Source organism: Chitinophaga sp. 05T412 (assembly GCF_056396465.1).
Genome location: NZ_JBFTLN010000008.1, coordinates 115,344 through 173,014 on the forward strand (window position 1 = coordinate 115,344; position 57,671 = coordinate 173,014).

The 57,671-nt window shown below is 46.0% G+C and carries 52 protein-coding genes (2 of these 52 cut by a window edge); 31 read left to right on the forward strand and 21 right to left on the reverse strand.

The annotated features are described in order from the left end of the window. Window positions 1-81, reverse strand: the 5' portion of a protein-coding gene (gene pfkA, locus AC1DFM_RS18590) for a 6-phosphofructokinase (protein WP_079468763.1). 900 nt of this gene lie to the left of the window's left edge; only the first 81 of its 981 coding nucleotides appear in the window; its start codon is at window positions 79-81; the stop codon falls past the left edge of the window. A 138-nt stretch (window positions 82-219) separates the two neighbouring features. Here pfkA and AC1DFM_RS18595 point away from each other — a divergent pair, with 138 nt between their 5' ends. Both AC1DFM_RS18595 and AC1DFM_RS18600 read left to right on the forward strand, forming a co-directional pair. Beyond that, entirely contained in the window at window positions 220-2,343 is a 2,124-nt protein-coding gene (locus AC1DFM_RS18595) for a prolyl oligopeptidase family serine peptidase (RefSeq protein WP_477078245.1), read from the forward strand. 155 nt (window positions 2,344-2,498) lie between these two features. Continuing rightward, the gene (locus AC1DFM_RS18600) at window positions 2,499-3,398 is read left to right on the forward strand and encodes an SDR family oxidoreductase (RefSeq protein ID WP_477078246.1); all 900 of its coding nucleotides are present in this window, start codon (window positions 2,499-2,501) and stop codon (window positions 3,396-3,398) included. 2 nt (window positions 3,399-3,400) lie between these two features. On the opposite strand, the gene AC1DFM_RS18605 is transcribed toward AC1DFM_RS18600, so the two are convergent. From AC1DFM_RS18605 to AC1DFM_RS18615, 3 genes are all read right to left on the reverse strand, one after another. Beyond that, a complete protein-coding gene (locus tag AC1DFM_RS18605; RefSeq protein ID WP_477078247.1) occupies window positions 3,401-4,336 on the reverse strand; it encodes an HU domain-containing protein in 936 nt (311 codons plus the stop codon). Window positions 4,337-4,573: 237 nt separating this feature from the next. Next, the gene (locus AC1DFM_RS18610) at window positions 4,574-6,223 is read right to left on the reverse strand and encodes a hypothetical protein (RefSeq protein WP_477078248.1); all 1,650 of its coding nucleotides are present in this window, start codon (window positions 6,221-6,223) and stop codon (window positions 4,574-4,576) included. 46 nt (window positions 6,224-6,269) lie between these two features. Then, window positions 6,270-9,347 carry a tetratricopeptide repeat protein gene (locus AC1DFM_RS18615; RefSeq protein ID WP_477078249.1) on the reverse strand — a complete coding sequence of 1,026 codons (3,078 nt, stop codon included), beginning with the start codon at window positions 9,345-9,347 and terminating at the stop codon, window positions 6,270-6,272. A 246-nt stretch (window positions 9,348-9,593) separates the two neighbouring features. On the opposite strand from AC1DFM_RS18615, the gene AC1DFM_RS18620 reads away from it, so the two are divergent. From AC1DFM_RS18620 to AC1DFM_RS18635, 4 genes are all read left to right on the forward strand, one after another. Continuing rightward, window positions 9,594-10,001, forward strand: coding sequence for a DoxX family protein (locus AC1DFM_RS18620; protein WP_477078250.1), 408 nt, complete (start codon window positions 9,594-9,596; stop codon window positions 9,999-10,001). A 42-nt stretch (window positions 10,002-10,043) separates the two neighbouring features. After that, the gene (locus AC1DFM_RS18625) at window positions 10,044-10,466 is read left to right on the forward strand and encodes an acyl-CoA thioesterase (RefSeq protein ID WP_477078251.1); all 423 of its coding nucleotides are present in this window, start codon (window positions 10,044-10,046) and stop codon (window positions 10,464-10,466) included. A gap of 4 nt (window positions 10,467-10,470) precedes the next feature. Then, window positions 10,471-11,718 carry a CinA family nicotinamide mononucleotide deamidase-related protein gene (locus AC1DFM_RS18630; RefSeq protein ID WP_477078252.1) on the forward strand — a complete coding sequence of 416 codons (1,248 nt, stop codon included), beginning with the start codon at window positions 10,471-10,473 and terminating at the stop codon, window positions 11,716-11,718. 70 nt (window positions 11,719-11,788) lie between these two features. Further along, window positions 11,789-13,114, forward strand: coding sequence for a dihydrolipoamide acetyltransferase family protein (locus AC1DFM_RS18635; RefSeq protein ID WP_477078253.1), 1,326 nt, complete (start codon window positions 11,789-11,791; stop codon window positions 13,112-13,114). Between the two features lie 190 nt (window positions 13,115-13,304). Here the strand turns inward: AC1DFM_RS18635 and AC1DFM_RS18640 are convergent, their stop codons facing one another. Further along, window positions 13,305-13,625 carry an RNA recognition motif domain-containing protein gene (locus AC1DFM_RS18640; RefSeq protein ID WP_079468754.1) on the reverse strand — a complete coding sequence of 107 codons (321 nt, stop codon included), beginning with the start codon at window positions 13,623-13,625 and terminating at the stop codon, window positions 13,305-13,307. A gap of 252 nt (window positions 13,626-13,877) precedes the next feature. Between AC1DFM_RS18640 and AC1DFM_RS18645 the strand changes: the two genes are divergently transcribed. After that, window positions 13,878-14,597, forward strand: a complete 720-nt coding sequence (locus AC1DFM_RS18645) for a hypothetical protein (protein ID WP_477078254.1) — start codon at window positions 13,878-13,880, stop codon at window positions 14,595-14,597. Window positions 14,598-14,670: 73 nt separating this feature from the next. Here AC1DFM_RS18645 and AC1DFM_RS18650 read toward each other — a convergent pair whose 3' ends face one another. From AC1DFM_RS18650 to AC1DFM_RS18695, 10 genes are all read right to left on the reverse strand, one after another. Beyond that, window positions 14,671-15,288, reverse strand: coding sequence for a DUF4230 domain-containing protein (locus tag AC1DFM_RS18650; RefSeq protein WP_477078255.1), 618 nt, complete (start codon window positions 15,286-15,288; stop codon window positions 14,671-14,673). A gap of 43 nt (window positions 15,289-15,331) precedes the next feature. Continuing rightward, window positions 15,332-15,835 (reverse strand): cupin domain-containing protein, encoded by a 504-nt coding sequence (locus AC1DFM_RS18655; protein ID WP_477078256.1) that lies wholly within the window; start codon window positions 15,833-15,835, stop codon window positions 15,332-15,334. Between the two features lie 42 nt (window positions 15,836-15,877). Continuing rightward, a complete protein-coding gene (locus AC1DFM_RS18660; RefSeq protein ID WP_477078257.1) occupies window positions 15,878-16,330 on the reverse strand; it encodes a GNAT family N-acetyltransferase in 453 nt (150 codons plus the stop codon). 53 nt (window positions 16,331-16,383) lie between these two features. Next, window positions 16,384-17,223, reverse strand: a complete 840-nt coding sequence (locus tag AC1DFM_RS18665; protein WP_477078258.1) for a DUF6597 domain-containing transcriptional factor — start codon at window positions 17,221-17,223, stop codon at window positions 16,384-16,386. A 130-nt stretch (window positions 17,224-17,353) separates the two neighbouring features. After that, on the reverse strand, window positions 17,354-18,037 hold the full coding sequence (locus AC1DFM_RS18670) for an ATPase (protein ID WP_477078259.1): 684 nt from the start codon (window positions 18,035-18,037) through the stop codon (window positions 17,354-17,356). Between the two features lie 227 nt (window positions 18,038-18,264). Beyond that, complete coding sequence (locus tag AC1DFM_RS18675) at window positions 18,265-21,108, reverse strand: alpha/beta hydrolase family protein (protein ID WP_477078260.1); 2,844 nt, start codon at window positions 21,106-21,108, stop codon at window positions 18,265-18,267. A 57-nt stretch (window positions 21,109-21,165) separates the two neighbouring features. Continuing rightward, window positions 21,166-22,041: a DMT family transporter gene (locus tag AC1DFM_RS18680; protein ID WP_477078261.1), complete on the reverse strand. Its 876-nt coding sequence runs from the start codon at window positions 22,039-22,041 to the stop codon at window positions 21,166-21,168. Between the two features lie 78 nt (window positions 22,042-22,119). Beyond that, window positions 22,120-22,860 carry a polyprenol monophosphomannose synthase gene (locus AC1DFM_RS18685; RefSeq protein ID WP_477078262.1) on the reverse strand — a complete coding sequence of 247 codons (741 nt, stop codon included), beginning with the start codon at window positions 22,858-22,860 and terminating at the stop codon, window positions 22,120-22,122. Window positions 22,861-22,932: 72 nt separating this feature from the next. Continuing rightward, the gene (locus AC1DFM_RS18690) at window positions 22,933-23,706 is read right to left on the reverse strand and encodes an exonuclease domain-containing protein (protein WP_477078263.1); all 774 of its coding nucleotides are present in this window, start codon (window positions 23,704-23,706) and stop codon (window positions 22,933-22,935) included. 33 nt (window positions 23,707-23,739) lie between these two features. Beyond that, entirely contained in the window at window positions 23,740-25,101 is a 1,362-nt protein-coding gene (locus AC1DFM_RS18695) for a UDP-N-acetylmuramate--L-alanine ligase (protein ID WP_477078264.1), read from the reverse strand. A gap of 310 nt (window positions 25,102-25,411) precedes the next feature. Between AC1DFM_RS18695 and ytxJ the strand changes: the two genes are divergently transcribed. The 4 genes from ytxJ (at window position 25,412) to AC1DFM_RS18715 (ending at window position 27,853) form a co-directional block, all read left to right on the forward strand. Further along, complete coding sequence (gene ytxJ, locus AC1DFM_RS18700) at window positions 25,412-25,744, forward strand: bacillithiol system redox-active protein YtxJ (RefSeq protein ID WP_477078265.1); 333 nt, start codon at window positions 25,412-25,414, stop codon at window positions 25,742-25,744. A gap of 105 nt (window positions 25,745-25,849) precedes the next feature. Next, window positions 25,850-26,431 (forward strand): UbiX family flavin prenyltransferase, encoded by a 582-nt coding sequence (locus AC1DFM_RS18705; protein ID WP_477078266.1) that lies wholly within the window; start codon window positions 25,850-25,852, stop codon window positions 26,429-26,431. A gap of 36 nt (window positions 26,432-26,467) precedes the next feature. Further along, window positions 26,468-26,893, forward strand: coding sequence for a type II 3-dehydroquinate dehydratase (gene aroQ / locus AC1DFM_RS18710; RefSeq protein ID WP_477078267.1), 426 nt, complete (start codon window positions 26,468-26,470; stop codon window positions 26,891-26,893). Between the two features lie 195 nt (window positions 26,894-27,088). After that, a complete protein-coding gene (locus AC1DFM_RS18715) occupies window positions 27,089-27,853 on the forward strand; it encodes a hypothetical protein (protein WP_477078268.1) in 765 nt (254 codons plus the stop codon). 121 nt (window positions 27,854-27,974) lie between these two features. On the opposite strand, the gene AC1DFM_RS18720 is transcribed toward AC1DFM_RS18715, so the two are convergent. The 4 genes from AC1DFM_RS18720 to AC1DFM_RS18735 all read right to left on the reverse strand — a co-directional run bounded on the left by AC1DFM_RS18720 (window position 27,975) and on the right by AC1DFM_RS18735 (window position 32,297). After that, window positions 27,975-29,075 (reverse strand): M42 family metallopeptidase, encoded by a 1,101-nt coding sequence (locus AC1DFM_RS18720; RefSeq protein WP_477078269.1) that lies wholly within the window; start codon window positions 29,073-29,075, stop codon window positions 27,975-27,977. A gap of 125 nt (window positions 29,076-29,200) precedes the next feature. Then, entirely contained in the window at window positions 29,201-30,040 is an 840-nt protein-coding gene (locus AC1DFM_RS18725) for a UbiA family prenyltransferase (protein WP_477078270.1), read from the reverse strand. Between the two features lie 185 nt (window positions 30,041-30,225). Next, window positions 30,226-31,764, reverse strand: a complete 1,539-nt coding sequence (locus tag AC1DFM_RS18730) for an acyl-CoA carboxylase subunit beta (protein ID WP_477078271.1) — start codon at window positions 31,762-31,764, stop codon at window positions 30,226-30,228. 89 nt (window positions 31,765-31,853) lie between these two features. Further along, on the reverse strand, window positions 31,854-32,297 hold the full coding sequence (locus AC1DFM_RS18735) for a hypothetical protein (RefSeq protein ID WP_477078272.1): 444 nt from the start codon (window positions 32,295-32,297) through the stop codon (window positions 31,854-31,856). A 149-nt stretch (window positions 32,298-32,446) separates the two neighbouring features. Between AC1DFM_RS18735 and AC1DFM_RS18740 the strand changes: the two genes are divergently transcribed. Both AC1DFM_RS18740 and AC1DFM_RS18745 read left to right on the forward strand, forming a co-directional pair. Further along, window positions 32,447-33,430, forward strand: coding sequence for a LuxE/PaaK family acyltransferase (locus AC1DFM_RS18740; protein ID WP_477078273.1), 984 nt, complete (start codon window positions 32,447-32,449; stop codon window positions 33,428-33,430). Window positions 33,431-33,612: 182 nt separating this feature from the next. Beyond that, window positions 33,613-34,476, forward strand: a complete 864-nt coding sequence (locus AC1DFM_RS18745) for a hypothetical protein (RefSeq protein ID WP_477078274.1) — start codon at window positions 33,613-33,615, stop codon at window positions 34,474-34,476. A 3-nt stretch (window positions 34,477-34,479) separates the two neighbouring features. Here the strand turns inward: AC1DFM_RS18745 and AC1DFM_RS18750 are convergent, their stop codons facing one another. Then, window positions 34,480-35,199 carry a hypothetical protein gene (locus AC1DFM_RS18750; RefSeq protein ID WP_477078275.1) on the reverse strand — a complete coding sequence of 240 codons (720 nt, stop codon included), beginning with the start codon at window positions 35,197-35,199 and terminating at the stop codon, window positions 34,480-34,482. Between the two features lie 230 nt (window positions 35,200-35,429). Between AC1DFM_RS18750 and AC1DFM_RS18755 the strand changes: the two genes are divergently transcribed. From AC1DFM_RS18755 to AC1DFM_RS18835, 17 genes are all read left to right on the forward strand, one after another. Next, window positions 35,430-36,005: a sigma-70 family RNA polymerase sigma factor gene (locus AC1DFM_RS18755; RefSeq protein WP_477078276.1), complete on the forward strand. Its 576-nt coding sequence runs from the start codon at window positions 35,430-35,432 to the stop codon at window positions 36,003-36,005. A gap of 2 nt (window positions 36,006-36,007) precedes the next feature. After that, window positions 36,008-36,277: a hypothetical protein gene (locus tag AC1DFM_RS18760; protein WP_477078277.1), complete on the forward strand. Its 270-nt coding sequence runs from the start codon at window positions 36,008-36,010 to the stop codon at window positions 36,275-36,277. 85 nt (window positions 36,278-36,362) lie between these two features. Continuing rightward, the gene (locus AC1DFM_RS18765) at window positions 36,363-36,704 is read left to right on the forward strand and encodes a hypothetical protein (RefSeq protein WP_477078278.1); all 342 of its coding nucleotides are present in this window, start codon (window positions 36,363-36,365) and stop codon (window positions 36,702-36,704) included. 87 nt (window positions 36,705-36,791) lie between these two features. Beyond that, complete coding sequence (locus AC1DFM_RS18770) at window positions 36,792-37,619, forward strand: HvfB family MNIO-type RiPP peptide maturase (RefSeq protein WP_477078279.1); 828 nt, start codon at window positions 36,792-36,794, stop codon at window positions 37,617-37,619. Beyond that, a complete protein-coding gene (locus AC1DFM_RS18775; protein ID WP_477078280.1) occupies window positions 37,603-38,352 on the forward strand; it encodes an HvfC/BufC N-terminal domain-containing protein in 750 nt (249 codons plus the stop codon). Before AC1DFM_RS18770 ends, AC1DFM_RS18775 begins: the two co-directional genes overlap by 17 nt. A 3-nt stretch (window positions 38,353-38,355) precedes the next feature. Beyond that, window positions 38,356-38,805 carry an HvfX family Cu-binding RiPP maturation protein gene (locus AC1DFM_RS18780; protein WP_477078281.1) on the forward strand — a complete coding sequence of 150 codons (450 nt, stop codon included), beginning with the start codon at window positions 38,356-38,358 and terminating at the stop codon, window positions 38,803-38,805. Window positions 38,806-39,011: 206 nt separating this feature from the next. Then, the gene (locus tag AC1DFM_RS18785) at window positions 39,012-39,974 is read left to right on the forward strand and encodes a polyprenyl synthetase family protein (RefSeq protein WP_477078282.1); all 963 of its coding nucleotides are present in this window, start codon (window positions 39,012-39,014) and stop codon (window positions 39,972-39,974) included. A 551-nt stretch (window positions 39,975-40,525) separates the two neighbouring features. Further along, entirely contained in the window at window positions 40,526-43,525 is a 3,000-nt protein-coding gene (locus AC1DFM_RS18790) for a SusC/RagA family TonB-linked outer membrane protein (RefSeq protein WP_477078283.1), read from the forward strand. A gap of 17 nt (window positions 43,526-43,542) precedes the next feature. Further along, window positions 43,543-45,027 carry a RagB/SusD family nutrient uptake outer membrane protein gene (locus AC1DFM_RS18795; RefSeq protein WP_477078284.1) on the forward strand — a complete coding sequence of 495 codons (1,485 nt, stop codon included), beginning with the start codon at window positions 43,543-43,545 and terminating at the stop codon, window positions 45,025-45,027. An 11-nt stretch (window positions 45,028-45,038) separates the two neighbouring features. Further along, window positions 45,039-46,178, forward strand: a complete 1,140-nt coding sequence (locus tag AC1DFM_RS18800) for a carbohydrate-binding protein (RefSeq protein ID WP_477078285.1) — start codon at window positions 45,039-45,041, stop codon at window positions 46,176-46,178. A 6-nt stretch (window positions 46,179-46,184) separates the two neighbouring features. Further along, on the forward strand, window positions 46,185-47,222 hold the full coding sequence (locus AC1DFM_RS18805) for a DUF5007 domain-containing protein (protein WP_477078286.1): 1,038 nt from the start codon (window positions 46,185-46,187) through the stop codon (window positions 47,220-47,222). Between the two features lie 32 nt (window positions 47,223-47,254). Then, a complete protein-coding gene (locus AC1DFM_RS18810; protein ID WP_477078287.1) occupies window positions 47,255-50,494 on the forward strand; it encodes a SusC/RagA family TonB-linked outer membrane protein in 3,240 nt (1,079 codons plus the stop codon). A gap of 21 nt (window positions 50,495-50,515) precedes the next feature. Beyond that, window positions 50,516-51,979, forward strand: a complete 1,464-nt coding sequence (locus AC1DFM_RS18815; protein WP_477078288.1) for a RagB/SusD family nutrient uptake outer membrane protein — start codon at window positions 50,516-50,518, stop codon at window positions 51,977-51,979. 17 nt (window positions 51,980-51,996) lie between these two features. Further along, the gene (locus AC1DFM_RS18820; RefSeq protein WP_477078289.1) at window positions 51,997-52,692 is read left to right on the forward strand and encodes a fasciclin domain-containing protein; all 696 of its coding nucleotides are present in this window, start codon (window positions 51,997-51,999) and stop codon (window positions 52,690-52,692) included. An 18-nt stretch (window positions 52,693-52,710) separates the two neighbouring features. Continuing rightward, window positions 52,711-54,306: an IPT/TIG domain-containing protein gene (locus AC1DFM_RS18825; RefSeq protein ID WP_477078290.1), complete on the forward strand. Its 1,596-nt coding sequence runs from the start codon at window positions 52,711-52,713 to the stop codon at window positions 54,304-54,306. 131 nt (window positions 54,307-54,437) lie between these two features. Continuing rightward, window positions 54,438-54,995, forward strand: a complete 558-nt coding sequence (locus AC1DFM_RS18830) for a DUF1415 domain-containing protein (RefSeq protein WP_477078291.1) — start codon at window positions 54,438-54,440, stop codon at window positions 54,993-54,995. A gap of 141 nt (window positions 54,996-55,136) precedes the next feature. Continuing rightward, a complete protein-coding gene (locus AC1DFM_RS18835; RefSeq protein ID WP_477078292.1) occupies window positions 55,137-56,075 on the forward strand; it encodes a hypothetical protein in 939 nt (312 codons plus the stop codon). Here the strand turns inward: AC1DFM_RS18835 and AC1DFM_RS18840 are convergent. Next, window positions 56,068-57,081: a LacI family DNA-binding transcriptional regulator gene (locus AC1DFM_RS18840; protein WP_477078293.1), complete on the reverse strand. Its 1,014-nt coding sequence runs from the start codon at window positions 57,079-57,081 to the stop codon at window positions 56,068-56,070. The two genes, AC1DFM_RS18835 and AC1DFM_RS18840, sit on opposite strands and share 8 nt — an antisense overlap. Before the next feature lie 130 nt (window positions 57,082-57,211). Between AC1DFM_RS18840 and AC1DFM_RS18845 the strand changes: the two genes are divergently transcribed. After that, window positions 57,212-57,671, forward strand: the 5' portion of a protein-coding gene (locus AC1DFM_RS18845) for an inositol oxygenase family protein (RefSeq protein WP_477078294.1). 422 nt of this gene lie beyond the right edge of the window; only the first 460 of its 882 coding nucleotides appear in the window; its start codon is at window positions 57,212-57,214; its stop codon lies beyond the right edge, outside the window.

Below are 57,671 nucleotides of genomic sequence, written 5' to 3' on the forward strand. Positions count from 1 at the left end.
TACAACTGCACGAACTGCGGCGTTCATGCCAGGAGCATCTCCTCCCGATGTAAGGACTGCAATGTTGTTCAGTTTTTTCATATAAATTGCTAAAAAAATATCTTAAAGGCGCACAAAAATAACATTTTGCAATTGTTTTCTAACTGTTATCTGATGAAATAACCTAAATTTTTAATTTCCGTCAAACAAAGTACCCAAAATTTTTAAAAAATTTTACGCATGTTTAAAAAATATAATAGGAGGTGGATCTTTATGAGCGTGAGTATGCTGACTTTACAGGCAATGGGACAACAACAACACATCACTTACCCGGATACCAAAAAGGTAGATACGGTAGATGAGTATCATGGCACCAAAATAACAGATCCTTACCGGTGGCTCGAAAACGACCACAGCGAAGAAACAAAAGCCTGGGTAGTAGCACAGAACAAGGTTACCCAGGACTATCTTTCCCACATCCCTTTCCGTGCGGAAATCCGGAAACGCCTGGAAGAACTCTGGAATTACCCAAAAAATGGTGCACCAGTTAAACATGGTGATTATTATTACTATTTTAAAAATGATGGTTTGCAGAACCAGGCCGTACTCTATCGTTCTGCCACCCTGGGCGGCCCATCAGAAGTTTTCCTGGACCCGAACAAACTCTCAACCGCCGGTACCACCGCATTAGGTAGCCTCAGCTTTTCCAAAGATGGTAAATATGCTGCCTACCTGCTCGCCAAAGCCGGGTCCGACTGGCAGGAAGGCTTTGTCATGGACGTAGCCACCAAACAACTGCTGGCCGATAAACTCGAATGGGTAAAATTCAGCGGCCTCTCCTGGAAAGGAAATGGCTTCTACTACAGCCGTTACGATAAACCCGATGAACAAAGCAAACTTTCCGGCAAAAATGAATACCAGAAAGTATATTATCACCAACTGGGCGATACACAGGATAAAGACCAGTTAATATATAAAGATGATGCACATCCGCTGCGTAACGCCGGTATCCAGGTAACGGAAGATGAACGCTTCCTTATTCTTAACACCACCGAAGGCACTTCCGGCGGGGAACTCCACTATAAGGATACGCATAACCCATCACAGCAAGGCTTTGCCCTGCTGGTGAAAGGCTTTGACTATGAACCACAGGTAATTGACAACGATGGCGATAAACTGCTGGTACGTACCAATCACAACGCCCCCAACTATAAGGTGGTGCTGATTGATCCCGCACATCCCGAAGAAGCTAACTGGAAAATAGTGGTACCGGAAAAGAAAGAAGCCTTACAGGGCGTAGGCACCGGTGGTGGCTATCTGTTCCTTTCTTATCTGAAAGATGCATCTACCAAAGTATATCAACATGATTACCAGGGCAAGCTGGTACGTGAAATAAAACTGCCCGGCATCGGCGCAGCCGGTGGATTTGGCGGTAAAAAGGACGATAAGGAATTTTTCTATTCCTTTACTTCTTTCGTCACACCACCTACCATCTATAAATATGATATTAAAACCGGTGCATCTGCTTTATATGATAAGGCTGCGGTGAAGTTTAATCCGGCTGATTTTGAAACCAAACAGGTCTTCTTCAAAAGCGCTGATGGGGAAAGCATTCCGATGTTCCTGTCTTACAAAAAAGGTATAAAAACAGACGGCAATAATCCGGTATTAATATACGGCTATGGCGGTTTTAATATCCCACAAACACCTGCCTTCAGCGTTTCCAATCTGTACTTTATGGAACAGGGCGGTATTTACGCAGTAGTATGTCTGCGTGGTGGCAGCGAATACGGGGAGGCATGGCATAAAGCCGGCATGCTCGATAAAAAACAAAATGTATTCAATGATTTCATCGGAGCTGCGGAGTACCTGGTGAAAACGAAATATACCAATCCGTCAAAGATCGCCATTCGCGGCGGTTCCAATGGTGGCCTGCTGATAGGCGCCTGCATGACGCAACGTCCTGATCTGTTCAAGGTGGCATTGCCTGCTGTAGGTGTGCTCGATATGTTGCGTTATCAGAAATTCACCATCGGCTGGGCCTGGGCAGTGGAGTACGGTAGCAGCGACAACGCAGAACAATTTAAATACCTGCTGAAATATTCACCGTTGCATAACCTGAAACCTGGTACGTCTTACCCGGCTACACTTATCACCACCGGTGATCACGACGATCGTGTAGTACCTGCACACTCCTTCAAGTTTGCAGCTACGCTGCAAGCGGATAATGCAGGTCCTAATCCTACCCTGATCCGCATTGAAACACAGGCCGGGCATGGCGCAGGAAAACCCACGTCTAAATTAATCGACGAGGCGACAGATATCTGGGCGTTTACGATGTTTAATCTGGGCATGGGTATATAGGAGAAAGCGTAAAGCGTAAAGCAAAAAGCTATTGTAGCAAATGGACCAAAGCGAATAGTTTGTTCGCAGTAGTCACTCGCTACAATAGCTTTTTGCTTTCTGCGTTATGCTTTCTGCTTTTTTCCTTATCTTTAAAAATAGGCTAACAAATAAATATGAAGGTACTTATAACAGGTAGTAACGGATTATTGGGTCAGCATTTGATCCCGCTTTTTCTGCAAGATGGAAAGTATGACGTTATAGCTACAGGCAGAGGCCCTAATCGTTTTCCCCTGCGGGATAATTACACTTATGAGGCGGTAAACCTCCGGGATGCCGGCAGTGTAAAGCAACTCGTAGAAAAGCATCAGCCGGATGTGATTATTCACGGTGGCGCCATGTCGCAGGTAGATGATTGCGAAAAAAATAAAGATGCCTGCTGGGATACTAACGTAGGCGCTACACGTTATCTGGTACATGCGGCGGAAAGTGTGAATGCCTTCTTCATTTTTCTCTCTACTGATTTTGTATTTGATGGTTTACAGGGACCTTACGGCGAAGAGGCTGCCGTAAATCCTATCAATTATTATGGCACCAGTAAAGTAGCGGCAGAACGCCTGGTCGCCAACAGCAAATTGCAATGGGCTATTGTACGCACCGTACTGGTATATGGCGTAGTAGCCGATCCACATCGCAATAACATGATTACCTGGGTAAAAAATAATTTGCAGCAAGGTAAGAAAGTAAAAGTAGTAGATGACCAATGGCGTACGCCTACGTTATGTCATGATCTGGCGAAAGGTTGTTTGCTGATTGCAGATAAAAAAGCCGGTGGTTTCTTTAATATCTCCGGTAGTGAAGTACTGACACCATATGATATGGCCATTAAAACKGCAGAATTCTTCCAATTGGATACTTCGCTGGTAGAAAAGATTAGTTCTAAAACATTGGCGCAACCTGCTGCCCGTCCTGCTAAAACAGGGTTAGTAATCGATAAAGCCGCAAAAGAACTAGGCTACCAGCCCCATACTTTTGCAGAGGGGCTGGAGATTGTAGCGGGTGAAATTAAAGTGTAAGATTAATGTTCCAGGTAGATGTCCTGCCTTTTAAACGCCCGCCGGATGGTATCCAGATGTGGCGTTGTATCTGCTGGTAATACGTGCAATTCTACTGCAGTCCTGAATAAGCTGTCTTTCTTATAAATTGTCAGCATTCTTCCCCATTTAGCCTGTTTCTTCTGTCGTTTTACTGCTTCTGTGCTATCCTTAAGGATATCTATCACCGCAAAATAAGTCTGTATGGTATTCGCTGCAGCTATTGAATCGGCAATGGCTACCTGTTTCAGAGAGTCAATAGCGTGTTGCTTTGCAATAGAGTCTGTATTGATGGTAATAGATACCGGATTGCTAACAACGGCCGTTGCAAGGTAGAGCCATACACAAATACCAATTACAATTGCCGCAATAGGAATAGCAGCCCACCACCATTTAAACCCACTTTCTTCCGTAACGGCTTCCAGTGTTTCTTCCACTTCTTCTGTCATAATAGGCTCTATGGCTGGAGGGGAAGGTGGCGGCGTATAGGCGGCAGGTTTATAATCCGTTTTATGTTCGGGGCGGTCAATGGGTGTAATATCTAAGCTGTTTTTTTCCACAGGCAGCTCTTCGGCATGGAAATGAATATTGCCGGTAAAGTCGCCCTGCAACTGGCCAATACCCGGAAGTACCAATGGCTTACCGGACTTCAGGCCTTCTTTCATTTCTTCCAGGTACTTTTCAAATTTACGTTGTGCTACTGCCGGTACCAGGTTTTCTTTAAGCGCAATCCACTCTACACAAGAGCCGTCATCCTGCCATTGCTGGGTAAACATCACCTGCTCACGGGGTGGTGTCAGTGTTTGTGTTTGTGAATTATAATGTGCCGGAAAATGTTGTACAGAAAAAGTTCCCAGCTGTGGTACCACACAAACCCGCTGTTTAAACAGCACTTCCTGGATATATAGTTGTAACATCATTGGCTTTTAGCTGTTTGCTTTTAGTAAATGCAGCGGAGAACGCAGGATATGGTGTTTTTCTGGTGCTTTCTGCTGTTTGCCAAAAGGGAAGATAAGGATTTTTGGGAGCTTTTAGCCATTAGCTTTTAGCTTTTAGCAAAATGCAGCGGAGAACATATAATATGCTTATCTCCGCTGCATTTTGCTAAAAGCTAAAAGCTAATGGCTAAAAGCTGATATGATCGGGTTGTATCCCGTTTAGAATTTTATCAATACTCCGCCTACTACATTGAATCCATAAGTTGGATACAGGTAATAGCGTTGGTAATGAGAGTTGAAAATATTATTGGCATTCACCCAAAGGCCGAAGTTTTTCGTGATATCATAGGATGCGCCCGCATTCAGGTCCCATGCACCTTTGGTTTTGTTGAAATCTTTGTTGGGTAGCAGGTAGTAGCTACCACTCAGGGCAAAGAGATCAGCATTCAGGCGTAATTTTTTAGCAATGGTATATTGCACAAATAAATCRCCCTGGAAAGGAGGCAGGTGCCATGGTTGCACTTCTTTTTCCTGTTTGTTATAGTTGTACCAGTCGAAGCTTACACGTGCCTGGAATTTTTCTTCTTCTATATATCCCACTTCCGCATGCAGCTGGAAAGCGCGGAGCATGGTTTCGTTACGGGTAGTAAACATTTTGGTATCGGCGCTATCATTTACAAACAGCGGCATGTTGTACCAGGTAACGGAAGCGAATTTGGTGTTATAGTTGAAGTGACTGCCTAACGTACCTTTGATACCGGTATATTTTTCTTCTACACGGGTATTCAGTACATCGCCCGGAAGGCCTGCCAGGAACGGATTTTTGTTGGCCAGGTTACGATAAGAATTCTTTTCAAAATAAGAGATCCATCCACTGCTCAGGATCAGTTTTTTGCGTACCAGGTGCGACTCATTCACGATATCAGGCAGCAGGTAGAACTTACTGTCGGTCCAGGTAGGATTTACCCCTGCGTGCAACACAAAGCCGGGCTTGATGATGTCCACTGCCGGATGAACGGCCGCGATATTATTGTTGATGGCGCGGTTATTATCCTGTTTGTAGGTAGATAAATCAAATACGCCTTCAACGCCGATGTAGATATCTTCAAACACTTGCTTACGTACAGGTACTTTCAAGAGAAACGTATTCTCTGTGCGTTTGAAGGCATCATTGAAGAGAATAAATTTCACCTGTGGCTGGAAGGTAAATGCCCAGTCGTTTTGCGGCCGGTTCTGCATCCCTACGGTAGCGGTAATCTGATTAAAGGTTTGACGGGTATCATCTTTTTTATAATTGGCAGTATCATGGCCATAGCCGTAGTAGTGTACGGTATTCCGGTCGTATCCGATACTTGCATCGAAGCGGAGTTTAGGCAACAGGTAGGTACCAGCAGCCAATACATTGAGGTTGCTGTAAATCTGGTCGGAGATTTCTTTGCCTTGTGAGCCGGTGTAGTTCACAAATAACCCGTAGTTATACACGTCTTTTCTGCCACTACCGAAGCCAGCCTGTACATAAGGTGTTTTTAAATTACCATAGCCCAGTTTCAGGAAATTGTTTTGCAGGTAAGAAAGCGAATCCTTTCCTAAGGCCAGTGGTTTCAATGACGTGGCCTGGTACATGAAATTCAGGTTGAGCGCCGGAATCTGGTATTTCAGTGAAGGCCTGTTGGTATCAATTCCCGGCAAAGTAGCGGTGAGATTGAGTTTATAGGCATCCCGCAGTTTAGGCTGATTGGTGGAAATGATATCAATCGTTTCCTGTTTCAGCGGTTCCTGTGCGAATGTCTTTTGTGAAGACAGCAGTCCGGCTACGCCCAGTGCGGTGGTGATGAAAGTACGTTTGTTATATATTGCTTGAATGTTCATGCTGTGTTGCGCTTAAATGTCAAAATTCCAACATCCGGAAGGAATGTTATTTCTTTGGTTTTTTACCAGCTGCTTTTTCTTCTGCTTCTGCTTTTGCCAGTTTCTCTTTCGCTTCCTGTTTCAGTTCAGGAATGGTGCTATTGGTAACGATACTCTGGTAAGTAGCTTTTGCATTGAAATAGTCCTGTTGACGGGCATATACATCACCCAGCAGGATATATGATTTTGCCACCCAGTATTCGTAGGATGGGGTATTTTTAATCACATCGAAGCCGGCTTTTTCCGCAGCATCCAGTTCATTCTGTTGCAGGTAGCAGTCGGCTATATTATAGCGGGCTTCTGCGCCTGTTTCAGATTTGGTCATGTTGGCAACGGTTTTGAATTCTGTTAGCGCGGCAGCATAATCTCTCGCCTGTTGCTGTGCTTTACCACGATAGAAATGCGCGATGATCTGGTCGTCGGTGCTGATGTTGGCAGCGGCCAGCAGCATTTCTGAGTAGTTGGATACTTCATCCCAGCGTTTCAGCTGATAGTTGCTGCGGAGTAATCCCCGGGTAGCAGAAAGACTGTTTTCTTTGCTGGTAGCGAGGTCCTGCAGTTGCAGGTAATAGGTCCTCGACTTCTCATAATTTTTTGTCTGGTAGAAGTTGATATTGGCGGCCTGCAGGGCAGATCTTTCTGCATACAGGCTGTTGTTGCGCGACAATACAAATTCATATGCAGGCAGTGCGGCCGTATAGTCTTTATTGTTATAGGCGCATTCCGCTTTATAGAAGTAAGCGGGTAAGATGAACTGCCCGTTTGGATATTTCTGGATGTAGTTATTGAATCCAACGGTGGCGCCTGTGCAGTCGTTGTTGCTGAAGCGCGATTCCGCTGCGGCATAGGTGAGGGAATCTTCTGCGGTAGCAGTCACTGTTCTGCCGCTGGCTTTCAGGAAAGCGAGGTAGTCGTCAGTTTTACCCTGACTCACATAGATCGATTTCATACTTTGCAGGGCTTCATTTGCTTCGGGTGAGCCGGGGAACTTCTCCACTACCTGACGATAATAAGCCAGTGCTTTGCTGTCGTTGTCTTTGTTAAAGTAGCACAAACCCAGTTTCAGCAATGCTCTTGGTGCGTTGGCGCCATTGGGTTGTTTTTGCAATACATTCTCCAGGAAAGGAATAGCTTCTGTATATTTTTCTTCCGAGAGATAGGTATTGGCTATTTCCATATCTGTTTCGTTATTAAAACCGGAGCTGGGGAACTTGTTACCCAGTTGTTTTAACAGGTTTAATTTCTCGCTTTGTTTTCCCTGAAGGCCCAGGATGACGGCTTTCTGATAAGTAGCGTAGTCGGCGCCGGGATCGTTGTTACTGATGATGCGGTCGTACAGTGCCAGTGCTTTAGGGAATTGGCGCAGCATGTAGTAGCAGTCGCCGCTACGGAGTGCCGCATCAGTGGCAATACGTTGTGCGTTGGGGCCGCTGGTTTTCTGTGCAGTTTCGAAGTGAGGCAATGCTTCCGCGTATTTGTTTTGTTTCAGGAGGCTGTAACCGAGGTTATAGCTGGCGGTTTGTGCATTGGCTTCGCCGGACACGGGGGCCGTCGTATTCAGGTAGGCGTTCAGGTTAGTGATGGCCTGGTCTGTTTTATTTTGGCGGAGGGCAATTTCTGCTTTCCAGAAATGCGCCAGTTGTTTGATTTGTGGATCGTATGGGTTGCTGATAGCGATATCCAGCAGGCGGTCGGCTTCGGCCAGTTGCTGGTCATTGATCAGCTGGGTGGCGCGTCCATAGGCTACTTTCTGGTAAGCTTTCAGTACGGTAGGGTTTTTATCGGGAATCATTTCAATGGTAGCTAAACCATCTTTGTAGTTGTTGCTGTTCATGAAGAGATTCACCAGTATTTCCCGGGCCTCTTTGTTATAGGTAGACTTTGGGTAAGTTTTTACAAACTGTGTCAGTTCATTGAGTGCTGCATCCGGGTAGCCCAGCTCATAGGATAATTTGCCGTAGTTGAAGCGGGAAATTTCCTGTTGTTGTGCATTGGAACTGTTGTTGGCGCAAAAAGCAAAGGCGTTACGGGCATTTGACTTCTGGCCGGTGCGGAGGTAGCAGTCGCCCAACAGGTACATCGAGTTCTGGCCCAGTGAATCTTTTGAGCTGCTTAATTGTTTAAAGCCGCTGATCGCCTTATTCAGGTTGTTGGTCTGATAGTAGGCGTACGACAGCTGGTAGATATCTTCATTTCTTACCTCTTCTGCATTGTTTTGGAAGTCTTGCAGGTAGGGTAATGCTTTCTGGTAGTTTTTCTTTTCAAAATAAGCTTTACCGAGGAGTTGTTTCAGTTCTGCTTCGTAGTACTGGCCACCTTTATCGAGGAGGGGTTCTGTGTAGGCGATGAGCTGATCTGTTTTACCCTGGAAGTAATAAATTTCGGCGATGTAGTAAGGTACTACATTGCTGTATTTAGGTTCATTGACTACCTTCTGGAAGCTGTTGAGTGCTTCTCCGTACTGGTGGTTATAGTAGGCGATGAAACCGTAGTAGTAATTGGCTGGCAGACTGTATTTGCCGGGAACTTCTTTGATGGAGGAGAAGAGCGGCTGTGCTTTTTTAAAGTCTTTCAGGTTGAAGTAGCAATAGGCCAGTTCGAATTTGGCTTCTGCGATTTCCGCATTGGACAGGTTTTCGATATTGGCTTTCTCATAGAGGGGGATGGCCTCTTTGAGTTTGTTTTGGCGGAAATAGTATTTGGCCAGCTGGTAGCTCACGAGTTCTTCGCGGGCGTTGTTGTTGGCCATTTTCAGGAACCGGAGTGCTTCTTTCTCTGCATTGTCCTGTTGCAGTTTGAGGGCACAAATGGTATAATAGTAGAACGCATCTGTTTTAACCAGGTCGCGGTTCGTTTCGTGGAAATAATCGATGTTATCAATTGTTTGCTTGAAAAGCTGCATGGATACTGCATATTTCTCGTGTTGGAAATATTGCTGTGCGTCCTTGAATACTTTTTCCGGATCTGTATATACACGGGTTTGTTGTGCTTGTGCGGCAGGCATTCCTGCCAGCCCTGCGCCGGCGAAAGCCACGAGCGAGAAGTACAGATGTCCGGGTACTAAAACTTTTCTTATGAAGTGCATGCTATAGCTGTTATTTCTTGAATATGCGTTTAAAACGAATCTTCCGGCAAAATATTTCCTGCATTTCCCGCAAAGATGTTGAGCGGCAAAGGAATCCCCTTGTTTTTGCGGGCACCCGCAAATATAAAAGTTATATCTCTTCTTTTCAGATTGCGTTTCCAACAATGTGGATAACTCCGGGAGCAAGGCAAAGTCTATTCATTTATCTTGCGAAAAATAATTTTAAGTACAAAAACCTTACCTACTATGAGAAAACTGTTCTCAACCGGTTACACTAATGGCGCCGTAAGTTTTTCTATGCTGGTACTCCGGGTAGTATTCGGAGGAATGATATTAATGCACGGCTGGCCCAAGCTGATCAATTTTACTGCCAAAATGAATTCTTTTCCTGATCCTTTAGGTGTAGGCCATAAAATTTCTTTGGGTATGACCGTTTTTGCAGAAGTGTTTTGTGCGGTGTTGCTTATCATGGGACTGTTGACCAGACTGGCTTCCATTCCTTTGGTGATTTGTATGAGTGTTATTATTTTTATGATTTCCGCGTCTAAGCCGATCCCGGAAAAAGAATTACCGATTCTTTTTCTGGCCGCATTTGTGACGTTGTTATTTACAGGTCCCGGTAAGTTCTCCATTGACGGAGCACTGGGCAAATAAAGTTTTCAAGTATTTTTTTCAGGTATAAAAGAGGACGGAACCATGTTTATCAGTACAACAACGATTCGGGTGCGCTATGGTGAAACAGATCAGATGGGATATCTTTATTACGGTAATTACGGACTGTATTATGAAGTAGGAAGGGCAGAAGCTATCAGGGAGCTGGGTTTTACCTATAAGGAACTGGAAGATCAGGGTGTGATAATGCCGGTAGCCGAATTGAATGTGAAGTACCTGCGACCGGCGTATTATGACGACCTTATAACGGTAAAGACTACACTCCGGGAGTTGCCTAAGAGCTCTAAGATACAGTTTCACAGCGAGTTGTATAACGAGAAGAATGAATTGCTAAACGTAGGCGTTACTACATTGGTATTCATTGATGTGAAAACGAAAGGGAAAGCTGGTTTACCGGAAGAGTTGAAGAAGCGGCTGTTGCCATTCTTTCCTGAAAATAACCTTTAGTATCATGGATAAGATCACAACCAGTATTATTACTATCGGGGATGAGTTGCTGATAGGACAAACAATAGATACCAATTCCGCCTGGATGGCGCAGCAGTTGAATGCGATGGGTATCTGGGTGCATCGCCGTGTAGCCATTGGCGATATAAAGGAAGATATACTGGAAGCGCTGGAGAAAGAAGCGGCGGCTTCCGATATTGTGTTGATAACCGGGGGATTAGGGCCTACGGCAGATGATATTACCAAGCCCACGCTTTGCACTTACTTTAATACGAGATTGGTGCAAAATCAGGCAGCCCTCGCCAATGTATTGCACATTTTCGAAAGCCGGGGATTACCTGTTCTGCAGCGTAACCTGGATCAGGCCATGGTGCCGGAATTCTGTACGGTGATTGACAATAAAAGAGGAACCGCGCCAGGGATGTGGTTTGAGAAAAATGGGAAGATCTATGTATCGATGCCCGGTGTACCACATGAAATGCAGGGTATGATGGAAAGCTATGTGTTGCCGCAACTGAAGCAGCATTTCCATACACCTGCGGTGATACATCAAACATTGATTACTTCCGGTATGGGAGAGTCTTTTGTAGCGGAGCGACTGGTGAACTTTGAGGCGAAGTTGCCGCCACATGTAAAGCTGGCGTATCTGCCTAGCTATAGCCTGCTGAAACTGCGTTTAACCGCCTTTGGTAAAGACAAAGTATCAGTTGCGGCGGAAGTGAGTATATTGTTTCATGAAATGAAGGACTTGTTATCAGATATTGTGGTAACAGATCAGGATATTACCATGGGAGAGGTGTTGGGACAGTTGTTGAAAGAAAGAAACAAAACGGTAGCTACGGCGGAAAGCTGTACCGGCGGGTTGATTGCCAGCTGGATCACGGCAGTTCCGGGTAGTTCGGTTTATTTCAAAGGCAGCGTAGTGGCGTATGCATATCAGACCAAAGAAGAAGTATTAGGTGTGAAGAAGGCCACCCTGACAGCAGAAGGGGCAGTGAGTGAAGCGGTGGTAAGGGAAATGGTAGCGGGTGCCTTGCAGCTGCTGGATACAGATTATGCCATTGCGGTATCGGGCATTATGGGACCTGACGGTGGCACGCCGGAAAAGCCAGTGGGCACAGTATGGGTGGCTGTAGGCAGCAGGGACAAGGTGAATGCGGTAAAATTTCAGCTGCGGTATGACCGGGAACGGAATACACAGATGACGGCTGTATATGCTATGAATGAGCTGCGCAAACTCATTCTGGAATAGGGATATTGGGACCTTTTGAATTGGTACAATTCCCTTAAATTTGTCGCGCACTAAAGCAAAAATCAATCTTATGGCCATTGTAGAATTGGTAATGCCAAAAATGGGGGAAAGCATCATGGAAGCCACCATTTTGCGTTGGCATAAAAAGGCGGGCGATCACGTAAAAGTGGATGAAACCGTACTTGAAATTGCCACTGACAAAGTGGATAGCGAAGTCCCTTCTATCGCAGAAGGAGAGATCACGGAAGTGCTCTTTAACGAAAATGATGTGGTGGCAGTAGGTACTGTCATTGCCCGTATTAATACCAATGCCGATGCAGCGGCGGCAACTGCACCTGTAGTACCTGCAGCGCCTGCAGTGGCTACTGAACCAAAATTTACCACAGCGCCTGCCCATACCCCGGCTGTTGAAACTGCGGTATCCGCTGGTGGCGCTAAATTTTACTCTCCGCTGGTGCTGACCATCGCACAGCAGGAAGGTGTCAGCTTTGCTGACCTGGAAAAGATTCCAGGCTCCGGCAATGATGGCCGTGTTACCAAAAAAGACATCCTGCAGTATGTGGCCGACCGTAAGGAAGGAAAGATTATCCCTGATGTAACGCCGGAACCGGTAACTGCAGCAGTGGCTACTTCCCGTCAGCCAGTGGTAACCACTCCTACTACCGTGGCATCGCCTACTTATAGCGGTAACGTGGAAATTGTAGAAATGGACCGTATGCGTAAGCTGATCGCCAACCACATGGTGATGAGTAAACAAACCAGCCCGCATGTGACCAGCTTCGCAGAAGCCGATGTAACCAACCTGGTGAAATGGCGCGATCGTGTAAAAGGAGAATTTGAAAAACGCGAAGGAGAGAAGCTTACTTTTACCCCGCTGTTTATTGAAGCGATTGTGAAGTGCATCAAGCGTTTCCCGCTGATCAACTGCTCCCTGGACGGTGATAAAATTATTATTAAGAAAGATATCAATATCGGCATGGCGGCAGCTTTGCCAACCGGTAACCTCATTGTACCAGTGATTAAGAGTGCTGATCAGCTCAACCTGGTGGGTATTACCAAACAGGTGAATCACCTGGCCAATGCTGCCCGTACCAATAAGCTGAAACCGGAAGATACCCAGAGCGGTACCTTTACCCTGACCAACGTTGGTACTTTTGGTAGCCTGATGGGGACGCCTATCATTAACCAGCCACAAGTAGCTATCCTGGCGGTAGGTGCTATCAAGAAACGTCCGATGGTGATTGAAACACCGGAAGGAGATACCATTGGTATCCGTCACATGATGTACCTGTCGATGTCATATGATCACCGTATTGTAGACGGTTCCCTGGGTGCTACTTTCCTCACTGCCGTAGCGCAGGAGCTGGAAAACTTCGATCCTAAAAGAGGAATATAATAAAGAGCCAAAAGCAAAAAGCCGAAAGCATAAAGCTATTAAAGCGAATGACCAATGCGTATATTAACTCGCAAAGTTCATTCGCTTTAATAGCTTTATGCTTTCGGCTTTATGCTTTCTGCTAAAAAAAGGGACACTTCTTACGAAGCGTCCCTCTCAGTTCCTTTGTGCCGAATAAAGGGGATGATTATTAATAACGACGGTCGCGGGAACCATATCCTCCGCCGCCACGGTTGTTGCCACCGCCACCTTTGAAATTATTATTCGGTTGTTTAGGTCTTGCTTCGTTTACCATCAATTGCTTACCTTCGATTTCGCTGCCGTTCAAACTATCCATAGCCTTCGCGCCTTCTTCTTGATTAGGCATTTCCACAAAGCCGAAACCACGTGAGCGGCCAGTTTCGTGGTCCTTGATAACCTTCGCGGAGGTAACCTCTCCAAAATCGCTGAAAATCTGATGGAGATCCTCATCGTTCAACCTATAGTGCAGGTTGGCTACGTAAATGTTCATGATAACTGAAATTAAAAAAATGAAAAATAATATACTGAAGTTATGAAAATTACGCTAATAAAAAAGTCGCGTTTAAAATATTTTTGTTATTACCCTCTTTTTTACTACTATAATCTTAGTTAGATCCTTTGTAGGATGAAGTTTCACAGTGATATAAATATTATTTAAAATCCCCTTTCCCGCCCTGTAAACCCTCCGTTTTGCGGTTTTTTTTTCGTAAATTCAGTATAAGATCCATTAAATTAATTTGATATGGGAGCGTTAAGTGAAACCTGGTTTGCTGATGGTTATATTGATTTTGAGCTAAAGAAGTATACCCTATTAGCCTACTTACAGGACATCAACCGTTACTTCAACGAAAGCAAGCTCTACCCGCAGCTGGCTGACATCATTTTCCATTACAACAACCTCGTTGCCTTCCGGGACAACAAGCAATTTTTACAGCAGCAGTTCCCAAAACGACTCACTGCCGTTAATCTGCAGAAGCTGGAGTTACTGTATGAACAGCTGATTGCAGACGATGAGTTGATGGAAGAGCTGGAGTCTATTATTCAATACTCCCTGCCGCAGCTGAACAACACGATAAAGGAAGGGGCGGAGATTTATGAGTATGTAGCCGGGAACCTGAGCATTTTTCCGGTGGGATTAATTCCATTGGAAACAAGAGAAGGGTATTTCTTACTCTGCGATGGGCGGGCCAGCTATACCCGCGTATATGCTTACCGGCTCACGATCTTTGAGCGGCATGACGAAAAGTTCCGCGGTATTCATACCGAGTATGTGCAGGAATATAAGAAGGATTTTGTGCATACCATCGGGCATATCAAAACGATGCTGATACGCGAGCGAAACAATTTGCCCAATCCTGCTGTGTATTGCGTGGAAACGCCATTGGTCCTGCCGGTAGATGAAACGCTGCTGCCAGTGGCCAAAAGAAGCCTCGTGAAATATATTGCAGAACAGGCCGCATAAGCGCTCACTTAAAGCGGAGAAGTAATGCAGCCGGGATAATTGCTATCCCGGTAATGGCTATACGTGGCACTGGTTATTGTAGTGCAGGTGCTTTGCTTTCGCCTTCATACTGTATTTCCAGCGTATGGTCTTTCAGGAAAGGAGCATAGTATTGCTCCATCACCTTCCTGATTTTATCCTTTGACTGCTGAATATAAAGGGCATTATTTTCCAGCTGGGCGCGGGAGGTTTGATATAATTTTTTCTGTACGTCTGTATAGGTTTCGTCGTCCTGGAACAGCAGCCATCCTTTACGGTTAGCGGTTTCCATTTTGTCGATTTTCAGCTCATAGCTCAGCAGGCGCGGGGTTGGGAGATGCAGAATGATCTTTTTATCCGTCGTTGCCACCTTGAACTGTTTTTCGTCAATATTGACCCCAAACTTTGCTTCGTAAGGAATGGTGACCCAGATGGTATTCTCCAGGAATGTTTTCTTGAAGTTGTCGGTCCACTCGCCGTTATTCTCCACATTACTTCTTTTGATACTGGAAGATCCCTGTACGTCGAGGCTTGCCAGTTCTGCAATTTCTTTGACGATGAGGCTATTGGAAATAACCTGTTCGCTAACGTTGGTGGTCCCGAATCGTTTGCCCAGCCAAAATATCAGCACGCCCAATAAAACCAGTATTACGACGAAGAGGATTTTTTTCATGCCTGTAAATTAATGAAAAGTTGGGAGTGGGTAGTCGTATCCGTTAACGGGTAAGACTATCGATCAGCGCTGCATGTTCCGGGTAGGCGGCCTGCAGGGCTGCTTTTCCGGCCAGTTCAAAATCAGCGAAGTCGAATCCTGGCGCCACGGTGCAGCCGGTGAGAGCATAGCTACCGGGTACTTCCACGCGGGAAGCAAACCAGTTGCCGGCGGTGATGATCACCTGCAGATTTTCGCCGTTAGCGATATCACGTCCCAGTTTGTGCGTCAGGAGTTTGCCTCCCGGGCCTATTTCGTATATGGTGAGGGTATGTCCATCATAGAAATGCCAGATCTCATCTGCCGCAATGCGGTGAAAAGCGGAAAATTCGTTCGATTCCAGCAGGAAATAAATGCAGGTAGAGGCATTGCGGTTGCCGCTCATACCTGCTGGCAGCGTCGTCATATCCAATACCCAATCGGAACGATAGGTTTCGCGGAAGGCACCGCCTTCTACATGCGACTGTAATTGCAGTTGTTCACGCCAGTGAGCGGCAGAATATTCCATAGCGGCTAGTTATAGTCGTAAATTAAGGAAAAAACGGAAATATTATGCGTTTTTCGTGTATACGTCAGGGTTATGGCGATGCATGAATTTGTCCGGGTTGCTGATGTCGGTGAAACCAAACTGCCGGTATAGTCCGTGTGCATCAGACGTAACGAGTAAGAAACGTCTTAATCCCTGCAGATCGGGATGGGCCAAAATGGTACGCATCAGGAATTTAGAGAGGCCTTTACCGCGATAGGCTTCCAGTATGTATACATCGCCGAGGTAAGCGAATATGGCGCCATCTGTCACTACCCTGGCAAAACCTATCTGTTTATCATCTTCATATACGCCGAAGCACAGTGAACCTGCAATTGATTTTTCAACGATGTCGAAAGGAATGTTTTGCGACCAGTAAGATTCTTTAGACAGATAGTCATAGATAGCGTTCAGGTCGAGCAGGGCTTTGTCGGTACTGATATGGTATGCCCCTTCTTTTACTGCAATGGTTTCCATATTTAGTTAGCATTAGCTCACTAAATTAAGGTAATATTTTTATTTCGTGTTGACTAGCTAGCTACTGCCACATGGTGTCCGGCAGCCGGCATATGTGCAATAGTAGCCGCAGCAGCGGGTGCAAAGTAAGAAGGTGTTTCGTGATTAAACATCAGGTAGTCCTGTATAAACATGGCCTGGTTGTAATAGGCCGTAGCGGTAATAGGTGTTTGCCACTCCGGCAGATTCAGTTGGCGTAAAGAGCTGAGTGCCGCTTTATACCGGATCATCCGGGCAAAGAGCTGTGGCGGAATCCCTACGATGGTACTGAAAAGACGCTCCAGCGTAGGACGGGACATACCGTAACGGCTGGAGAGCGCGGTTACTTCCACATTGCCTTGCATGATCAGGAGGTAGTCTACCATGTCGTCTACCGTTTTCAGGTTATCAGACTGGCTGTTGAGCGCTTGCAGGCAAGCATCATCCAGCAGGACTTCTACCTGTTTAGGTTCCGTTACCTGAGATAAGTTATTGAGTAGTTCGCACCAAAGCGGGTGCTCTGTGCAAGCCAGGTTGCGGTAGTAATTGGTGAAGCTGGCGGCATCGAGGCCCAGCAGCCGGTGACAGCCATACGCATTTAATTGTACGACGGCTACTTTCACAGGTCCCTGTACCTGTAGCTGACACGCGCAGGTGAGGTGCCCCAGTACGGAGCTGGTTGGTAACGTAAATGCCCGGTGATGTAAAGGTTTGATTTCTGCCGTTCCTTCCAGGATGAAAACCAGGTACTGATCGCCCAGGGCAAACAGGTTTTGTGGTAGCTGAATAGTGCCTCTGGTATTGTCTTCCCAGAAATAATATTGCTTTACAAAAGGACGTAATGCATCCGCTGGATAGTAGATATGGAAGTTCATAGGTACAATAATGTGGTGTTAAGGGATATCGCTATCGCTGCAATTCACACCATATACTAAAGTGGCGACATTATTGTAAATATATGTTAAATGTTTTATATTATCAAAAATATATTTGTGGGCGGAGGGACTATTTCATGGTGCGCAGGTAATCTTTAGCTGGAACATCAAGCATGTTACCTTTTCCATCACTGATAACCAGGCTTTCATTATTGGCGGCTTTGGCTTCCACCATTTTGCGCATTGCTATTTTGAGGCCGTGCATTATTTTGTCGGATAGAAATTTAAATTCTTTTAGCCCGGCTTTGCTCCCCAGCGCCACTTCACGGGAAGCAGGAGTGGTACTGTTGATAATCATCCAGTTTGTACAAATGGGAATATATAAATTCTGCAGGTTTTCAATACCTCTGTAATATCGTCTTTCAATGACTTCTGGTGGAATATTGTGGCCGCCTTCCTGTACTCTTTTTAACACTCTTCTTTTTGCAAGGTCTGGTGAATCAAGCCAGAAGTAAAGTAGCGTAACTGTATAGCCTTCTTTTTTTACATTTTTTATGAGAGATGTATAACTCTTAGTCGCTAATGTTGTTTCAAAGGCGAAGTCCACTTTTTCTTTCACGAGTAGTTGAATGTTGTTCAACATTTCTCTGCCCGCTTCTAATGCTACGCTCTCCGGATGACCAGGGGAAATTTCTGCCGCAATGATATCGGCATTTACAAACGTATGGCAGGCTAGTATATCAGGCAGTATTGTGTAGCTGGCCGTGGTTTTTCCTGCGCCGTTACAACCAGCAATAATGTATAACTGAGGCATGCCGCAAAGATGCCCTAACGATTACCCATACCCGTTATTTACCCCTTAAATTTTACGTATTAACAGCAATATGATCATTCCTTTATCATAACAACTCTCCAGGTCAAGTCGCTATTGGTTTTATCTCGTATAATCAGCCACCACTTCTTTATTCCCATCTCCCGATAACAACAAAAAACGCTACAAGCACCAAAGCACTTGTAGCGTTCAATTATTCAAAGTGATTTTTACTGTTGTAAATCCCAGCCCCAGTTAATGCCTTTTTCGGTAGCAGGAACGCCACTTTCCAGCCATTGTGGTGCTGGTGCACCTTTCAGGAAGTGATCAAAGAATTGTTGTTCCCGGCGCTGAATATCTTTGCGGTTCTGGCGTTGCATCAGGTTATGCGCTTCGTTGTTATAGTTCAGCAACCAAACGGGCTTGCCTAAACGACGTAAACCGGTAAACATTTCAATGCCCTGGTACCAGGGTACTGCTCCATCTGCATCGTTAGACATGATGGCTACCGGCGTAGTTACACGTGGCAGGTTAAAGAGCGGAGAGTTCTCGATGTAGAGTTCCGGCTTATCCCATAAGGTGGCGCCGATACGACTTTGAGAATGTTCATACTGGAACTGCCTGTTCATACCGCTTTCCCAACGGATACCTCCGTAGGCGCTGGTCATGTTAGCTACGGGAGCGCCTGCCCACGCGGCTTTGAACAGGTTGGTCTGCGTGATCAGGTAGGCTACCTGGTAGCCGCCCCAGCTCTGACCTTGTATTCCCATATTTTTGCCATCTACCCATGGTTTTTTCGCGAGGTCTTCTGCGGCACTTACAATGTAGTCGTACGCGCTTTTGCCAGGGTAGCCATTTTCATAGCTGATGTCTGGTGCAAATACGATGTAACCGCGACTTACAAAGAAGGAGATGTTCAGTCGGGATGGCGTAGGCGACGGCGCCTGATAGCTGTACAGACCATCTGTTAACTTCTCATAAAAATAGAAGAGAACAGGATATTGTTTGGTGGAGTCGAAGTCTTCCGGTTTATAGAGAATACCTTCGGATGGTTTGCCACTGAAGGTTGTCCATTTATAGAGGGAAGCCGTGCCCCAGTTATAGTTTTGCTGTTGTGGATTCGTATGACTGATCTGCGTAGCCTGCGCGATGTTGTCGCCGGTAAATATGTTGGGCGATTGCTCGTAATTGTTGCGCGTAAACGTATAGGCGTGTACGTTTTTAGCTTCCAGTAAATCAGCATAGGTGTGAGGGCCTAACACGATTTGTTTGACAGGTTTTACTTTACCGTTTTTACCGGCCAGTTCCAGTTGATAGAAGCCGTTGTATTTGGTGCTTTCCTGAAATGCAGTGAGCATCAGTGTTTGCCCGGGCGTGAAAAATCTTTCTTCCGGATTCAGGCGCTGATAACGGTAGCGGATTTTTTCTTTTCGTCCGTTTTGGGTGATGTTTACCGGTGCTTTTTTACCGGTGGGATCTGCTTCCCAGATATCGTAACGATCGTAGATATACACGGCAACATCGTTGTTCATCCATCCTGCGATGCCATAGGCTTCAGGTACATCCGGATGATCATCTTCTTCATCAAATACTTTGGTGGGAATATCTTTGCTGATATTTATCGTAGTACCGTTGGCGTTATCATAGCTAAACCATTGTCTGTTTACGAGGTCGTACCAGTAAGTATATTTACCATTGGGAGATAGATAAAAGTTACCATCCAGCTTTTCTTTGATCTGTTTTCTCGTGCCATCATTTGTGTTGATGAGGAAAGCCGTTTTTTTGGTGCGACCGATCCATTGCAGGGCAATGCGTTCGCCCTTATCCGTGTAGCCGAGTGCGTTAGTGCTGTTGCCTTCTGCTGCGGTGAGCACGGTTTCCAGGTTGTCATCGCCCAGTTGTACGAGACGGTTGCCGGCAGGGTAGTATACAGCAGCGTAGCTTCTCTTTAGTTCTTTATCTGCATTTTTCAATTGCATGGGTTGCAGATAGTCATCTTTATAATTCCAGATATCTACTTTAGCTACTTCGAAATCTACGATGTTCGTGTCTTTCACCGGGAGGAGGGGAGCGGTGCCGAAGAACAGGCGTTGTCCGTCTTTGCTGAAAGACAGGGAGCCGTTGGCGCTCACGCTCCAGTTGGCCGGGATACCGGTACTGTTTTTAGCGGCTGCTTCGCGGGCGCTGTCCTGGCCGGGTTTGAAGTAGTAGAGTTTATACAGTGGTTGCAATACTTTTTCGCCGTCGGCGGTAGCTACCCAGGCGGCTTGTTCTCCTTTTTCATCGAAAGCAAATTGTTTGTAGTCAGCGGCGTTGCGGCTGAGGGTATCTGCTTTGCGGGTAGCGGTATGCCAGAGGAGTACGCTATTGCGGGAAAGGGAGTCTTTCTTGTCGGTACCGGTTTCTATCAGCAGTTGGTTACCGGGTTTGCTGAAGGCGTATTCCTTTACATTTTTAACGGTATCCTGTTGACCGGACAGCAGTTGCCGGATGATGAGGGTCCCGTTTTCAGCAGCTTTGTCGCCGGCTTTATCATCGTCTGCGCGATCAATATCTGCGTAGTCTTTCGGTGCTTTATTACCTTTCCCTTTGGCAGTATCGGCTGCTGGTTTCTCAACCAGGTAAGCCATCAGGCCACTGCCTTTTTCGGGTGCTTTGAACGATTTTACGGCGGGGAATTTCAGGATATCCGGCTGGCCCAGTGTGATGATGGCCAGGGAATCTTTCGGCATTTCTGCCGCCTTTTTCTTTTTGATTTTCGCCTCGCGGGTATCTTTATAAAATGGTTTGATGTGGCAGACCAGGAAACGGGAATCTTCTGTGATGAGCGGATTGCTACCACGGGGAATGTTCGTGGTTTGACCTGTTTTGCGGTCATAGATCACGAGGTTGGCATCTCCCTCCTGAACAGCTACGGTATACACGATCCATTGTCCGTTATTGCTAATCAGTTTACTGCCAATGCCTTGCCAGCTGTCATACACACTGTGATCCAACGGCTTTTTAGCTGCTTGTTGCGCATAGGTAAAAAGGGAACATCCCAGAAAGGATATTCCTAAAAAAACTCTTCTCATAAGTGCTAAAATAATAATACAGCAGGTAAAATACTGATTTGCCGCTAATCGGGCGGATTAGTTTGATGTACGGCCTTTGGCTACCCGCAGCATCTGTAATCCTACGGAAAGCATGATACAGCTTAAGCCAGCATAGAAGGCATTGTTCAGGAGTTTGTTTTCCTGGAACAGTACAAAGGCCATCAGGATGCTGTACACCGGCTCCAGGTTGAAGCACAGATTGACGGTAAACGGCGAAATTTTCTTCAGCGCATTCATGCTGAGTAAGTACATGAGTACCGTACAAAACCAGGCCAGTATGAGGAGGTAGAGCAGGTCCATGCCGGAAGGCAGGATGGTGGCCACGGGAAAGCGATGAAGATAGAACGGGAGAAATAGTGATAATACCACAAATCCTACTGATAGTTCGTAGAAGGTAATGGTGGAGGTATCAAAGCGTTTGATGAGTCGTTTGTTGAAAACGGTGAACAGGGCGGCAAACATGGCAGAGATAATGCCCAGTATGATACCGGTCCGGTATTGCGTATCGAAGTGGAAGATGAGCAGGATACCCGCCAGGGTGAGCAGGCTAAGCAGCATTTCAGCCACATCGAAGCGGCGCCGGTTAATCAGCGGATCGAAAATGGCGGTGAAGAGGCTGGTCATGGAAAAGCAGATCACGCCAATGGATACGTTGGAATATTTAATGCTACCATAAAAGAAAAGCCAGTGGGCGGCTACTACCACACCGGTGGCGCCGATGGGCAGAATATCTTTCCAGGGAAGCTTTTTAAAGGTACCCTGGAGCCTGAACAATACAAATAAAGTAACGGAGGTAATCAGTAACCGGTACCACACTAACAGCCCTTCATTGAGGGTAATCAACTTTCCCAAAATACCGGTGAAGCCAGCCAGAAATACGGAGATATGCAGCTGGATGAATGCCTTTTTCATGAACCCACTTAATGTATTTAGGGATTTGTTCATCTGATAAAATGAACAAATCCCTAAACACCTATTTATGTATATTAATTAATTCTTTACTCTTCTCGCATAATTCCTGAAAAGGCTCTGCCATTGTATTTTAAGTACCCCGAGGATACCTTCTTTTACAATGCCTTTGCTCATTTTGGAATAGCCTTCTTTCCTGTCTTTGAACGTGATGGATACTTCTTTGATTTTGAAGCCCAGTTTCCACGCGGTGAATTTCATTTCAATCTGGAAGGCGTAGCCCACAAACTGTATCTGGTCCAGGTTAATGGCTTCCAGCACGGTGTTGCGGTAGCAAACGAATCCGGCTGTTGGGTCCCTAACGGGCATCCAGGTAATCATGCCTACGTAGATGGAGGCGCCGTAAGACAATACAGCGCGGTCCCATGGCCAGTTTTCCGTTTTGCCGCCTTTTACATAGCGGGAACCTACGGCCAGGTCTGCACCGCCTTTGGCGCAGGCATCATACAGGCGAATGAGGTCTTTAGGATTGTGGGAGAAGTCGGCATCCATTTCAAAAATGTACTGATAACCTCTGGCCAGTGCCCATTTAAAGCCATGGATATAAGCTGTACCCAGACCTTGTTTGCCGGATCTTTCTTCCAGGAATAATTCGTTTGGATGTTGCTGTTGTAATTCTTTTACAATAGCACCGGTACCGTCAGGTGATCCGTCATCCACAATGAGGACATGAAAATTCTCCTGTAAGGAAAATACAGCGTCAATGATGTTCCGGATGTTATCCTTTTCATTGTACGTAGGAATGATGACAAGCTTTTCCAATTCAGCAGATGATATTTTTGGACTGCGAAAATAATTCAATTCCGGCGCAAGATATGACGTTCCGGGTTAACATTACATTTTTTTTAACATCATATTATGGAAGATTTCCGTCAGTTTCTGTTTGGTATTGAGTGGGAAGTCAGCCTTCATCATCCAGTCGTAGTACTGTGGCTCTGCTTTCAGTACTTCTCTTACGGGGCGGCCTTTGTATTTCCCGAAGTTAAACACTTCGTTTCCACCTTGCATAACGAGGCGGCGGGCAAAGTCGATATAATCTTCTTCCTTGGTAAAATCAGCCAGGGAGTCGATATCCTCTTGTAGTTGTTCGTAGCGGCCCAGCTGTGCTTCCAGAATTTCGTAGGTAGCGAGTGCATCTGCTTCGGCGCTGTGGGCGTTTTCGAGTTGTTTATCGCAGTAGAATTTGTAGGCGGCGCCGAGGGTACGTTTTTCCATCAGGTGGAAAATCCGTTGTACGTCTACGAATTTGCGTTTAGATACATCGAATTCTATGTCGGCCCGGAGGAATTCTTCCACGAGCAGGGGGATATCGAAGCGATTGGAGTTGTACCCGGCCAGGTCGCAGTTATCCATGAACTGTTTGAGTTCGTGGGCGGCCTGTTTGAAGGTAGGAGCATCTTTTACATCTTCGTCCTTGATACCATGAATTGCTGTTGATCCGGCGGGGATCGGCATTCCGGGGTTAATGCGTTTCACTTTGGACTGGGTTGTTTTGTCCGGAAACACTTTGATGATAGCAATTTCAATGATACGATCAGCAGCCACGTTGGTACCGGTGGTTTCGAGATCGATGACGGCCAGCGGCCTTTTGAGGAGCAAAGAAGGCATTATTTAGTATTTAGTAATTGTTTAGTAAGTTGATTAGTTGTTCGGCAGTAATTCCTTTAGTTTGCTGAAATCAAGGCCATCATATGTACCGGAGCTCATTAACAGCAGGTTTGTGTCCTGATAATTTTGAGCGGATAAAAATGCTTCCAGTTTTTCGCGGTTATTGAATACGTGCAGATCGTTTCTTCCGAAGCGCTGTGCAATTAATTCAGGCGCAAGATCGGGCATTCTCTTGATTTCCAGGGCATGTTTGCTGTAAAATACTACGGCAATATCGGCGGTATCCAGCGCATGATGGTATTGTTCCAGGAAATCAGCATTTAAACTGCTATAGGTATGTAATTCCAGTACAGCGATCAGTTTCCGTTGGGGGAACTGGTGTTTAGTGGCTTCCATGGTGGCTTTCACCTTGGAAGGCGCATGTGCGAAATCGCGGTAAATGACGCAATGTTCATTTTTAGCGACGAGTTCCAGGCGCTTGGCCGCGCCGGTAAAGGAGGCGATGGCTGCCAGGAAATCAGCGTCAGATACGCCGAGCTGGTTACACACCAGTTTGGCGGCGTGAAGGTTCAGGAGGTTATGGTCGCCGAATACTTCGAGTGCGGTGCTGTTATCGCCGAAATACACCCGGGTAACGCCCTGTTCGATGGTATGTTTGGGCAGGCCATAGGGCAGGAGCTGCAGATGGCTGCCCGTAGCGGCCACGAGCGCAACAAGTTCTTCATCTCCCGCATTATAAATCAATACCTGACCGGGTTCCATTTGCCGGATAAAAATGGCAAACTGTTCTTTATAGATATCGTAAGTGGGAAATACGTTGATATGATCCCAGGCGATACCGGTTAATACGGCAATCTGGGGATGGAGGAAATGAAATTTGGGCCGTTTTTCGATGACGGAGGCAGGGTATTCATCTGCTTCGCAAACGATGACAGGGGCATCGGTGATGTTTACCGATTGGGCAAAGCCGGTTAGTTTAGCGCCTACCAGGTAATCGAATGCCTGGTGGTTGTATTGTAACGCGTGCATAACCATGGCAGTGGTGGTAGTTTTACCATGACTGCCACCGATGGCTACCCGTGTTTTATTTTTACTTTCCTGGAAGATGTATTCTGGGAAAGAGTAAATTTTCAGGTGCATTTCCCGGGCTTTTATCAGCTCGGGATTGTCTTCCCTGGCGTGCATACCGAGGATGACAGCGTCTAAGTCCGGCGTTATCCGGGTGGCGTCCCAACCAGTGGTGGCGGGTAAAATACCTGCCTGTTGCAGGTTCGATAGTGCCGGTTCAAAAATTTCATCGTCACTACCGGTTACCTGGTAACCTTTATTTTTGAGCGCAATGGCTAATTGATGCATTACGCTGCCGCCTATGGCAATAAAATGTACTTTTGTCATAACGCTGGAGATTTTCGGGAAATCCGAAAATTACATTGTTGTTTTTTTTAATGTATTTTCTATATTTGCAAAATAACGTTACAAAGAACGATTAAAAAAGTAGTCGTATCATATTTCCTGTGAAATTTCGTTTTAGTTATAAATTATAAATCTCCCAGTATGCAATCTTATGTAAGAATTTTGGGCTACACGGCTATGGTTTGTATCTTTGCTGTTTTCTTAACGTCCTGCGCAAGCCATCAGAAATTAGGGTGTCCAATGAGGGGAATGGCCAAAACGCCTGCGATAGAACATAACAAAGCATGTTAAAATGAATTGGAAAACGTTAACCAGCGAGGAACAGCTATCTGAAATCAACACGGTGTCAGCAAATCAGCCGATAGCTATTTTTAAACACAGTACACGGTGCTCAATTAGCTCGATGGCTAAAGCCAGATTGGAGCGGGCAGCGGAACCGGAGGGGTTAACGTTTTATTACCTGGACCTTATCTCCTATCGTCCTGTATCCAATAAAATTGCGGAAATGTATTGTGTAGAGCATGAATCTCCCCAGGTACTCCTGATCCGTAATGGCGAATGTGTTTACAATGAAAGTCACAGTGGCATCCTGATGGATGAAATTGTAGCCCAGGCCGGGTTATAATCTTTCCCTTTTTATACCTGCCGGGTCTGTTGCATTGCCCGGTAATAAAGAAGTGCTGTCAATACCCGCAAATAGGCTAGCTTTGCAATATCAATAGCATAGCCAATGAAACATCGTATAGTAGTAGCAGTTACAGGAGCCAGTGGCTCTATTTATGCACGCCAGTTGCTGCAAAAGCTGCAGGCAGCACATGCGCAGTTGGATCAGGTAGCCGTAGTGATGACCGAAAATGCCAAAACGGTTTGGGAAACGGAACTGAGAGATGAAGATTATAAACAATTACCCTTTCGCTTTTATACCCAACAAGACTTCCACGCTCCATTTGCTTCCGGTTCCGGACGTTTTAATACCATGATCATCTGCCCCTGTTCAATGGGTACTTTAGGACGCATTGCCACCGGCATCTCCAATGACCTTATTACCCGTGCTGCAGATGTAGTGCTGAAAGAACGCAGAAAACTGATCTGTGTAGTAAGGGAAACGCCATACAACCTGATACATATTAAAAACATGGAAGCCGTGACCATGGCGGGCGGTATCATTTGCCCGGCTACGCCTTCTTTCTACAGCTTACCCAACAGCCTGGAAGAAATGGCAGCTACGGTGGTAGACCGTATTATTGACCTGGCAGGTATTGACCAGCAAACCTACCGCTGGGGAAGTGATAGCAATCATCAACAGGATTAATTACCTTCATACATCTTTCATTTTATATCCATCATCATGCAAATAGCTATCATCAACGGGCCTAACCTAAACCTGCTCGGTAAGCGTGAAACAGGCATTTATGGCAGCGAGTCGTTCGAACATTATTTTAAACATCTGCAAAAACAATTCCCGGCAGTTAACTTTACTTACTTCCAGAGTAATGTAGAAGGAGAGCTGGTGAACTATCTGCATGAAGTGGGCTTTTCTTACGATGGTATTCTGCTGAATGCAGGCGCTTATACACATACTTCTATCGCCATCCGCGATGCTATTGCCGGCATTAAAACGCCAGTAATGGAAATACATATCAGCAACGTATATGCCCGTGAAGAATTCAGGCATACTTCACTGATCGCACCTAAATGTATTGGCTGTATCTGTGGTCTTGGACTGAAGGGATACCAGCTGGGCGTGGAATATTTCAGCATGGCCGATTTGTAAAGCAGAAGGCATAAGGCATAAAGCAAAAAGCTATTGTAGCGATTGATTATTGCGAATATTATATACGCTTTGATCAATCGCTACAATAGCTTTTTGCTTTTTGCTTTATGCTCAAGATAATTTTTGTCTATTTCCTTGAAATACATTTAATTGCAGCACTCGATTTAAATAACCAGTATCCAGAAAACCACTTCTATGAAACAATTCTTTTCCCGCAGTTTACTGCCTGCTGCTTTTTTGATGGCAGCTGTAGCTTTTACAGGATGTAATAAAAATGATGATACACCTGTAACCCCAACTCCTTCCATGGATCAGTTGTATGCACAGGCCATACAAAATGCAATGGTGGCTGATAGCAGCCAGATATCTACTGCGTTATGGCCTATCACTGCAGACAATACGGATCTGCAATGGAAAACAATTAACGGTCAGCAGTATGTGTTAATGGGCACGTTTATGAAGTATCCGGACAGCTATCCGGCAGGTGATTCTATCACGAATGTATGGGGCGAATCCTGGCTGTTTATACCTAAACAGATGAAGACCAAGATAGGGCCTTCTTTCACGGCCAGCTCCGACACGATTGCGCGGATATGTCAGTTGTTAGGACTGCCGCCTGCTAATGCCAAAAGCAATACACATATTGCCACGATGTGGGTGAAAGCAGCGCGCTTGTATCGCCCGGCAGGTAATCCGGACATTACCACCAAAACCGCCGGCGCCGTGTTAATTCCAGGTTTACCAGCGAATTATACTACCTGGTTTAACAACTACATTGTTTACGCGTACTATCGTCCGTTGACTTCTGCAACAGATGCGCATTATCCATGGACCCGGATGGGATATACCTATGACTGGGCGCCAGGAGTAAACAGGGTAGGATTGAGTGAGTATGTATTGCAGGCGTCTTCAGGAGCGTGGGTAGAGAAAACTACCAGAGCGGCAGACTTCTTTAAATAGCAGAAAGCTGAAAGCATAAAGCAAAAAGCTATTGTAGCGATTGATCAAAKCGTATATAATATTCGCCATCATCAATCGCTACAATAGCTTTTTGCTTTATGCTTTATGCTTTCTGCTATTACTACAAGTATTGAAAATTCGTCTTCGGTGTAATATTCAGCAGGGTCTGATAAATCAGCTGAATGGTATTTTCAATATCATCTTTCTTCACCATTTCCACGGTGGTGTGCATATAGCGTAAGGGTAAGCTGATCAGCGCAGAGGGGGTGCCATCATTGCTGTACGCAAAAGCATCGGTATCAGTACCGGTGCTGCGGCTAACGGCATGCAGCTGATGCGGGATCTCATTTTTCTTTGCTGTTTTGATAATGAGGTCACGTAAGATGTTGTGTACCGCCGGACCATAAGTGATGCTGGGACCGCCGCCACATTTGATTTCCCCTTCAATGTTTTTATTGATCATCGGGGTAGTGGTATCATGTGTAACGTCGGTGATGATAGCTACGTTAGGTTTAATACGTTTGGCGATCATTTCCGCACCGCGTAATCCTACTTCCTCCTGTACGGCATTTACAATGTATAAGCCGAAAGGCAGCTGTTGTTTCTTTTCTTTCAGCAGGCGGGCTACTTCTGCAATCATAAAACCGCCAATGCGGTTATCGATGGCGCGGCAGATGTAGTAGTCGTAGTTCAGTTCTTCAAAACCATCTTCAAACGTACATACACAGCCAACGTGTATACCCAGGTCTTCTACTTCTTTACGGGAACGGGCGCCGCAATCCAGGAAGATGTTTTCTACTTTCGGTTGTGGTTCTTTACCGTCGCCGCTGCGGATACGGGTATGAATAGCCGGCCAGCCGAAGACAGCTTTCACGGTACCTTTTTCTGTATGGATATTCACCCGTTTGGAAGGTGCGATCTGTTGATCGGAGCCGCCATTACGGATTACATAGATCAATCCTTCCGGGGAAATATAGTTGACAAACCAGGAAATTTCATCGGCGTGCGCTTCGATGACCACTTTGAATTCGGCTTTCGGATTAATCACTCCTACGGCGGAACCATACGGATCTACAAAATGTTCATCAATGTAAGGCGTCAGGTATTTCAGCCAAAGCTTTTGTCCTTCTTTCTCAAAACCGGTAGGAGATGGGTTATTCAGGTAACTTTCCAGGAATGCCAATGATTCCTTGTTGAATATTGATTTTTGCTTTTTGGACATGTTCTGTGGAAATTTTGATCGCACAAAGGTAGCGATTTAGCGATTAGCTTTTAGCAGTTAGCTATTAGCCAATGCAGCGAATAATTATATTATGTGATCTTCGTAGCATGGCTAATAGCTAACTGCTAAAAGCTAATCGCTATCCAGTATATGGCCGCGGATAGTGCCATACAGCCGTCCAGTACAAAGTAAAAGAGATAGTCTGATGCATTCAGGTGTGCTTTGTTGGTCAGCAGGGCAGTTACTACTACAGGAATCATCAGGGAAATAATGGCCAATAGGGTGGTGAATGGGCCCATAAGTCCAGCGCACACCGCTGCCATTAATAGCGTGAAGAAGTAAAGCCGGTTCAGGTTTTTGAGATCCAGCATGGTAATCAGGCTGCGGATACCTTCCTGCTTATCAGATTCCAGGTCGCGGTAATCAAACAAAATGCAGATGCCGTAGATGAGACAGAAGCGGTGCAGGGTGAGTAGTACCAGTGGCGTGATAGCAAAGTTTCCGGCTATCAGTGCGGGAAGCAGGGTAGTCACATAGGTCCATACAAAGGTGAGAAACAGTGTTTTGCCGATGGCTATTTTGCTCAGCCAGCGAAAGGCCGGATGGGGTACTTTGGGGGCTGAATATAAAAAGGTGAGGATGGCGCTACCGGAAAGTACCAGCCAGTGTTCGCGCAGTTGCCAGAAGAACCATAAGGAGCCAATGACGCCAATACCACAAAGCACCAGCATCAGTGTACGGTGACGATCGCCCCAGCGTATTCTTTCGGAGGCAGAATAGGTGCCCGGTGTCAGGTACCAATGGAAATTATAGCTACAGATAGTAGAGAAGAAAACAAAGCAGTAGAAGGTATTTTCGGGATAATGTAGCGCCAGCAGTTGATTGGTTTGCCAGATCATCAACAGCGCGCACAACGAAATATAGATCGAAGTGAAAAGTATGAAATTGAAAATACCTCGAAACATGGAGTTAGCTTTTAGCCATTAGCTTTTAGCTGTTAGCAAATGCAGCGGAGAGCATGTTGTATGGTCTGCTGCATTTGCCAGCAGCTACAAAGGTATATCGCCGTTTAGCTATTAGCAAGTGCTGGCGGAAAATATCAGACGATCTCCGTTACATTTGCTAACAGCTAAAGGCTAATAGCTAAACGCTAGAGCGGTATATTGCCGTGTTTTTTTCTTGGCATATTCACCACTTTATTTTCCAGCATTTTGAAGGCTTTGATGAGTTTGATGCGGGTTTGGTCCGGTTGAATGACTTCATCGATATATCCTTTTTCTGCTGCCAGGTAGGGATTGGCGAATCTTTCCTGGTAGTCGGCTACCAGTTCATTCATGCGGGTTTCAGGGTCTGGGGCGGCATCAATTTCTTTTTTAAAGATAATTTCTACGGCTCCTTTTGCGCCCATTACGGCGATTTCTGCCTGTGGGAACGCGAAGTTCATATCGGCCCCGATATGTTTGGAATTCATTACGCAGTATGCGCCGCCGTAAGCTTTTCGTGTAGTCACGGTCAGTTTGGGAACGGTGGCTTCGCTGAGTGCATATAATAGTTTAGCGCCGTTGGTGATGATACCATTCCATTCCTGGTCGGTGCCGGGCAGGAAGCCGGGTACGTCTACCAGCACCAGCAGGGGAATATTGAAGGCATCGCAGAAACGGGTGAAGCGGGCGCCTTTTACAGAAGCGTGGATGTCCAATACTCMCGCCAGATGGGCGGGTTGATTGGCAACAATGCCGATGCTTCTGCCGGCGATGCGGGCAAAGCCCACGATCATGTTTTCCGCAAAATTTTTATGTACTTCAAAGAAGCTGTCGGTATCCGTAATTTGCGCGATGGCGTCCTTCATATCATACGGCTGATTGGGATTGGCCGGTATCAGCGTGTTGAGGACTTCCCTGATTTCGTTGCCGGGCTCGTAAGGGTATACGGGCGCAGTTTCTTCACAGTTTTGCGGAACGTAGCTCAGCAGCTGTTTAAGATATTGGATGCATTCTATTTCATTGGCGCAGGCAAAGTGTGTTACGCCGCTTTTAGCAGCATGGGTTTGCGCGCCGCCCAGTTCTTCAGAAGTTACTTCTTCATGTGTAACGGTTTTTACTACGTTAGGCCCGGTTACGAACATGTAGGAGGTTTGTTCTACCATCAGGATAAAGTCGGTGATGGCAGGGGAGTATACGGCGCCGCCGGCGCAGGGGCCCATGATGGCAGATAACTGCGGGATCACACCGGAAGCCCGGGTATTGCGGTAGAAGATGTCGGCATAGCCACCGAGGCTCACCACTCCTTCCTGGATACGTGCGCCGCCACTATCGTTTAATCCAATAATAGGCGCGCCATTTTGCATGGCCAGGTCCATGACCTTACAGATTTTACGGGCATGTGGCTCAGAGAGGCTACCACCATATACGGTAAAGTCCTGCGAGAAAACGTAGGTCAGTCTGCCGTTGATGGTACCGTAGCCGGTTACAACGCCATCGCCCAGGAATTGTTCCTGATCGGCGGTGAGTCCGCGGTTACGGTTAGTGACCAGCATATCCAGTTCTTCGAAAGATCCTTCATCCATGAGGAGTTGCAGTCTTTCCCGGGCGGTTAGCTTACCTTTCTTATGTTGGGACGCAATTCGTACTTCACCGCCGCCCAACATCGCTTCGGCCATTTTTGCCTGTAATTCTGTTATTTTATCCATATGCCTAAAATCAAAAGAACGCTAAAAATAAAAGGATTCCTTTACTAAAGGAATCCCTGGTATGTTGTAAATGTAAGTTATTTAACTAATTATTGGGCCCGATACGGCATTTTAGGTGTAGCGACGGTATCACTGATATGTCCTGCATTGTCCCGTATGAATACAATGAAGTGGATACTATCCTTGGGCATTGCCGGATCGCTGGAAACTCTGAATTCGATACTTTTCAGCTGAATCTGTATCTCTCCTTTTATTCTGTTACCATTGTTACCCCCGATACCAGGCATTCTTCTTCCTACCCACAGGGTGTCTGATCCCTGGTGGCTCTTGATTAGGGGGGCAATCGCCAGGGTATCCTCAATGTCTCCATCTCCGTCTTCCACATTCATGGTTACCACCAGGTCGTTGGTAAATGGTGTAATGCTATCCACTGAATAACTTTTGAAGGATATAATAGGGCGGGTGCCAATTTTATCCTTATTACAGGCATAAATGAAGCCCACCACCAGGAGTAGAAACAGAATTTTCTTCATAAAACAAACCTACATTAATTTAGGAAATATACAAATATTCAGTTAGCACCATAGCTTATCTTCAAAACGTTTTTTTATTACAATTGTTACTTCCTGCGGCTAGATTTATTCTTCTCCCTAACTTTGTACGATTTTAAAGAAAGATTTACATGACCGCGGTATCTCCGGAATATATTTTTTCATTGCAGGAAAGTGGGCTGGAAGCAGCTGCCCTTGAGGTTTTCCGGTATCAATACCAGGAAAATGACCTGTACAGGGCGTATGTGAACGCGCTGCATAAGTCGCCCGCTTCGGTGAAAAGCATCTACGAAATTCCCTATCTGCCTATACAATTTTTTAAATCCCACACGGTAGTAGCCGGTCATTTTGAGCCGGAATTGCTATTTGAGAGCAGTGGTACCACCCAAACGGTGAACAGCCGTCATCTGGTAAAGGACGCCGCTATCTATACCCGGAGCTTTATGACGGCTTTTGAGCAGTTTTATGGACCGGTGAGTGATTATGTGATCCTGGGGCTGTTGCCTTCCTACCTGGAGCGGCAGCATTCCTCTTTGGTGCGCATGGTGCAGGAAATGGTGGAACGTAGTGGCCACGCCGAAAGTGGCTTTTACCTGTATGAGCATGATAAGTTATCTCAGCATTTGCAGGCATTGGAAGCCCGTGGGCAGAAGGTGTTGCTGATAGGGGTGACCTTTGGTTTGCTCGATTTTGCCGAGCAATATACGCTGCAATTGCGCAACACCATTGTCATGGAAACCGGTGGTATGAAGGGGCGCCGGGAAGAATGGACCCGGCAGGAAGTACATCAGTTCCTGAAAGAACGATTAGGCGCTGCCGTTATTCATGCCGAATATGGTATGACGGAGTTGTTGTCGCAGGCTTATTCCAAAGGTGACGGGTTGTTTGAAACACCCCCATGGATGAAGGTATTGCTGCGCGATGAAAACGATCCGTTCCAGATCTCGGCCAGCAAGGGCGCAGGTGTGATCAATGTAATTGACCTTGCCAATATCTATTCCTGTGCGTTCATTGCCACAGAAGATATCGGACGAATGCATGCGGATGGCCGTTTTGAAATATTGGGCCGGCTGGATAACTCTGCATTGCGGGGTTGTAGTCTGATGGTGAGTTAGTTTAAAAGAAGCAGAAAGCAGAAAGCAGAAAGCAAAAAGCAAAAAGCAAAAAGCAAAAAGCTATTGTAGCGAGTGACGAGAGCGGATATTCGCAATAATCACTCGCTACAATAGCTTTTGCTTTCTGCTTTTTTGATATATTGAAATTATTTAATGTATATTGGAGGGATAAATCTATTCCTATGAATAAGCGGGTGTTCCTGCTCGGGTGGCTGATCCTATGCTCCACTGTTATACATGCGCAGTTCCTCAGAAAAATGACGGACAAAGTCCGGCATCTCACTACTTCCAAAACGGATACGCTTTTAGCCGAAGGGCCTTATGAGGCCAGCTATGTGAAGCCCGCCAGCGAGCATCCTTCGCTGATTATAGGCGGAGACGAGCAGGTAATGATAGATTCCCTATTTGAATTTGATGTGGCGGTATACCAGGAAATGGAAGCCTGGCAGGGAAATCAGCTGGTGATGAACAGGGGAGAGCAGGCCGTGATTTATTATAGCAGTGCAGCGCCGCGCATGGCCATTCATTTATTGAGTAAAGAGAACGGCGCGCGTTACCAGTTTTACGCCGATTTTGCGAAAGGGTCGCAGCTGAGTGTGACCGCTATTCATCAAACCGGCAGCGGCACCAAAGAAAAGCTGGACCTGACCACCATAGCGCCGGTTTATCCCGGTGAAACGGATTATTTGAATCAGCTGGTGAAAACAGGCGAGCAGAAAGTGATTGCTGGTGTGGCTTGCGAAGCATATGTGGCTAATAATACCGTTACTGACTCCGGCAGGGTGCATGTTAGCAGTCGTACTTTGGTGAGTGCACAGGTGTGGGTGCCTTTGCAGCCCCAAACCCTTTTCCCCGGTTATGCTTTTATGCCGGAGTATTATAAAGATCAGATAGCCTCGATGTTGGTAGCTGGTAGTTATCCACCGGTGGCCATGCCGCTGGAAATGGAGCTGGCGTATAGTAACGGCGACAAGATCATTACCTATACCACTGATATTGTGAGTGGAGAGAACCGTGTGGTGCGGGTAGCGGATATTATCCGATAGTATTTATTCGTCCATAGCGGCCATATGCAGTAATGCAGGCAGTTTACCCGGTTCGTGCATGATAGTGGACAGGGATGACATATACGGGAATGAATGATGGTCCATGCCGAATTTATGGAGCAGGTATACGTCCAGTTGTTCCGGAGAAGTATGTCCCTGGATGTAATCGCCCAGATAAAAGAGGAATCGTTGTCTTTCTTTTTCTGACAGGAGCACCAGCGCTACTTTATCTTTCAGGCTGTTATGCGTACCTGACTGGAAAATTTTCAGGGCCTGTTTATATTGCATGAGTGTTAATTCTTCAAAAGAAGCAGGCAGCAGTTGTGTACAGAAGTAGTCTACAGCAATGTCGTTGAAGAAGCTGACACCGTCTTCCGTATCCGGTTCATTGTGCCAGGTGGCCCATTGAAGCAGTTGCTGGGATGTGATATAACCTGTCAGCATGGCTTCCAGCTGATGAATCACTCCTTCCCGGCTGGGCGTAGTATCGCCAGCGTTAGAAATAGCAGCTACGATGTCCTGGTAATAGTTTTCGTTTAATTCGCCGGCAGTTCTTAACAACAGCCTGCTCACTTCGGTGTTTGTATCTTCTTCCTTATCCTGCATCGGGGTAACACCCTGTAGCTCGGCTATTACCTCTTGTCTTGTTTTAGTCCCACGTAAATATGCCTTTAATAAAGTAACAAAGTATACGGATGTTACAGGCGACATTTCATTTTTCATTGGCCGAATTTATTTCATATCTCATTGGGTACGGGCCAAAAATAGTACAAAATGGCGAATACTAGCCAACTCGCTGCGCCATTTACCATTCCTTAACCCCGGTTATCCGTCTTTAACATTTTTTTGGGGCAGAGAGAAAACTAAAACAACTAAATTTCCGTAAGCTTTCTACAGCAGATACGCAAAATAGGTATATGATGAAAGCAGCGTTAAACTTAAGAGTACTATCAATGACAACCTGTAATCCCGCTGAATGGGTAAAGTTATATGCAGATGACCTGTATAAATTTGCAGTGATCAGGGTATCAGATAGCGGACTGGCACAAGACCTTGTACAAGATACTTTTCTCAGCGCATTACAGGCAGTAGCGCAGTTCCGGGGCGAAAGCAGCGAGAAAACCTGGTTGATGACTATCCTGAAGCATAAGATTATAGACCACTTCCGGGCCTCCGGCAAAACAGCTGTCACGATCAGCATCAATGAAGAGAAAACCGGCGATAGTGATCCGCATCATTTATTTTTTAATGAAAAGGGACATTGGCGCAAAGAAATGGCCCCCAAAGCCTGGATAGCAGACATTAATAGCAAACAGGAGCAAACCGATTTTTACAGCATTCTGCGCGCCTGCATGAACAAGTTGAACGAAATCGGTAAAAAAGTGTTTAATCTGAAGTATCTCGAAGAAAAAGAATCTACCGACATCTGTAAGGAATTATCAATTACTGCGTCTAACTACTGGGTGATTATTCACCGCGCAAAACTGCAACTGAGAAGTTGTCTCGAAAAAAACTGGTTTAGTAATTGATAATGGCAACACAAAAACATAGCTGGATGCCCTGCTGTAAAGAGGTGACACTCATGGTAGAAAAAGAGCTGCAGCATTCGGCGCTTTCTTTCTGGCAAAGGATGGGCATGAAAATACATCTGCTGCTTTGTGTTTACTGCAGGCGGTATGCCCAACAAAGCAAGATCATAGATACACACCTGGATGGATTTGTAGCGCAAACAGACTTATTACCTGACCCATCTCTCAAAGAAAAATGGGAAAAGCTGATTGCGGAAAACAAGAAAAAATAAGGAAGTACCTGTAAGGATTTTTTAATCACCACGTCTATACAATCAAACATATCAATTTTTCACTTCGTTTTTAAATCGTCAAAAAATGAAAAACAACAATTCAATCAGCAAAAAAGTATTGTTTTCCGGATCTCTCGTAGCTAGTGCTATACTGGGTTTAGCTTCCCTTCAGGTATCTGCAAAACCAGTTAGTTATACTAACCTTGGTTCAGGTGCTGCAGTAAGAAATGCGTTGACTGGCACTGCCAGCACAGCTGCTAATACTATGGAACTGGCTTGTGGCGCGAAAAAAGACAGCGCTTCTGCCGGTAAATCCAAAGAAGGTAAATGTGGTCAGGGTAAATGTGGAGAAGGTAAATGTGGTAATAAAAAAGGCGGAAAGAAAGGCGCCAAGAAAGGCACTGACTCTACCAAATCTGGTCAATAAAGATGTAAATAGTTGCAAGGGCCGGTATGGTACGCAACGGCCGGCCTTTCACTATTTTTATTTCCTTGCCAATTAAATATTACGATCATGGTAGGTGTAGGTTTTCGCAGAGAATTTGCCGAAGAACTGATCAGCGGCGAACATATCAGGCCTGATTTTATTGAGTTTGCGCCTGAAAACTGGATGAACATTGGCGGTTACTGGAAGAAGGTATTACACCGGGTGGTAGAAAAATATCCGGTCCTGTGCCACGGTCTTTCATTGTCGATCGGCAGCCCCGAAGCACTGAACAAGGAATTTTTGCAGTACGTCAAAGCCTTCCTGAATGAATATAAAGTACAGTTATATTCAGAACACCTCAGTTATTCCAAATGTGATAATGCACATATGTATGATCTGCTGCCCATTCCTTTCCGGATGGATGCGGTAAAACATATTGCTTCCCGGATACAGCAGGTACAGGATTATCTGCAACGACCACTGGTGATGGAGATTGTGTCTTACTACACACCTGTGGCGGCGGAAATGAGCGAAGTAGATTTTATTAAAGAAGTAGTGAAACAGTCTGGCTGCCAGTTGTTGCTGGATGTAAATAATATTTATGTCAATGCTTTCAATCATCAGTATGATGCAAAAGCATTTATTACCCAGCTGCCGCTGGAGAAAGTGGCTTATATCCATATGGCCGGTCATGAACAGGTAGCACCGGACCTGATCATAGATACACATGGAGAGCCTATTATAGACCCGGTGTATGACCTGTTTGAGTGGACGCTGCAGCACTTGCAGCCGGTGCCGGTATTGCTGGAGCGGGACTTTAACATACCGGAGATGGCGGAATTGCAGGGAGAATTATCGAGATTGAAAAGTATTTGTCACAAACAATGGAAATTGAAAAATGAACTTGTTGCCTGACACCTATCATATACAACAAACTTTTTCCGCTTATTGCAGAACAGGGGAAAAAGTGAAGTTGCCCGGCGTAGCGCCGGACCGGCTGAAACATTATCGCCGCCTGGTATTCAATATGATCAACGATACCATGGAAAACGCCTTTCCTATTGCGTTTAATAATATTCCTGCGCGGAAATGGAAGGGGATGGTGAAAGATTTCTTTGCGCATCATGCCTGCCAGTCGTACCAGGTGTGGAAGCTGCCGCTGGAATTTTATACCTACGCCGTGGAGCATAACTGGGAAGAGGCCTATGAGCTGCCATACCTCAATGATCTGCTGGCCTTTGAATGGGCGGAAATGGAGGTATACAACATGGAAGATGTCCCTGCAGAATCGTATACCCTTGCGGGTGATTGGCTGGAAACACCGCTGGTACTCAATCCGGAGCACCGGTTGTTGTCGTTTAGCTATCCGGTTCATCTGATGGCAACGCCGAAGGCGTTGTTGGCGAACAAGGGCATTTACTTTGTGCTGTTGTACCGGCATCCGGATACAGGGAATGTGGAGTTTACGGACTTGTCGCCATGGCTGGCATTTTTAACGGAGCAGCTGGTATTGGGGATAACGGTAAAGGATATACTGGAATATGCGCCACAGCTTCATATAACAGATACGGATACACTGGAACAGGATACGTTGAATTTTTTGAGACAGATGCAACAGCAACATTTTGTATTAGGATTTCAACTATAACATATGCGCACCTACGCTGTTTTTGCCCGCCGCTTGTCGGCCCTGAAAGACCTGCCACTGCTGTTGATGCGGTTGGTATTGGCATATGGTTTTTATTTGCCGGCAAAAATGAAATGGAGTGATATTCATGGTATTGGCGATTGGTTTGCGCAGTTGCATATTCCCTTTCCATATGTCAGTGCATACCTGGTGGGGATTACGGAGGTAGCCGGCGTGATATTGTTAACCCTTGGATTGTTTGTTCGTTATATTACCCCGCCGCTTATTTTCAGTATGGGCGTTGCCATTGCCACCGTACACTGGCAGAATGGCTTTGCCGCCGGAGACAATGGTTTCGAAATTCCGCTTTATTATATCGTGATGTTGTTTACCCTGTTCATATTTGGTGGCGGTCGTATAGGCGTTGATTTTTTCCTGGAAAGGAAAATAAAATCGAACAGGAGACCATTTTAGAGAGCCCCCAACGTTTAATTGTTCCCTGTGAGCGCCACTGTAGCTCTTTTGTTATCTTTTCATGATAATCCCCCGGTAGGTAATATATGGTGCTGAAGAAGACAAGAGCGGCGTTTACAGCAGTTTTGATGTAGATATAAAATAGCATCCAAGGGATTTTCATACAGATGTAGTAATTTCGGCCCCATTCATAGTGATCATTTACGATGCAGTTAGCCAGGGAAACGATAGGTAGCGAATTACAGCAGTTTGAGGAAATTTTCAATCAAGCCATGCAAAGCGATGTAGCATTGCTGAACAGGATCATGGCCGATATTGTTGCCCATAAGGGCAAACAGATGCGGCCCATGTTTGTGTTGCTGTGCGCGCGGTTATGTGGCAGCATCAATGATGGCAGTTATCGGGCTGCCCTGCTGGTGGAAATATTGCATACCGCTTCCCTGGTGCATGACGACATGGTAGATGATGCCATGAAGCGTCGTGGCGCCTTTTCGGTGAATGCCCTGTGGAAAAATCGTGTATCCGTGATGGTGGGTGACCAGCTATTTACCAAAGGGGTATTACTGGCGCTGGATAACAACGACCCAGGCCTGCTGAAAATTTATTCCGATGCTATCCAGCAAATGATAGAAGGAGAATTATTGCAGATGACCAAAGCGAATAAACTAAGCTTTGAGGAATCGGATTATTTTGACCTCATCAATGCTAAAACCGCTTCGTTCCTGGCTGCCGCCTGTGCAGCGGGGGCATCTTCCACCACTACCGATCCGGCAGTAGTGCAAAYGCTTTACAACTTCGGCCAAAAGGTAGGCATGGCTTTTCAGCTAAAAGATGACCTGTTTGACTATGGTACAGCCGATATTGGCAAACCTACCGGGAATGATATCAAGGAAAAGAAGGTAACCCTGCCGCTGATTTACACGGTAAAACACGCCGACCCTGTACTGAAGAAAAAGATACTCCATATTGTCAGGCATCAGCATACAGATAAAGACCAGGTAAACTTTGTAGTCAACATAGTTAACCAATCAGGCGGCTTACAATACGCCGCTGAAAAAATGATGGCTTACCGGGATGAAGCATTCGCTTTGTTATATACATTCCCTGCTTCTCCTGTTCGTGCGGCATTGGAAGAATTAGTACGGTATACTACCGATCGTGCATATTGATCCGTCGCTCCCTCGTTTATTTTTTTGCGAATTTATTTTTTGAAAAATTTTTTGCAAAAAACTATGAAAAATCCATTTAGCTAATTACATTTGGCGTGTAGCGTTAAATAAACAACCAGAATTTAAAGAGCATTGATAGTACTAATAAACAGTGTGAACCCGTGTTTCTTGTAGCTTCCCCGCTGTTTGTCGGTATTGGCAATTATTGAAAACCAAAGAAGTTCCAGATCGTTTAAAAATTTCACGTTAATCTTTTGTTCCATGACTCATCGTTCATTGCAACCCGTGAGGGAAGCGCGCTGCCCCTAAAAGCCGCTGATACGTTACGTTTTCGCAGTTTACAAGTTAATAATGTTATGCGCATGTGGTATACCACCATGGGCCTGATAATATATTGTGCTGCTTTAACCCTAACTATCTCTGTCTAACTGTAAATGACATACTCCCTGACGGGAGCAGGGCATGCTATGCCTGTATATGTCGAAAACAACACTACTGCTGGTGTAAAGCTGCTTTACGMCATGGGATTTTCATGCCTAAATATTGCATGTATGAAACACATTTACCTGATCCTGCATCGCGGGATGTATCTTTTTGCAGCGGTGTGCCTGGTCGCGGCCAATACACAGGCACAGAGTACGCTGTATAAAAAAGAAAAAGATACCGTCGCCGTAAACGCCGACTCACTGGCCTTTTCCAAAGTATCTTCTTCCAAAAGAGACACGATGGGATATATTCCCAACAATGAACTCTTTTTTAAAACCAGCCCCAATGGCGCGGTGTCTTCCGTAAACATGATGGAAGTAAAGAAAATGCCCTACACCAGCATTGACCAGATGCTGATAGGCAGGGTAACGGGAGTGGATGTACGAACCCCTTCCGCTGAACCGGGGAAGCGAAACAGCGTATTTATTCGCGGTACTTCTTCTCTGTTATTAAGTAACCGCGACATTTTCTATGCACAACCAACCTATGTAGTAGATGGGGTGCCGCTGATCCTGGATCATGCTTTCGCCTACGATATTCAACGTTTTGATTTTAACCGGATGGGAACAGAAACCAATTTATTATCGTTTCTGGATGTCAATGATATTGAAAGCATAGAAGTATTAAAAGATTTCGCGGCCAGCGCCAAATATGGTCCCAATGCGGCGAACGGCGTTATCAACATTGTTACCAAAGCACCCCGTGTGGGTCCTATGAAGGTATCTGTCAATGCTTATGCAGGACTATCACTACGCCCCCCGGTGGATGCGGTGAATGGAAAATATGAAAGCGATTTCCGTTTACCATTTTATCAAAAGTATGCAGATGAAACGCAATGGCGCAACTTTCCCCGTTACCTCGCAGATTCTTCACAGGCGCGGTATTTCGGGCCCGCCAACTGGGATGATTTGTACGTAAGGAATGGCTTCACAGATGGTATACAAGCGGCCGTAAGTGGTGGTACTCCTTATGCCAATTTCCGGTTTAGCATAGGGCAAATGTCTCAACAGGGCGTATACGACAAAACCGGTATCCGGCGCTATGATGTTAATTTTGGGATTAATATTCAACCCGTGCGGAATCTGGTATTCAGCACTTACGTGGCGATCGCCAACCTGAACCGCAAGCGCAATGAGTTTATCCGCGACCGCGCAGGTGATGAAGATTACTTGTTTAGCTATGACGCGCCTCCATCTCCCAATAAATCCTATCTCCAGCAATATTACGCAGACCTGGATAATACCATTAACCGCAACAAAAATAATTCTGCCCGCATCATTGCGAATGTGAAGTATAGCTTTTTGTCGCACTTCTCCTGGAACACCCGTTTTGCCATTGACTATGGGCAAAATTTCCGCGACTTTTTTGTGCCGACTGCATTGGGCGAGGGGAATAGTTATGTCTCCAATTTTGATGGGTTGAATAAACGACTGGTCCTCGATAACTCGCTGCATTATGAAAATACTTTTTCCGGCAAGCATCACCTGGACATCAGCCTGGGGCAATATAGCCAGTGGGATAAATGGCGTTATGATTATGGTCGTGCCTACAAAGGCTCCAGTGATTTTGTGAAGATATACCAGCCGGGAGATGATAACAATAAGCCTGGTCGCTTCGGCAACTTCCGGCTGATGTTTAACACGAAAGATTTCACGCAATCGCGGCTGGCTTCTTTTTATACGAATGTAGGCTACAACTATGACGGGAAATATTTTGTCACGCTATATGTAAGAAGAGATGGTACTTCTTATCTCGGCGCCGAGAATCGCTGGCTGGTATCGCCTACGGTATCTGCTTCGTGGAAGGTGACCAATGAAAAATTTGCCAGCGGCATCGACTGGCTGAGCAACCTGAACGTACGTGCCAGTTGGGGCCGCGTTGGACGCCTGATGATGGATGAATTGTATAAATCCGGCGCCATTTATAATGTAGATGCGGGTTGGAATGGGGTGCCTAATATGTCCACCTACAACGCTTTTCCGGCTATTAACGCGGCCTATACTACCGGTTACATTACACCCGGTATTTCCTGGCCGGTAGTGGAGCAGTTAAACGGAGGTATTGACATTGGTTTATTTCACGACCGGGTGCGGGCTTCGCTGGATGTGTATTCTAAAACAGATAAAAACCTGGTGCTGAAAATCCCTACCATAGAAGAAGAAGGCTTTAATGGTATTGTAAAGAACGGCATGGATATCCGCAACTATGGCTATGAATTATCCATTGAGGCAGATGTGATCAGAAATAAGAAGTTCCAATGGAGTACTGGTATCAATGTATACACGAATCAGAATAAACTGATAGCGTTACCAGATGGCCTGACCGACCTGGTGATCAGTAACCGCCGCTTCCTGGTGGGTAAGCCGGTAGATCGTTACTGGTTGCTGATCAATGAAGGTATTTATAATTCCGATGCAGAAGTACCTGTGAATCCTGCTACCGGTAAAAAGTTATCCTACCTGGGCGTGCCGCTGCAAAAAGGTGATCCTAAATGGAAAGACATGGACGGCAACTTTGATATCAACGACAAAGACCGGGTGATGAAAGGACGCATGGTAGCGGCGGCGCAAGGTGGATTCACCAATACCTTTCATTATGACGAGTGGGAGTTGAACATATTGCTGAACTATGCCTTTGGCCGTAAGGTGATCAATCAGGTATTGGCAGACCGTTTTGATTTTGCCAACAGGGAGGGGATAGATGATCCGAAAGCTATCAAAGAAATCAGCTGGTGGTCTAAAGTACCAGGTGATTATAGTAAAATTCCTGCCTACAATCCCTGGAGCGCCGTATACGCTTATCAGCCCAATCAAACCTTGTTCCTGGAGGATGGCTCTTACGTGAAGCTGCGTGCTGTAACGCTGGCCTACAACCTGCATACGCCATGGATGAAAAGATCCGGTGTAGATCATTTGCGGATATATGCCACAGGTAACAACCTGCTCACCTGGACCAGGTACAAGGGAGGTGATCCGGAAGCCGTTAACTACTTCGGCTATGACGAAGGTTACTACAACTGGGCAGCTCCGCGCACTTTCACATTGGGCTTCAATTTTCAATTCTGATGTTAAAAAACTTGAGTATGAAAAATATGACGGTTGCCAGGATATTACTATGCCTGGCGGTAGGTATGCTGTCCTGCAAAAAGATGTTGGATGTGCCAGCCCATAGGGCACTATCAGAAGAAAATATGTGGCAGACAAAGAGCGATGCCCGTGCAGGATTATCGGCCTGTTATGCCTTGATGCGGGCTGCTATGTGTAATGAAAATGCCCACTGGGTATATGGCGAATTGCGGGCGGGCGATTTTCAGTCTTCCAAAAGAGGCGACCTGAAAGCAGTGGTGGAAAGTAACCTGAACGCCACTTTCTCCACCATGGCGCAATGGCGCGACTGGCGTAGATTTTATGCAGCTATTGCCCAATGCAATCTTACCATCGCCAAATTACCACAGGTTACTAAAACAGATTACCGGTATTCGCAAAACGACCTGAAACTGGATATCTCACAAGCGATCTATATCCGTGCTTTTCTCTATTACTATATCGTAAGGATCTGGGGAGATGTGCCACTGGTCACCAAAGCAGCTGATGGTACGCCCAAAACAATTGCAAGAGAAAAATGGGAAAAAGTATTGGACTTTGCCGCTGCCGAAGCCAAAACCTGTATTGATGGATTACCCTGGAGATATGATGGGAAATCGCCTGAACAACAGGGAGAATACCGTGGTCAGGGAGAATCGCATCATAAGTCGATCACCATCACCAAGGGAATGGTATATACGCTGCTGGCGCATATTTACACCTGGCAGGGCAACTACAGCAAAGCGCTGGAGTACGCAGACATGGTGGTAAATACCACTTCCAACAGTGGCTATAACTTTGTGAGTGTAAACGACCTGAGTAGGTTGGACGGCGCTTTCCGTGGCCGTTACGACTGTAATATTTTTCAGGTAGATATGAACTTTGACCATGCGGAAATTTCATCTACTGGTCAGCTGGAAGACTGGACCCTGCGTGATCCGTATATCCCTAAGCGTGAGTCTGAGATATACGTTCCGCGGGATACTATCCTGAAAATTTATAACGAACCCCATGAGCAGCGGCCCACTTATTTCTTCACCAAACTGGATGATACTTATCCCATGTTTTTTAAAGTGAAGCAAATCAATACCAGTGTCACGAATCCGGTATTGAAAATGTATTCCTCCTGCATTATTGTGTTCCGCTATGAAGAATTATACCTGCTGCGGGCAGAAGCCAAAGCCCGTTTGGGCATGACCGCCGAAGCGCAGAAAGATCTGAACCGTATCCGTGGCACCAGGTCCCTCAAAAATGTAAATGCCACCTTGAGTGGAGAAGCCCTGCTGGACGCCATTTTGCTGGAACGTCGCCGGGAACTGATGGGAGAAGGATGGTATTGGTATGATCTGATGCATTTCAAACGTATTCCTCAATACACCCCACTAACATCCGCGGATGTAGATAAAGGCGCTGCTTACTGGCCCTTGTCGCAGGACGCGTTATCTAATAATCCGGCGCTTACACAAAATAATTTCTGGAAATAATCTTCACTGCCATGAAAAAGATTTTATTACTGCTGACCATCACCGCCTGTTTTGCCTGCAAAAAAGGGATGCAGGAGTATCGCCATGCGAAGCCGGTATCTGATGTGGGCGTAAGCACTTACGACTTCCTCAAACAACAGGGTACCTTATATGATTCATTGATATGGATCATTGATAAAGTACATCTCACAGACCTCTTAAAAAATGAAAAAGTCACTTTTTTTATACCGCAGGACAATAGTATAGCCACCGCGATGCGGAATGTCAATATTGCGCGGATTCGTTTAGGCGATCCCGGTAACTGGACGATGGACAGCATTCCATTGGTGGTATGGGATAGCTTGTTGCGCCGGTATATTTTACCTGGTATTGTAGATGCTGACTCGCTGCGGTATGCAGATGGCGTTGACCTCGTGTCTTTGTACGAACATGGCATGAATGGGAAAATGAGTGGTACCAATGCTTCCGGCGCCGTAGGCGGTGGTACGGAAGTAGTGAAGTTCAGTGATAGAAACGGCTCCCGGTTTATCAAAGACTGGTCTACGGCCCTCACACAGAATGTGGATATCAAAACCAAAAATGGCCTGATGCATATTCTCGAAACCCGGCACATATTCGGTTTTACTTCTTTTGTGGGCAAGGCTTATCCTAAGTCGCTGGAACCTATTCAGGGCCCTTATCTCGGCTATCCACTGGAGATACCCGGTATCATTAATGCCGCCGACTACGACGAAGGTCCTGCCAACGTAGCCTTTCATTACAACAATGGTGGTGGTAACCATGCTTACCGGCCGGATGCTCCCGGTACTGAAAACTGCTCAGACGGCGATACACAAACGAGTCCGGGTGGCGCCTACAATATCGGGTGGACCAGCGATGGTGATTGGGTAAGGTATACCGTGAATATTAAAGAAGCCGGACAATATAAGGTGGAGCTGCGGATTGCCGGCAATGGCGGTGGTATTATTTACCTGATGATAGATGACGTGAAGGTATCTGATGAAATTGCTATCCCCGGCACCGGTGGCTGGCAAAGCTGGAAAAGCGCCATTGGCACTGCCACCTTGCCCGCAGGTAAACACCTGATGAAAGTGATGATCAAGAAGGCCAACCTGAATTTGCATCGTGTTATTCTCACTAAAATAAATTAAACAGCCATGTATCCGCAAATATATAAATATGCTTTAATGGCCCTGCTCACCTTACTAGTCAGCAGTTGTTATAAAAGTCTGGTGCCGAAGGAGAAGGAACACTTCAGCAATAATGCCAGTTTCGATGGTGATTTCTATGCCGCTAATTTCGGCCGCACCAACGTGTTCTACGGCAAATTTAATCCTGATTATTCCACCCAGCCACTCACGTTTGAACTCCAGAATATCGCAGATAAAAATGGGATGCCGGTGCCAGGGCTAAGAGAAGAAGTGAATACGTGGCAATGGAAGGAATACTACAGTGGTAAAGAGAAAAGCGTGGAAGAGATTAACGCGAAGCGCTTCCAGACAAAAAGGCCGCTGTTGGATATCCGCCCCAATTCCGGGGACCTGATTTTCTGGACAACAGATACTTCGAAAATAAAACCAGGGACTTACACCTTCGACATTTTTGTGAAGAACAACGGCGGACAAAAAACTTTTCAGAAAAGGAAGCTGCAGCTTGCCCGTCCGCGGCCATATGAGCCTTATGAATTCGATGATTTCACCGGGTTACGGAAACCGCTGGATAAGGGCGGTATCCTGCATCCTACGGTAATGATCGGCGTAAAGGATAAACTGAATAATAGCATCCCGGTAGAAAATGTAACCGTGTATTTCCGGAAAACAGGTACCGACAAGAATACGCTTTCTATGAAATTTTTTGATGCAGATTCAGTCCCAATCCGCTTGCCCGTCTTCAATATCACCAAATGGGATAGTTTGACTTACTGGAGTAATACGATACAGGAAATGGTGCCATTTGCCTTTAACCGCAAAATGACGAACGATAGCACTGTAGTAACCTGGGATATTACCAATCCTTTCCCGGTGCTGGCGGATGTAGGGATCAGTGAAAATGCCAGTATTGGATTTCTTTACGAGCGGGTATCATATGGGGAGCGTACACAGGCCGCATTAGGGCTACAACTCGCCATTTTCGAGCCAGGCAGCTGGGAAGTGATCTTCAAGTTTAAAGTGAGTCCCAAGTTTGCCAACGACTAACCCGATTCTGAAAACATTAAAAATTTTGTGCCATGAATAAACGGTACTTCCTGTTACTGGTCCTGTTCCTGCTATTGACAGGCGCCAGTTATACGGTATACGCCCAGGAGGCTATTACCATTAAAGGTCGCGTAACAGACGCTGCTTCCAAAGAAGGCATTCCTGGTGTTACCATCATTGATGTCAAGAATAATAAAGGATTGGGGGTAACAGATCCTACCGGCCAATTCACTATCAAAGTGGCGCCGGATGTAGCCATTCAGTTTCGTTATATCGGCTATCGGTTTGAAACCGTGAAAACGACGAAAGCTGCGGTGTTAAATGTTACCCTTTCTGCAGAAAATAAATCGTTGAAAGAAACGGTGGTAGTGGGTTATCAAAAGCGTACCAAAGAAACGGTGTCCGGTTCCGTGGCGGTGATCTCCGGAAAAGATTTGCAAGATGTGCCGGTATCCAATATCCAGGAATTATTACAAGGTAAGGTAGCGGGGTTGAATATCCAGAATAACTCCGGTGCACCGGGTTTTCGTGGTACCATGTCCGTTAGAGGGGTGTCTCAGCTGAATGTAAGCGGTAGTGGTGATCAGGCTTACCTGGCCAGCAATAACCCTTTGCTGGTAATAGACAACGTGCCGGTAGATTTTGATGGTGGTATTTCCCAGTCGATGTTACAGCCGGGTGCTGCCACCGGGCCACTGGCGCTGATTCCACCGGAAGATGTACAATCGATAGAAGTAATGAAAGACGCGCAGGCCACGGCGTTATATGGCTCCCGCGGCGCCAACGGCGTAATAGTGGTCACTACCAAACGAGGTAATTCTCCTACGCCCATCATCGATGTGAACAGCAGTGTTTTTATGAACTTCCCGCCCAGGCTGCGACCTACCATTGGTGGGAATGCAGAACGGCAATATCGCATTAATTCTATCCTCGCGAATTCCCGTGATATCCAGGATGCGAGAAACCGGCTAGCTGACCTCGATGCGCTGTTCCTGACAGACAGCCTGAATAGTTTCTATAATAACTCCACCGACTGGCAGGGTTTATTTTATCAGACCACTGTTAATACCAACAACAACGTACAGGTAAGTGGGGGTAATATCAAGATGAACTATAAAGCCAACTTCGCTTATCAGATGAACCAGGGGGTATTGAAAAATACCGGGTTCAATAAGTATAGTTTGAATATGCAGTTGAATATGCAGCCCAGTAAAAAGCTGCGTATCGGCGCGCAGTTATTCAGCGCCCTGGGACAAAAGCAACGTGGTAATGGTGGCGGCCTTACCAACAACGGCGCCGGCGATGCTTTTACTACATCCTTATTGCCAGGTCCTTCCAAATTTATAGGCAATCCGCAACTGGATGGATATGAGAATAACGTGGATGATAATAACACCATCAACTTCCGCGGATTTGTGGACGTAGACTATGAAATTATCAACAACCTGCGGATTAACTCCACCACTTCCTATGATTACTACACCGATACCAGGGATCAATTTAAAATGTCGTTTTCCAATAATAACGCTACCCAGTTGTATGGTTTTGTAGGAAGACATGATGAGCTGAACACCCGTAATGGTGTGAACTACAGCTATAGTTCCAATAAAACGGATCTGGAAAAAGGAAACAATGTTTACGCGAGTGTTTTCAGTGAAATAAATATCAAATCAGATGATCAGCACGTGAGAGATGTGCGCAACGGTCCGAATGATTATTATTGGGGACCGCGCGGTTATTCGCCCCGCTTTTATCCAGGTAACGTATGGAACAATGCCAGTGAAGTAAATGTCAATGGTACGCCGGTATCTTTCGTTTATCATGCGGCGTCATGGGCGGGTTTTCTGTCGTATAACTATCATACCAAGTATAGTGTAGATCTGGCTTACCGGTTGGATGGAAGTTCTGCTGCAGGTATCAATAACCCCTATACGAAAAATCCTTCGGTAGGTTTCCGCTGGAACTTCAATAAAGAAAATCTGATGCGCCGTTTGAACTGGCTGGACTATGGGTCTGTTCGTGTAACCTATGGGGTGAACAGTCGCCCTACGGCTACTATTTTGAATTCGCTGGGAGTATATAAAAGCATCGCGGGATATAACAACAGCGTAGCTACGGTGCCTGATTTTAACGTGTTGGCCAATCCTTCCATGGAGCCGGAGAAGTCGTCCCAATTCAATTTCGGGGTGGACCTGGGCTTATTCAAAGGACGTATAGAAGTCATCTATGACACGTATTACAAGAACAACTATAACCTGGTAAGAGATGCGTATTTACCTAACTCAACAGGGTATAGTAAGATGCAGGTAAATGGCGGCGCCATTGTGAACTATGGACATGAGTTATCTATCACGGCCCGGCCGGTGGTGCATTTGAACCCTTTGGGTTTCCAATGGACCGTGACGGTAAACGGCGCCTATAACCAAGGTATACTCACGGCATTACCAGGTGGTTCACAGTTTTTCCTGAGTTCAACAGATGATAAAAATAAACAGTTCATTGCGCTGAAGGTGGGTAGAAATCCACAGAGCAACTATTTATTCCAGACCGATGGGGTGTATAAAAATACAGCAGACGTGCCTATTGATCCTGTCAGAGGCGTGCGTTACAAAGCAGGATCAGGGCCTGGTGCGCAATTTTTTCAGGCAGGAGATCCTATCTGGAGAGACCTGAACGGCGATTATGCCCTGAGCGATGCGGACTATATGATCATGGGAAATCCAGAGCCGTTGGTGACCGGTGGTTTTAACAACACATTCAGCTACCGGAACTTATCATTGAGTGTTTTCTGCACGTATCTGCTCAACCGCAGCATTATGAATAACGCCATTGCGGCGAGGATCTATCGTTTGCAGGCACCGGGGGATCAGAAAGTGACAGGAGTAGCAGAGGGGCCGGTAAACCTGTATGATATCAATCTGCTGGATTACTGGAAACGTCCGGGACAAGTGGCTTCCCGCCCGGCACTGGTAGGATCGTTTTATCACGATATGCTGGTGCAGCCTAACCGGATGAGTCAAAGCCTGGTGATGGAAGACGGATCTTACTTTAAAATCAACCAGGTAACGCTGGCTTATCAGTTCCGCAATTTTGATTTTATGAAACGGCTGAAGCTGCGGGTATTGCGGGCATATTTCACCGCTTATAATGTGGCGGTGCTCTCTAAGTATACCGGTCCTAATCCGGAAACGGTTACTTCACTGGGAAGGGATGATATCAACGGATATCCTGCTGCCAGCAGTTTCACTTTTGGTATAGGCGCTCAATTTTAATCACGTTTAAATTATTTTCAGATGAATAAATGGTATAAAATAGGACTCCTGATTTGCCTGCTGGCAATCGTAGGCGCCTGTAAGAAATTCCTGGAAGTAAAGCCGCTGGATACCCTTTCCGGAAAGGATTTCTGGAAAACACAGCGGGATGCGGAAAGTGCCATCAATGGTGCGTATGGTATTTTACTCACGAAGTTTACGCGCGGTATTTTATATAACGCCGGTGATTTCAGGGCGGGCAACTGGAATTGGTTCGGTAAAAATAACCTGCGCATGCTGGGACTAAACCAGATGCTGGCTACCGGTGGCGGCGATGGCGCAGATAATGCACAGGACTGGGGCGAATTCTATCAGGCCATTGCCTTATCCAATCTTTGCATAGACCGTATTTCCGGTGTACAGGACCCCAACTTCAGCGGCCGGGATAAAAAAGCGCTTACCGCGGAAGCTCACTTTATCCGTGCGTTTACCTACTTCTACATGGTACGGTTATACGGAGATGTGCCTTTGCAAACAAATGCCTATGACACCAAGTTGCAGCCACGGGAAAAGATGCTGACGGTATTGGATTTTTGTTTGAAAGATTTGGAAGCGATCAAAGAGGATCTGCCGCTTTCCTACGATGATCCTACCAATCGTGCTGTAAGAGGTACTAAGGGCGGCGCATTGGCGCTGATGGCACATATCAATATGTGGGCTGCCGGTTTTGATAAACCCAATGAAAAAAAGTACTGGACACAAACCGCTGCGCTGGTGAAGGAGTTGATGGACCTTAATGTTTACAAGCTGCTGCCGTATACCAAAGAAACCTTCCAGGCTATTTTTAAAGGCCGTTCTGAAGAAGGCATTTTTGAATTATCGCTGGATGCCAACTATGGTGGTAAGTTTCACTCGCTGATTTGTCAGTGGACGTTGCATGAACCTTATATCCATGATAAAATTGGTGGCAAGAGTGAGATCACGCCAATGATCCGGCACCTGGACCGCATCTATCCGCGGGGAGAGTACGACAAGCGCCTGGAGCTCTGGTTCTACAACCCTTATAGTACCGATCAAACACCGATGTTCCTGAAATACTCTGCCATCACTGATCCGGAGACGAGAGACTATGATGCGAACCTGATCTTTTTCCGCTATGCAGATGTGATTCTGCTGAGGGCAGAGGCATTGGCTTATCTCAATGAAACGGGAGAATCTATTAAGATGCTGAACCTGGTAAGAGACCGGGCCAGTGCAAAGTTATATAACGGAGGTGGCGGGAAAGCTTTGCAGGATGCGGTATTCCTGGAAAGAGAGAAGGAGTTGATGGGAGAAGGGCATTTGTGGTATGACCTCGTTCGCACCGGCAGGATCACGGATAAAAATGTAACGGAGAACTCCCTGACCCAGCAACAATTAGATATGGGAGCGTGGACCTGGCCTATTTCAAACTCGGCGGTGACGAACAACCCGTTGATAACGAGGAATCAATATTGGATACAGTAACTATTAAAATATTTACTATGCGCAAGTTATTGTCTTGGGCTGGCATCCTGCTGTTAGTAGCATTGTGTATGTCTGCCTGCAAAAAAGATTATTATGTAGATGGAGGTCTTGCTAATCCTCATTACAACGGTACTATTTATGACTACCTGGTAAAGAACCCTTACCTGTTTGACACGGTCGCTTACATTGTAGAGAAAGCGGGATTGAAAGATATGCTGGAACATGATTCGGTTACTTTCTTTGCATTTACGGATCAGAGCGTAGGAGATGCGCTGGAAGACCTGAATGAGATCCGTTACCGGTCGGTGGAGGATAGCGCTCACCTGGCGGATATTCCGGGTGAAGTATGGCGGGAATTTCTGCTACGCTACATCATGAAAGGAAAGCATACCGCTAATCAGTTTGCCCGGGTAGATCCTAATAACATATACGCCTATCCGGGAATTAACTACGTGATGGCGGGTGACTATATCCTGAACATCGGGCTGGTGTACCAGAACTACAATAATGTAGAAGCCGTAGGAGCGCGTATCCTGTTGCTGACCGACATCACAACTGATCCGGTGACCTTCCGGAATAATAACAACGTCAATGTAGCTTCCTCTGATATTCAGCCTACCAATGGTGTGATACATGCCCTGAATATTCGCCATGTGCTTGGCTTCCGGGGCGACTTTTCGAGAATAGCGGAGCAGGCATTACAGAACAAATAACCTCTTAACGTAGTCACTATGAAAAAATATATTTGTTTAATAGCGCTGGTGGCCATTTTGGGCGCATGTAAGAAAGAAGCCATCAGCACCAAAGGGAATAATCCCTACCAGGAAACGGTGTTGCCGGCCATTTATATTAACAAGGATGGCATCAATCCCGGTAAAGGACGTGCGGGAGATGAAGTGGTGATCATGGGGAAGGGATTTGAGAAGAATAAGGATAAATTATCCATCTTGTTTAATGGGGTGAAGGCTGCGGTTATTTCACTAACGGATACGACTGTACGGGTAAAAATACCTGCGCAGGCGGCTACGGGGAATGTGGCGGCACAGGTGGATCAGCAATATTTCTTTGGTCCTTTTTTCCGGGTATTGGGATCTTTTGAAATGGACACGCTGTATCCCTCGCAGGTAGGCGCCGATGATGGTATCAATGACATCATTCCCGTAGAAAATGGAAAGTACCTGATTGTGGGAAATTTCACGAACTATGGTAACAGCAGCAAAGAAGGGAAGTTGAGCCGGGTAGCGAGGATTAACCATGATGGTACCGTAGACAATAGTTTTGGGCCGGATAAAAAGAATGGAACCAATACAACAGTACGTAGTGCGGTGGCGTTGCCAACCTCCGGTAAATACCTGGTGGCAGGCTCTTTCAACAACTATGAAGGAGTGGGCTATGTGAATAGTATTGCGTTGCTGAATAACAATGGCTCGCTGGCGGCAGAGAAAATATTTCTGCCTTCTGGCAAGGATTTATCGGTATCCGTATTGAAAGGGGGTATTTCAGGGTCGGTTGGCAATATGCATCTGCAAAACGACGGAAAGATTTTGTTGACGGGTGCCTTTCGCTTTTTTGTGCAGCCCAATTTTCAGCTGACCAGTTCGTTGGGGTTGGATTCGGTACATCTGGATTCCGTGCAGATAAACGGGTTGGTGCGTTTAATGCCTGATGGTGGGCTCGACAGCACTTACAACTACAACCTGGCGCAGCATATGGGCAATGAGGGGGCCAATGGCACTATTGTCCGTTCCATTCTGCTACCTGACGGGAAGTTGCTCATAGCGGGTACATTCACCAAATATAACGGACAGGCCGTGAATCGGGTGGCCAGACTGAATACAGATGGTTCGCTGGACCCTTCCTTTACACCGGGTGCTGGCGCGGACCAGATCATTTACAATATGGAACGGCAGGCCGATGGAAAGATTCTGCTGGTAGGTGGTTTTAATAACTTTGGTGGCATACCGGTGCCGCATATTGCCCGTATCAACGATAATGGCGTGATAGACCCCACTTTCAATGCAGGCAAGGGTAGTAATGGGTATCTTTTTAATATTGGTTTCATGCCAGGCGGGGAAATTATTCTCAGTGGTGCATTTACCAAATTTGGGGACCTGCAAAGGAATAATATCATTGTACTGAATGCAGATGGTTCTATTCATCCCACTTATAACAGCAATGGGGGTATTACGCTCAACTCCGCCGTGGGTCAGGGTAGTATCAACAAGATTGTGCAACAGGCCGGTGAAAAGTCGATGCTGGTAGTAGGAACTTTCACCCGGTTCGATTATCGGGTAGCTAACAGGATAGCGCGGGTTACTTATCCGTAGGAGCAGAAAGCACAAAGCGGAAAGCATAAAGCTATTGTAGCGATTAACCAGTGCGTATATTGTTACGCGTTAATCATTCGCTACAATAGCTTTATGCTTTCCGCTTTGTGCTTTCTGCTTACCTTAGCAGCATGGGATACGAGCCGGAATATCAGCAAAAGGTGATTACTCAAACACAAAACTGGATCAGGGAACTGGTGATTGGTTGTAATTTTTGTCCGTTTGCCAGCAGAGAGGTAAAGCGTGATAGTGTGCGTTATCGGGTGAGTGAAGCCACTACGTTGTTGACGGTAAAGGAGCACTTTCTGGAAGAGTGCCGGTTGCTGGATAAAGATCGGACCATTGCTACCACTTTGCTTATTTTGCCGGCTGCTTTTCCTGTATTTAAGGATTATCTCGAGATGGTAACCGCCGCGGAGCAACTGCTTCAACGGAAGAAGTACGAAGGTATCTACCAGGTAGCGGAGTTTCATCCGCTGTATCAGTTTGCCGGTACACCTGTTGAAGATGCTGCCAATTATACCAATCGCTCTATTTACCCTATGCTGCATATTTTGAGGGAGGCAGATATCGAAAAGGCATTAAAGTTTTATCCTCATCCCCCGGAACAGATTCCGGAAAACAATATAAATTTTGCCCGCGAAAAGGGAACTGCTTACATGAAAATGCTTCGGGATAGTTGTTTTTAGATATATGTTTTTATATCTTAATGGCCCTTATCCCGTACCATGTATTTTTTTAGTATTGTCACGTGTATTGTTAGTAAAGTAATTTGCTTTTTTTACGCAAAACCCAGGGAAGTCAGATGGGCCCGCCAAAGAGTCAGAGCATTGGGGTCTGCATTGGGCGGACGTTTGGACGATGCCACCTTTTACAAGGTCGTAAATAGTTACGCGATTTATAATCCGGTTATATGTGAAGCGTTTACGGCATTAAGAAACCGGCGCTCCCGCGATGCAGAGAAAGAACGTCTGCTGCAGTACTTTATCTGCAGTTCCTTATTTGATAATTTCTGCGATAGAAATGAGTTAACCCAGGAAGCCCTTTACCAGATCTCATTTTCACCGGAAACCTATACACCTGGTTCTTTTGATGAGCAATTATTTCTGCAGGCGCACCTGTTCTTATGTGGGGAAGTTGCTGATAAAGCGGGCTACCTACAGGCGAAGAAGGGGGTGTTTCAGTCGCAGATAGACTCCCTGAAGCAATTCAATCCCGCCATCAGTAACGAAGACATTCGGCAAATTACGCTTAGAAAGGGTGGATATGCAGTGTTGCTTTGCCACTTTTATCTGGATGACCGGGCATCGGAACCAGAGCAGCAGTGCTGGTATCAGATGGGTGGTATGATTCAGTTGATCAATGACTTATTCGATATCTACAAGGATTATCAGGACGGCATTGCCACTTTGCCGAACCGGATGAATGATGCTTATGCGTTTCAGTTGCATTATATGGAGTTGGTGGAACAGCTCAAAAGAGAAATCGCCCATTTACCTTTTCCGGTGGCAGCTAAACGGCACCTGACTGTTTCCATCATTGGCATTTGTGCAGTAGGGGCCATGGCGATTCGGCAATTGCAGGAAATACAAGGTATGGCTCCGGAATTGCCGGATTTGCGCAGTTTACCACGTAACGCATTGATTGTAGATATGGAGAAGCCCCGGAATATGTGGTATTGTATCCGCTGGATATACCAGCATGCGCGGCCACAGGCAACGGTGATTCAAATGTCTGAAAGTCGCGGGGCGGTAGCAGAGGTCAGGTAGCGGTGGTGGATTTCCTTACAATCAGTGTGGAAGGAATCACCTGTTGCTGCTCAGACAGGGCAAAGCTATTATTCTTCAGCGCCTTGAATAGCAGGGTGGCGGCGGCTTTCCCCATATCAAAAGCCGGTTGGGAGATGGTGGTGAGGGAAGGGTTTAAAAAACGGGCGGTAGATAGATTGGAGAATCCAATCACCTGCAGGTCTTGTGGAATACGCAGGTCTACTTCTTCACACACTTCATATACGGCGGTAGCCAGTTTTTCTGTGGTGGCAATGACGCCATCATATTGTTGTTCCCGGAAAATTTTTTTCAGCAGCTGTTTCGTGGCGGCGTGGTCGTTAGAGCAGTAAGTGATAGCAGCTTTGTTTTGCGGCAGTCCATGCGCGGCCAGTGCCTGCAGGAATCCTTCTGCGCGGCGGTTGCTGATGGACAGGTGCGGAGACGCAGCAAGCAAGCCTATATGCCGGCATCCACCGGCTACCAGGTGACTGGTGGCTTTGTAAGCGGCGGTCGCATCATCAGTGGTGATTTTGGCGGCGGTTACATCTTCACATACCCGGTCAAAAAAAACAATCGGTATTTCCTTTACCAGTTGATCCAGTCCATGCGGGGCGGAAGCGGTTTCTGTGGTGACAGAAATAAGGACCCCATCTACCCGGCCGCTTTGAAAGTCTTTCAGAATACCCCGTTCTTTCCCGGAATTTTCATGGGTAAGATAAATCAGTACATGATAGCCTTTTTCCTGGGCAACGGATTCTATGCCGTTAATGGCTTCTGCAAAGAAGCTGTCGGCTACTTCCGGAATCACTACGGCAATGGTATGGCTGGCCTTCTTTCTCAGGCTGCTGGCATACGGATTAGGCACATAATTGAGCTCTTTCGCCAGTGCCAGCACCCGCTGTTTCGTTTCTTCGCTGATTTCGTGGCTGTTACTCAACGCTTTGGAAATAGTAGCAGTTGATAACTGCAGTTTTTCCGCAAGCATCCTTATCGTGACATTTTCCATATAATAGCCTATGTTACTTAATCGGTTAAGTAAATAAAGTTATTCTATTATGCGGAAGATTTTTAAAAAGATCGCATATTTAGAGCAGGATAATTTCCTTCTTTTCCACGAACTTCTAAAATCTTGTATTATGGATAACGTCAATGGACAGCCCAACCCTGCACCACTCCAATCGCTCGATCAATGGGAAGATGATTTGCTGGAGCGCTATCCCGATCCTGCCAACATCAATAAAGATAAAACGAAGGATGAGTTTCGTAATTATGCGGAACCGCCCAGAGATACCGTACGTGAGTTTTATCGCCTGAATCATACCCATCAGTCGTATGCTTTCGTAAAGCAGAAAGAACAGGAATTCCTTGCTTTCAATAAAAAAGAAATGTCGGTATGGGATGCTTTTAATTTCCTGAACCAGCTGGTAGATGACTCTGATCCGGATACAGATCTGGACCAGTTCCAGCATCTGTTGCAAACTTCTGAAGCAATCCGTGCAGATGGTCATCCTGACTGGATGGTATTAACTGGGTTGTTTCATGATATGGGAAAAGTATTATGCCTGTTTGGAGAACCGCAATGGGCAGTAGTAGGAG

Excerpts from the sequence above, each read along its gene's own strand:
- AC1DFM_RS18675 (WP_477078260.1), bottom strand. The coding sequence starts at position 21,108 with ATGAGAAGAGTTTTTTTAGGAATATCCTTTCTGGGATGTTCCCTTTTT.
- AC1DFM_RS18715 (WP_477078268.1), top strand. The coding sequence starts at position 27,089 with ATGAAACAATTCTTTTCCCGCAGTTTACTGCCTGCTGCTTTTTTGATG.
- AC1DFM_RS18755 (WP_477078276.1), top strand. The coding sequence starts at position 35,430 with ATGACAACCTGTAATCCCGCTGAATGGGTAAAGTTATATGCAGATGAC.
- AC1DFM_RS18605 (WP_477078247.1), bottom strand. The coding sequence starts at position 4,336 with ATGATGTTACAACTATATATCCAGGAAGTGCTGTTTAAACAGCGGGTT.
- AC1DFM_RS18750 (WP_477078275.1), bottom strand. The coding sequence starts at position 35,199 with ATGAAAAATGAAATGTCGCCTGTAACATCCGTATACTTTGTTACTTTA.
- AC1DFM_RS18645 (WP_477078254.1), top strand. The coding sequence starts at position 13,878 with ATGGGAGCGTTAAGTGAAACCTGGTTTGCTGATGGTTATATTGATTTT.
- AC1DFM_RS18680 (WP_477078261.1), bottom strand. The coding sequence starts at position 22,041 with ATGAAAAAGGCATTCATCCAGCTGCATATCTCCGTATTTCTGGCTGGC.
- AC1DFM_RS18655 (WP_477078256.1), bottom strand. The coding sequence starts at position 15,835 with ATGGAATATTCTGCCGCTCACTGGCGTGAACAACTGCAATTACAGTCG.
- AC1DFM_RS18690 (WP_477078263.1), bottom strand. The coding sequence starts at position 23,706 with ATGCCTTCTTTGCTCCTCAAAAGGCCGCTGGCCGTCATCGATCTCGAA.
- AC1DFM_RS18775 (WP_477078280.1), top strand. The coding sequence starts at position 37,603 with ATGAACTTGTTGCCTGACACCTATCATATACAACAAACTTTTTCCGCT.
- AC1DFM_RS18810 (WP_477078287.1), top strand. The coding sequence starts at position 47,255 with ATGAATAAACGGTACTTCCTGTTACTGGTCCTGTTCCTGCTATTGACA.
- AC1DFM_RS18800 (WP_477078285.1), top strand. The coding sequence starts at position 45,039 with ATGAAAAAGATTTTATTACTGCTGACCATCACCGCCTGTTTTGCCTGC.
- AC1DFM_RS18815 (WP_477078288.1), top strand. The coding sequence starts at position 50,516 with ATGAATAAATGGTATAAAATAGGACTCCTGATTTGCCTGCTGGCAATC.
- AC1DFM_RS18650 (WP_477078255.1), bottom strand. The coding sequence starts at position 15,288 with ATGAAAAAAATCCTCTTCGTCGTAATACTGGTTTTATTGGGCGTGCTG.
- AC1DFM_RS18635 (WP_477078253.1), top strand. The coding sequence starts at position 11,789 with ATGGCCATTGTAGAATTGGTAATGCCAAAAATGGGGGAAAGCATCATG.
- AC1DFM_RS18660 (WP_477078257.1), bottom strand. The coding sequence starts at position 16,330 with ATGGAAACCATTGCAGTAAAAGAAGGGGCATACCATATCAGTACCGAC.
- AC1DFM_RS18820 (WP_477078289.1), top strand. The coding sequence starts at position 51,997 with ATGCGCAAGTTATTGTCTTGGGCTGGCATCCTGCTGTTAGTAGCATTG.
- AC1DFM_RS18830 (WP_477078291.1), top strand. The coding sequence starts at position 54,438 with ATGGGATACGAGCCGGAATATCAGCAAAAGGTGATTACTCAAACACAA.
- AC1DFM_RS18780 (WP_477078281.1), top strand. The coding sequence starts at position 38,356 with ATGCGCACCTACGCTGTTTTTGCCCGCCGCTTGTCGGCCCTGAAAGAC.
- AC1DFM_RS18720 (WP_477078269.1), bottom strand. The coding sequence starts at position 29,075 with ATGTCCAAAAAGCAAAAATCAATATTCAACAAGGAATCATTGGCATTC.
- AC1DFM_RS18705 (WP_477078266.1), top strand. The coding sequence starts at position 25,850 with ATGAAACATCGTATAGTAGTAGCAGTTACAGGAGCCAGTGGCTCTATT.
- AC1DFM_RS18640 (WP_079468754.1), bottom strand. The coding sequence starts at position 13,625 with ATGAACATTTACGTAGCCAACCTGCACTATAGGTTGAACGATGAGGAT.
- AC1DFM_RS18765 (WP_477078278.1), top strand. The coding sequence starts at position 36,363 with ATGAAAAACAACAATTCAATCAGCAAAAAAGTATTGTTTTCCGGATCT.
- AC1DFM_RS18795 (WP_477078284.1), top strand. The coding sequence starts at position 43,543 with ATGAAAAATATGACGGTTGCCAGGATATTACTATGCCTGGCGGTAGGT.
- AC1DFM_RS18805 (WP_477078286.1), top strand. The coding sequence starts at position 46,185 with ATGTATCCGCAAATATATAAATATGCTTTAATGGCCCTGCTCACCTTA.
- AC1DFM_RS18745 (WP_477078274.1), top strand. The coding sequence starts at position 33,613 with ATGAATAAGCGGGTGTTCCTGCTCGGGTGGCTGATCCTATGCTCCACT.
- AC1DFM_RS18670 (WP_477078259.1), bottom strand. The coding sequence starts at position 18,037 with ATGCCTCAGTTATACATTATTGCTGGTTGTAACGGCGCAGGAAAAACC.
- AC1DFM_RS18790 (WP_477078283.1), top strand. The coding sequence starts at position 40,526 with ATGAAACACATTTACCTGATCCTGCATCGCGGGATGTATCTTTTTGCA.
- AC1DFM_RS18695 (WP_477078264.1), bottom strand. The coding sequence starts at position 25,101 with ATGACAAAAGTACATTTTATTGCCATAGGCGGCAGCGTAATGCATCAA.
- AC1DFM_RS18615 (WP_477078249.1), bottom strand. The coding sequence starts at position 9,347 with ATGCACTTCATAAGAAAAGTTTTAGTACCCGGACATCTGTACTTCTCG.
- AC1DFM_RS18735 (WP_477078272.1), bottom strand. The coding sequence starts at position 32,297 with ATGAAGAAAATTCTGTTTCTACTCCTGGTGGTGGGCTTCATTTATGCC.
- AC1DFM_RS18760 (WP_477078277.1), top strand. The coding sequence starts at position 36,008 with ATGGCAACACAAAAACATAGCTGGATGCCCTGCTGTAAAGAGGTGACA.
- AC1DFM_RS18770 (WP_477078279.1), top strand. The coding sequence starts at position 36,792 with ATGGTAGGTGTAGGTTTTCGCAGAGAATTTGCCGAAGAACTGATCAGC.
- AC1DFM_RS18625 (WP_477078251.1), top strand. The coding sequence starts at position 10,044 with ATGTTTATCAGTACAACAACGATTCGGGTGCGCTATGGTGAAACAGAT.
- AC1DFM_RS18825 (WP_477078290.1), top strand. The coding sequence starts at position 52,711 with ATGAAAAAATATATTTGTTTAATAGCGCTGGTGGCCATTTTGGGCGCA.
- AC1DFM_RS18630 (WP_477078252.1), top strand. The coding sequence starts at position 10,471 with ATGGATAAGATCACAACCAGTATTATTACTATCGGGGATGAGTTGCTG.
- AC1DFM_RS18740 (WP_477078273.1), top strand. The coding sequence starts at position 32,447 with ATGACCGCGGTATCTCCGGAATATATTTTTTCATTGCAGGAAAGTGGG.
- AC1DFM_RS18725 (WP_477078270.1), bottom strand. The coding sequence starts at position 30,040 with ATGTTTCGAGGTATTTTCAATTTCATACTTTTCACTTCGATCTATATT.
- AC1DFM_RS18595 (WP_477078245.1), top strand. The coding sequence starts at position 220 with ATGTTTAAAAAATATAATAGGAGGTGGATCTTTATGAGCGTGAGTATG.
- ytxJ (WP_477078265.1), top strand. The coding sequence starts at position 25,412 with ATGAATTGGAAAACGTTAACCAGCGAGGAACAGCTATCTGAAATCAAC.
- AC1DFM_RS18840 (WP_477078293.1), bottom strand. The coding sequence starts at position 57,081 with ATGGAAAATGTCACGATAAGGATGCTTGCGGAAAAACTGCAGTTATCA.
- AC1DFM_RS18665 (WP_477078258.1), bottom strand. The coding sequence starts at position 17,223 with ATGAACTTCCATATCTACTATCCAGCGGATGCATTACGTCCTTTTGTA.
- AC1DFM_RS18620 (WP_477078250.1), top strand. The coding sequence starts at position 9,594 with ATGAGAAAACTGTTCTCAACCGGTTACACTAATGGCGCCGTAAGTTTT.
- aroQ (WP_477078267.1), top strand. The coding sequence starts at position 26,468 with ATGCAAATAGCTATCATCAACGGGCCTAACCTAAACCTGCTCGGTAAG.